This window comes from Vibrio sp. RW (assembly GCF_027587105.1).
Taxonomy (GTDB): Bacteria; Pseudomonadota; Gammaproteobacteria; order Enterobacterales; family Vibrionaceae; genus Vibrio; species Vibrio toranzoniae.
In genome coordinates this window covers 1-57,671 of sequence record NZ_JAPPTM010000003.1, presented here as the reverse complement: position 1 = coordinate 57,671, position 57,671 = coordinate 1, and the positions used below count along the sequence as shown (strand labels likewise).

The following is a 57,671-nucleotide window of genomic DNA, read 5'->3' as shown; positions in this document are numbered from 1 at the left end:
ACTGAAGTCACCTACATTCCGTTTGAGAATCAGAATGCCTCGATCAACCGTTATGCGGTGGGCGAGGTTGATATCACGTCTGATGTGCCGACACACATGGCTCAACAACTTAAAACCAAATACCAAGATGCGTTTACCGCGGTGCCTTTGCTGTGCACTTATTACTATGCGTTCAATACTACACGAGCTCCGTTTGATGATGCGCGAGTGCGTAAAGCCGTGTCGTATTCTATGATGCGTGACGTTATCACCAATGGTGTTACTCAGGTGGGCAACTTACCGGCTTATACCTTTGCTCATGAGTACACGGCTGGTTTTGATGCGACACAACCTGAATACAGCACATGGACTCAGAAGGAACGAGATCAAAAAGCAAAAGAGCTACTGAAAGAAGCGGGCTATGATGCATCTAACCCTCTGGATTTCAAATTGCTCTATAACACCAGTGAATCGAACAAGTCGATTGCGGTGGCTATCGCTTCCATGCTGAAAGGCAATTTAGGCGCACAAGTTGAGTTGGAAAACCAAGAGTGGAAGTCTTACCTAGTATCCCGTCGTCAAGGTGATTTTGATGTGATGCGCGCCTCTTGGTGTGGCGACTATAATGAAGCGTCGACTTTCTTGAGCCTATTGCGCTCGGACTCTTCTGGGAACTTTGCTCGTTACAACAACGACAAGTACGACTCTGCAATGGACAACGCATTAGCCGCAACCAATGAGCAAGATCGCCAAGGTTTCTATGACCAAGCGGAGCAGTTACTAGCAGAAGATATGCCTATCGCGCCAATTTATTACTACATGCAGGCTCGCCTAGTGCGACCAAGTGTCGGTGGTTTTGCGAAGAACAATGTAGAAGGGCGAATCTATTCTAAGGATCTTTACATCAAAGAGTAATTAGCATGACTAGGGCGTGTTGACCTTTCGTGGTTAAATTTTGTTCGAGATAAAAGCGTTTTAATCGCGGCGAGGGGGAAGTAGCCTAGTCATTCTAAGCAAATCTCCCTCAACAAAGAGTAAAACGCTTTTAGCCGAACCCTTCGGGCAGCGTTTGCTGGTCATTTCTACTACGTTATCGGCTTCTCATGTAGGCTAGCTACACATCGACGCCTCTGCCTTGTATAAATACCCAGTAACTCGCCGCAAAAATCAGCTCGAAAGATCAACACGCCCTAGAGCATTAGTTTAATGAGCGCTTTATTACAAGATTAAATAGCGACACATTTTCTTTAGATGGAGATGGCTGACTCTTTGCAAAGTATTATGACAGTTCGTTGGTAAACTGGACCTGCGGTTGGTGAATGAACACAGAATCAATGAGCTAAAAAGGCGGAGGAGCAGATGAAAGAAGCAGGCTTGCTACTCAATTTTATCGAATCAAATTGGCTAGATGCGATCAAATGGATGGAAGCTGTGATTTTCATTATAATTTGTTATGATTAATCGCTGAATTTAAGGCTTGGATGTGTGCATTTATGCGAATCAGGCCTGATTACCTAAAATCAAATGAGAGTAGGAAGATAGTAAATTATACCATGCTCAGTAAAGTTAAAATGGTATGAAATTCTATCATATTTAAGGAAAAATATGGCCCCTTTCCCGTTAGACATAAAAACTCTAAGTATCGTTTTTATTGTTTTCTCACTAACTTTTAGTATCGGCTTGTTACTATTTCAGTCAGCGCAAAAGAAAGTACTCGGTCTTTCCCTCTTTTCATTATCCATATTTGTGATTGGGCTTGGTACAACGATGTTGAATCTGAGAGGCGTTATTCCTGATTTCATCAGCATTATTATTGCCAACGTCACGATTTCCTATGGCTTTCATTTGGTATTGCATAGCCTGACTATCTTTCGTAACCACTCACTTGAAGTTGTCCGTTACAGTCGCATAGCTTTAGTCATGATTTTAGTGAGTTTTGTTTACTTTACTTATTACGAACCTTCCATCAAAAGTCGTATCATTGCCATTAGTCTTTACTTGGCTTTTGTAACCGCAAGTTCGGCCACCGTAATACTTAATGGAAAAAAGAAAGACCTCACTTTAGCTGTGAATATGATGGCTTTAACCTTTATTATTTATAGTCTCTTCATGTTCTTCCGAGCGACAAAGTCATACTTCTCATTGAAAGAGACCGATGGTGTTATCAGTGGCAATTACTTGAATGAATTCTCGTATATTTTTAGCATTATTTTAATTGTCTCCATGTCCTTTTCAATGCTTTGGCTAATTAATGCTAGGCTCGTACATTCACTTCAATGTCTTTCACAACAAGACCCTCTTACGACATTACAGAATCGTCGTGCTCTAGACAGAGCGGTACAAAGGCACCATACACAAGTTAATCACCAGCCGGTGAGTATCGTATTATTAGACATTGATAACTTTAAACAGGTGAACGATCAATTTGGGCATATTGTTGGTGACGACGCCATAAAAGCCTTAGCCAAAACCGTGTTGAATATAGTCGATTTACCCAATACGGTTTTTAGACTTGGAGGAGATGAAATTCTTATTTGGTTACCGGACTCGAATCTTGAACAAGCTGCAGCTCTTTCAGAACAATTACGCTCTGCCATTGGACAGATTAGACTTGAAGAGCATCCATCGCTGCAAGTTACATCAAGTTTCGGTATCAGTTCACTATCAGAAAATGAAAAGTGGAAAGATTGTGTCGATCGGGCAGATAAAGCTCTTTATCAAGCAAAGCTCAAAGGAAGAAATACGATTGTGATTGAAGAATCATGTGAAAATTACTCGATATCAACAAAAGCGGTAAGTAACTCCTAGTTTAACTTAAGAGCTGGTATTCAGTGAGAGTCTAATATTCACACAAGTCGTTCTTAACATGTTTAACCCTGAAAGATTTTGTCGCGTAGAGCGATGATGTAAATTGACAAACTAAGGTTAAAATAAAAGCGCGAACGGTAGATTGCGATTTACGTTATGAGCAGTTTTTAACACATAAATCATGACACATTAGATGGAGAGACAGCAGTTAACGATGAGTAAGGTTAAACAACAGCCGGTATATATAGCCCTCAGTTACTTAATAATTTCATTTTTATGGGTTTTATTCTCTGATCTCGCGGTTGAGTCATTATCAAGTGACTTACAAGAACATGCCTTAGCACAGACAATCAAAGGTCTGATCTTTATCATTTTAACCTCTACCTTATTATGGATAATGGTTCGGAAAAATAATCGAGATTTAGAGAGCGCTAACGACCTTGATAGTGTAACCGGGCTTCACAGCCCATCAGTTTTTTATCGATACTTAAACAAAAGACTGAACAAATCTCAAGCTAGTGGCCAGTATGTCCTTTTTTTACTTGATATTGATAACTTCAAATCTGTCGCTGATCAGATTGGGTTCGAAAGTACTCATTCATTTTTAAAAGACATCGCACGATCCATTGAACTTCCAGTAGAGCATCAACCTCTTTCATCACGGGTACACTCCGATGGTTTTGCGTGTTTAGTCAAACTTAATGATAAAGAAGCTATTGAATCCTACATTTCTCTCGTACATCGTAGATTTAACCAGTGTGCTTATCGTTATAATACCAACGCCACTTGTTGTATTGGCGCCGCGCTATTTCCGTCGGATGGTAATAATGCGAAGCAGCTCATGGCATCTGCGACCCATGCTTTAACTGAAGCAAAGAAAAGTAAAAATACGATTGAATTTCATGACCCCAAACTCACTGAAATTGAACGTCAGCGTCAAGAAATGGTGCAAGAGTTACGTAAAGCGATTGATGATAAAGCGATTGATATTGTGTTTCAGCCAAAATACGACATTGGAAGTAACTCCGTCGCTGGCGTTGAAGTGTTATCTCGTTGGACGCATGAACGCTATGGTGTCGTTTCACCTGATATCTTTGTCGCGTTAGCCGAAGAGAATCATTTTTGTCGTGATTTGACCACGTTAGTTCTAGAAAAAACTGCGTCACAACTGAGAGCCTGTAGCTTGCTAGGGAGTGTGCTTAATAGTGTTTCGGTTAATATTTCAGCGATAGAGTTAAATAGCGTGGATGACATGGACTATCTGGATAATTATCTACGCACGGATCCCGAGTTCGCTCGCTTACTTTGTCTTGAAATCACTGAGACCGCTATTTTGAAAGATGTGGATCAGTGTGCAATCGCTGTTCAAAAATTAAAAAAACATGGGGTCTCTTTTTCGATAGATGACTTTGGTGTTGGTTACACTTCTTTTGGTATATTTAGCAAGTTGGATGTTGATGAGATTAAAGTCGACCGCAGTTACATCAATGGATTAGAAGATGATTATCGCTCTAGAGCTATAACGTCTGGGATCATTGACATCGCTCGAGGTTTTGGCATTCAAGTGGTGGCTGAAGGGGTTGAAAATGCCCAACAACTGTCAATTTTAAAAACGTTAAATTGCGAACAAGCCCAAGGTTATTATCTTGGCTATCCGATGCCATCCAAACAGTTAAAAGAAAGCCTCACCTCTGAAATAGAACCGTGTTTAACAACATAACCGATTACTTTTTTATCTAGGCGACAGGGGGAAATATGACTTGTATCGAGAAGGATGCTGTTGGTCTAACTAAGAATAAAAAATCCCCATTCGTCTAGTCAACGAATTGGGATTTTTCTTAGTAGGGGGTAGTTACTTTATCAATAGAGAGCAATCACTAACTTATTGATTCTTCGAGTTAGCCTTCCGTTGCCGTTGGCTTTACGTTTTAAATAGTCACCATGTCTGCGGCTTTCTTCATTGCTTCCTTAGTAGAGCATTCAATTACGTTTGCATTGGCAAAGCGGTGTGCGTCTTTTACTTGAATATCGTGAGCCAAGATAACCAGCTTCGCGTTTGCTACATCTAGGTCGGTGATGCGGTTCTGAATGCCGTTTTGACCTTGTGTCTCTACCTTAATCTTAAGGCCTGCTGCCGCACCTGCTTTCTCTAGTGCTTTCGCTGCCATAAAGGTGTGTGCAACACCAGAAGGGCAACAAGTTACGGCGACGATGTCGTACTCGCCTTCGCCTGCTATAGGTGCTGTTTGAGTTTGAACTGGCGCCGCTTCAACCATGTCTTCTTCTGTTTCAACTGCCACTGGTTTCCAGAAGCCAACGATAACCGCAGTGGTTAGTGAGCCAAGTGCGATACCGACCACGTACATTGGAATGTTGCTTGATACTGGCGCAGTGATTAGGCCGCCCCACGGTGCGTGCAGTAGAACATCTGTCATGAAGCCAAACACACAACCCACGATACCACCGGCAACGATTGAAGGAAGTACGCGCATTGGGTCGTTCGCTGCGAACGGGATAGCACCTTCAGAGATACCGATAGAACCCATGATTGCCGCCGCTTTACCTGCTTCTTGCTCTTGTTTAGAGAACTTGTTTTTGAATAGGAACGTCGCCAGTGCCATGCCTAGAGGTGGTGTACAAATCGCGATGCCTACGCCACCCATAAGCCACGGTTGTGTGTCTACTTGAGTTTGAGCAAATAGGGTTGCCACTTTGTTGATTGGACCGCCCATATCAAACGCCGTCATACCACCAAGGATTGTGCCCAGAACCATCTTAGACGCACCAGCCATTGAAGCTAGGAGCTCGTTCATTGAAGACATGAACAGTTTGATTGGCTCACCGATGCCCCACAGTACGATACTTGCAGAGATTAATGTGCCTAGCAGCGGGTAGATGAAGTAAGCACCCAGCGCGGTCATGTTGGTAGACAGCGGGATCTTCTTAAGTTGAAGCACCACACCACCGGCGATGAAGCCAGCCACGATACAGCCAAGGAAACCGCCGCCCATATCAGCCATGATGCCAGAAGAGATCATCGCTGGCGCTAGTGCTGGTTTATCTGCAATTGAGTAACCAATAAAGCCGCCAAGAATGATTGGGAAAAGAACAAGACCCTTGATACCGATGTTAGAGATGTCTGCCAGCAAGCCGTCTGCTGGAACCGCACCTTTACCCGATGCCATTACCGCTAAAGCCAACAGAACACCACCGGCTACGATAAAAGGCAGCATGTGTGATGTACCGAAAAGCAGGTGACCTTTCATGGTACTAAGGATTTTTTTATAGTCGCTACTACTATTATTAGAATTGCTACTGGTATTCGTAGCTTGATTTGCTAGGGGGCTCATAATTGTCTACGCCTTATGAATTAATTAAAATATTAAGGATTTGATGTTCATCTTTTGCGTTATGGATATCTTGAATAAATTCATCACTGAATTTTCCAAATAGTTCTTGTAGTACATAAATATGATGGTCAGCACCGTTATCTGGTGAGGCAATCATAAAAAATACGGTCGGGTTAATGCCGTCTTCATCGCCATACTCAATGCCTTCTCGCTTTACACCAACAGCAATCGCTGGCTCAGTTACTGCCTTGCTTTTTGAGTGTGGGTAAGCGATGCCGTCCATTGAAGTGATGCTTTGAGATTCACGAATTTCAATGTCGGCCAAGAAGGCTTCTTTATTACTGATTCGGTTGTTCTCAAATAACATGCCTGCCAATTCTTCAAACAGTTCTTTTTTATTATTCGCTTGAAGGTTGTTATTAATTAAGTTGACGTTAGTTAGCTGTGTGATCATTTATTAACTCATTCACTATTGAAGTTCTTGAATTAAAATTAATGGATTAACCCGATTCGAGAAATAGCAAATAAAAACCCTTCACTGTACATTTGTATCCAGCAAAATTAAGTGTGATTTGCATCATTCATCCAGTGTGAGTTGGGTCATATTTGATGACGTATTTTTTATGTTTTTGATACGTAGACTGGCCTCTTCAGAAACGAAAATGCCCTGCAAAAGCAGGGCATAGATAGTGTGTGATTAGTGGTGATGGAGCTAGCTGTAAGCGCGCGCCACACGTCCAACGCAATCCAGTTTGTAACTCTCAGCATAAGCCGGAATGAATACCGATTGGCCTTTCTCAATTACGCAGGTTTCACCACATTGATGAGTGAGCACCATGGATTCGTCGAGTGGCAACAGGATCTCGGCGCCTTCGGTAGTGATCTGTCGTTGCTGTGAGTTTTGCACGATAGAGAACTTAAAATCCTCGACCGGAATTTTGTATTCCATCACATCACCTTGCTCAATCGGGCTGAGCAGTAATCTGTCCGCAGGCTTTTCATTAAATCGAGTACAAGAAACCAGTTCGTTCACGTCCATGTACTTAGGCGTTAAGCCGGCACGCAGCACATTGTCTGAGTTCGCCATGATCTCTAAGCCTGTACCCTTGATGTAAGCGTGGGGTGTTTCGGCATCCAAATACATGGCTTGCCCCGGCTTTAGGGTAATCACGTTCAATAGTAGCGGAGCGAACAAGCCGACATCACCTGGATATTGATCTTCCAGTTCTGAAATCAATTGGAATACACGTTTATCAGAAAGCTTGGCCTTCATGAGCAACATCGTAAGCGTCATGCCTTTTTGTTCACCTTCCAAAGACAGTAAGCTCGCAAAAAAGCAGGCTAAGCCATTGGGTGTTTGATCGCCCGCGAGATCGTTTACCATCGAATGTAACTCAGGAATGTCGAGGTAATGAAAATGCTCAAGGATCTCACTGATCGACCTAAAGCCATTCATCGCCGTGTAGTCGGTTAGGGCATATACCAGCTCTGGCTTGTGGTTGGGATCCTTGTAGTTACGGTTGCCCGCTGTCATCGGAATGCCTTGCTGCTCTTCTAGTGCATAGCCAGATTCCGCTTGCTGCTTGTTCGGGTGAACTTGAACAGAGAGTGCTTTCTCCGCCGCTAACACTTTAAATAGGTACGGCAGCTCACCAAAACGACTCGCCACTTTCTCGCTTAGAAACAGGTTTAGGTTCTTAGAGATCAAGCTCGCTAATGTGGTCTGTTGCCCGTTGTCGTTCACCATTGAGCAACCATTCGGGTGAGCGCCCATCCATATCTCGGCTTGTGGCTCACCTGACTGGTTATCAATACCAAACAGTTGGCTAAACGAAGAAGGGCTACCCCATGCGTAGTTTTGAATCACGTTAGTCATAGGGTAGAAAAAGCGTTGTACGAACGAATCGTTCGCTAAAGAAAAATCAGACATCGAAATCACCATGAAGGGAAACATGGCTTGAGCTCTATTCGTTCCTAAAAAACTATTAGCTACTAAAAACAGTAGGGTCGAAGGGCTCAAGCCATTGGAGTTGAAATGGCTTAAGCCGCTGCTGCTGTTAGCTTGGCTTTGCGTAGATTTTTAAGCGCGATACAAGTAACCGCAGTCACGCCCGCACCTGATGCCATGCACAGAAGTGCCAGCATTGGGTAGTTCATTGCGCCGAGTAGAGCCACAACTGGCCCACCGTGAGCAACGCTATTGGTAATACCAAATGAGAACGCCATTACCGCAGCAGTCATTGAGCCAAGTACGTTGGCAGGGATAACCGACATCGGATCTTGCGCCGCGAAAGGAATCGCACCTTCAGATATACCCACCAAACCCATCGCGCCTGCTGCTTTACCTGCTTCAATTTCGGAAGATTCGAACAGGTCGAACTTACGGCCAAGTCTGGTTGCGATAGCCATGCCTAGGGGAGCGACAGGAATTGCACACGCCATTGCACCCATGAACTGAGTTTGACCGCTGGCAATCATGCCGACCGAGAATAGGAACGCCACCTTGTTGAACGGGCCACCCATATCAAAGCCAGCCATGCCACCCAGTACGATGCCAAGCAGAACCACGTTACCTGTACTCATGCTAGTTAGCAGCGCAGTAAGAGCATCCATTAACCCCGCGATAGGCGCGCCAATTACGAAGATGAACAGACCTGCGATGAATAGAGATCCAGTGATCGGAGCGATCATGATAGGCACAAGTGGTTGAACGAATTTGTGGTAGTTAAACGAAGTAATCCATTTAACGAAGTAACCCACTAATAGACCTGCGATGATTGCGCCAATGAAGCCTGTGCCTGCGTCAGCGCCATAGAAAGAGCCATTGTTGGCAATCCAACCACCGATAAGACCTGGGGTTAGAGCTGGGCGGTCAGCAATCGCGTAAGCAATGTAGCCAGCTAAGATCGGGATCATCAGTGTGAAGGCAACGACGCCCACTTCTAGGATCTGGTTCCACATGCTGCCAGCAGGAATCGCCATGCCAGATTCACTTGGCTCACCGCCAATAGCTAAGGCGAGGGCAATCAAAAGGCCGCCCGTCACTACGAATGGGATCATGTGAGATACGCCATTCATCAAGTAACGATAAAGATCTGAACGCGCTTGTGATGCTTTTTCTGCAACAGATTGGTTGGTTGGAGCTTGCTCTGCTTGGTAGCTAGGTGCGTTGAGTGCTTGTTTAATCAAGCCTTGTGTGTCCTTGATTGGCGCTTTTACGTTGGTGCAGATGACGCGTTTTCCGGCAAAGCGAGCCATGTCGACTTGCTTGTCACAAGCCACCACAATCGCGTCTGCGCGTTCAATCTCTTCTTGAGTTGGGCTGTTTTTAACACCAATAGAGCCGTTGGTTTCGACCTTGATGTCGTAGCCAAGAGCCGCCGCACCTTTTTCTAACGCTTCAGCTGCTAAATAAGTGTGTGCAACGCCAGCAGGACAACCAGTCACGCCAATGATGAAACCTTGCTTCTCAATGTTGGTTTCGGTTGCTGAAGGTTCAGGTTTGGTAAGCAGTAGCTCTAACGCTGCTTGTTCAGAGTCGGCATTCATGAAGTTTTCGATAAAACCTTCTTCAATCAATTTTGAAGAAAGTTCTGCCAATACTTCGATGTGGTGATTATCGCCACCATCGGGAGAAGCAATCATAAAGAACAGTTTTGATGGCTGACCGTCATCGGCGCCGTACTCGATGCCCTGTTTATGGACGCCGATAACAACCGCGGGTTTGATCACCGCGCTACTTTTTGCGTGTGGCAGGGCGATGCCTTCTTCAAACCCTGTATTACCTTGTTCTTCACGCGCCTTAATGTCGGCAAGAAACTGTGTTTTGTCTGAAATTCGACCTTGCGCATAAAGCACGTCTATCAGCTCTTTAAATACGTCTTCTTTTGAATCAGCGCTAAGCGAAAGCTTAATCAAATCTTGATTGATCAATGTCGTGATCATAATGAACCCCTACTCTGTTTTTATTTTGTTAGGGGTATTCTGGAATCTACGGCTTGCCTTCTGTAGTGAAGAAAAAATGCATTTACTGGATGATTGATGCGTTCTAAATAGAGTGTGATTTTGATCGGTTGGTGGCGCGTTTTTGGGGTACTGTTGACAACGTTTTCTAGGTGGTGAAGCTTTTATTTGTAAGGGATGCCGCGTGTTGGGTTATCAGAGAAATTACGTGCCATACCAGATTTTTGACTGGAGATTTATTTCCACGACTGGATTTTTGTAACTTAGATCTCAAATTGTGATTTTGCTCAATAGCACTATGTTTCACTAAGGAGTATATCTATTCCCGTAGCCTTATTGCTGTCTATAAGAGTTCGAAGAATGATATTTCATGACCTAATCTCGTCGGTGTTAAACGAGCGAGAACCGTTTCACAACATCTGGTTTGCTGGAGATTTTCATACGCCTTCAGCATGCAGTTATCAGGTGAACTTTCCACGTTTAGAGCTGGTGCTAGACGGAGAGTATATAAACGAAATGGAGAGTCATGACCGCAAGATCACCAACGTTATTGCTAAAGCCGGAGATGCAATCTTCATCCCGCCTAACTGTTGGAATAAACCCAATTGGGATACTGACTGTTCGGTGCTGAGTATGTTGTTTGGTCGTCGTCAGCTTGGTTTAAGTTTGGTGAGCAAGCGCAAAGGGGAAGAAAGCTTCTACGATATTCAAAAGCACAGTATTCAGACTCGTTCTGGGTTTGCGATTGATAACATTTTGGAGGCGCTCAGCTCGTTAGCGCGCGAGAGTAATAAGCAGCCGATGGATGAACTGCTACTGCAAGCGCTGCTGCAATACAGTAAAACCATGTTAGATGCGCCCGTCGAGAAGTCTCACAGTCGAGTACAGGATGTGTATCAAGGTATTTGTATCTACATTCAAGAGAACTTCCACCGCCACATCACACGAGATAGCATCGCCTCGCGCTTTAGTATTTCCTCTAACCATTTGTCACGAATGTTCCGCCAACAAGGCCATATGACGTTGGCCGAATACATCACGCGAGTTCGTGTTGACCGCGCTAAGTTCATGCTTAAGAAGTACAACTTCAAGCTCAATGAAGTGTCGGTTCGTTGCGGCTTTAAAGATGTGAACTACTTCTGCCGAGTATTTAAAAACCGTACAGGAAGAACCCCAACCGAATACCGCGGTTCTATTTAGGTAAGCTCAATTTTCTAGTTGAGTCGTTTTAAATCAGACGTGAAGAGATGTACATGAGAAGAGCTTGTAGGTCGACACTGCTTCGAGTCTTTTGTAAACGCTCATTGACCTGATCGTGAAGCAGGTTTCTGGTTAGGTTGGTAGCCGCCACAATATGCTCTCGTTGTGGCTTGGTAGGCAGTACCAAAGCGATGGCAACCTGTACTTCGCCGATACGTGAGGCCCAGTCAATTGGGTCGTCACTGACTATGACCGCAATCGAGAGGTCTTGGGTCGATTCAAACATCACATGGGGCAGTGCGATCCCTGGAGACACACATGTAGACGAGCGCTCTTCTCGTTTAATAAACGCCAGAATCAGCTCATCCGGATCTTCTGGATACACTAAATGAGCAAGCCCTTTAAGACATTCAAACTTGGTCAGTTGGGTTTGTGCTTTGGCATGGTGCCACTTGATGTCGCAAGGTGGGCATATCTGCGGCATGCGCTGGATTAAGTCGTTCGAGAACTCATGGTTCACTTGTGAGCCAACCATGGCGTAATGTTCAGCAATGACATCTTTAAGAACGAAACAGGCCAGCTCTGCATCGATACCTATCGCGGTGATCTGGCACAAATCGCCACGAAGTAGACCCACTTGCAACATCGCGACAGACTTGGAGAGATCGGCCGTTCGGTTTTGAGTGATGTTGATAATACGGATGGTACTTTTGAACTTCTTTGCCAAGCGGCTAAGCGGCTGCGCGACGTGTGAGTTCGCGGCAGGATCGTCAACGAAGAAGGTGATCTGATACTCGTTCATGAAAGGTCTAGGTTCGACAATGCTTAATAAAGACTTTATCGACACTCAACAGTACCTCTTCCATGGGTATGAATAAGGTTTTAGCTGGGTCGAAGCGGTTTGGCTGTTCAATGTCGATGTCAGAGACGATCAATACCTTGTCTGCGAGGGTAATGTCCTGTGCAGTCAGTAAGTTTTCAATACCCATAGCGCCTTGTGTTTCAACCTTGATTGAAACGTTGAATTTAGGGGCAGTTTTATTTAAAGCATCAGCAGCCATATAGGTGTGGGCAATGCCTGTAGGGCACGCAGTTACCGCTACAATTCTCATTATTATTCTCGGCTTAATCTCGTCCCTGTTACGTTACATAAGCTACCGTTCACAAGCTACCTTGCAAAAGCTATCTTGCGTGGGAAATCCAGTATGGAAAGCTCGCATAGAGGAGGGGCGATATGTTTATGGGTTCTGTGGATTTTATGGATTGCCGTTTTTTATTCCAAGGTGAAAGTCACACTCTGAGTTCTTGGTTACAATAATCCAGTTAATGCACCTTTCGTCCTATATATTGAGTGCCTTTACACCGTTAATCTTTTCATCTTATTAACCTTATCCCTAGGTTAACAGACACTAATTACTTCAGTCTGAATTCAGGCGAGGCAGAGCAGCATATGGATATCACTAACATTATCGAGCCCGAGATTATCTGCTTAGAACTACAAGCAGACTCCAAACAGGCGGTATTTGAAGAGCTTGTCGAGTTACTCGATCGTGCAGGCAAGCTCTCCAATAAAAGTGAATTCCTTGATGATATCTGGAAGCGTGAGGCCATTGGTAATACAGGCTTTGATGATGGTATTGCGATTCCACATGCGAAAAGTACTGCCGTTGCTAAACCTGCTGTGGCGGTAGGCATTAGTCGAACGGGTATTGATTATGGTGCTGATGGCGGTGAACTCTCCGATGTGTTCTTTATGCTCGCTTCACCAGACAACAACGACGACCATCATATCGAGGTACTGGCTCAGATCTCGACCAAATTGATCGAAGATGGCTTTGTTACAAAATTAAAGGCAGTCGAGTCGGTTAAGGAAGCTCAAGAGCTGTTTCTAGAAGCCAATTCAGATTCGTTCGACAGCTATGCTTCTAGCCATCATGAAGTGTATGTCGAGCCGCTCAGCCCTTGGGCACAATCTCTCAATCGCCTTAAAGAACACTTGTTGTATGGCACTTCGCACATGATCCCATTCGTGGTCGCGGGCGGTGTGCTGTTGTCTTTGTCGGTGATGATGTCGGGCCACGGTGCAGTGCCAGAGAATGGCGTTCTGGCGGACATCGCGCAGATGGGCATCGCAGGCTTAACCCTGTTTACTGCGGTACTCGGTGGTTACATTGCGTACTCCATGGCCGACAAACCGGGTTTAGCGCCCGGTATGATTGGTTCTTGGGTTGCGGTGAATCAATACAACACCGGTTTTCTCGGTGCAATTGTGGTCGGCTTCTTTGCGGGTTTTGTGGTGAATCTACTTAAGAAGATCAAACTGCCAGACAGCATGATCTCGTTGAGTTCTATCTTCATCTATCCACTCGTCGGTACCTTCGTTACTTGTGGTGCGGTGATGTGGGTGATTGGCTCTCCGATAGCCCAAGTAATGCTTGAAATGAACCAAATGCTCACGGGCATGGCAGGCTCAGGGAAAATGGTGCTTGGCAGTATTCTTGGCGCGATGACGGCTTTTGATATGGGCGGCCCGATCAACAAGGTCGCTACACTGTTTGCTCAAACGCAGGTGAATACCCAGCCTTGGTTGATGGGTGGCGTTGGCATTGCGATTTGTACGCCGCCTCTGGGTATGGCTCTGGCAACTTTTATATCGCCGAAGAAGTTTAAGCGCGATGAACGCGAAGCAGGAAAAGCCGCGGGGATCATGGGAATGATCGGCATCAGTGAGGGTGCGATTCCATTTGCAGCTGCCGACCCTGCACGCGTTCTACCTGCAGTTGTAGCTGGTGGTATTGTCGGGAACGTAGTCGGCTTTATGTTCCATGTGGTAAACCATGCACCATGGGGCGGTTGGATTGTTCTGCCTGTGGTTGATGGCAAGATTGGCTACATCATTGGCACACTCGCGGGGGCGCTCACCACGGCTTTGATCGTGATACTGCTGAAAAAGAATGTGGTTGAAGGTGAAGCGAGTGCCAACCAGTTTGCTGGTGGTTCGGTGACCGAAGAAGGGCAAGCGGATGTACTCGCGATCACTTCTTGTCCTTCAGGGGTTGCCCACACTTTCCTAGCTGCTAAGTCTTTAGAAAAGGCGGCGCATCACCTTGGGGTTCGGATTAAAGTCGAAACACAAGGTGCTAACGGGATTGGTAATCGCATCACACCAAAAGACATTGAAAAGGCGAGGTTGGTGATCTTTGCGCACGATGTGGCGATTAAAGAAGTTGAGCGCTTTGCGAATGTAAAAACGTTAGATGTCAGCACCAAAGAGGCGATGCTTAATGCGCAGGCGCTGATCATGAGAAAGGTATAACCCTTAAGCTGTAGAGTTAATCATCTATAAAGTTAACTAGACTCAAACTAAAAAGACTCCGCTCTAGCCTTTGGCTAACAGTGGAGTCTTTTTGTATGGTTTCTAAATAAGATCAGCTTTTAGAAAGGATGATACTTAAATATGTCTTCAACCATAGAATTGAGCAAATCGATGTCGTCACAGGTTTTCGCATAGGTACGCAAACCGGCTATTTGGACCTGAACATGTCGAGCAAGTTGAGTCGGTTCACGCTCTTTGCTGAGCTCACCCAGTTCTTGCGCTTCGGCAATCAGCTTAGCGAATTCACCTTCCATGATCTTCAGTGACTTCTTGGCTTCTTCTAATAACTCAGCGTGCTCATCAGTCAGTTCTGCGACCGTTTTTGCCAGCATACACATGCCGTTTGGTGCGCTCTGTTTTGATTCGACCACAGCACGTTTGACGAAGCTTTCGAGCGCTTTGATTGGAGAGTTGGTTTCGCTGCGAAAGCGGTTCAGGTTGAGGATGCCAAGTTCGGTATAGCGAGCAAGCGCCTCTTTAAACAGACCTTCTTTACTGCCAAATGTCGCGTAGATGCTACCCGGACGCATATCAATCACGTCTTGCAGGTTGCGCATAGATGTCGCGTGAAAGCCCTTTTCCCAATACAGGTTTGTTGCTTTATCTACTACGTCTTGTCTATCGAACTTCGCGGTCTTGGCCATAACATCTACTTCATTAATCTGAGCATACGTTCAATATTTTATGCTGAACGTTCGTTCTAGTAAAGGGATGTTTGGTGACTCTGGCTACTACGCGAAGACCCAGAACATCAAGAGTGAGAGAAACGTGTTAGTCATTAGAAAATTATATTAATCATCAATAACTTCTACGGTCTTATGCTGCGCGCCATAATAGGTACTTTCATCGATGGTATACATCAGTGTTGCTTTGCACTCCGGGCAATCGAATTCTTCATTGGGTTCGATGGCGGCTTCTTCTACCCATTCCCAACCGATATGTTCTTCGCAAGTGGGGCAATCCATAAAAATCTCTCTCAGTTGTTATCGTATGTAACGGCGAGCCTCTATTTAATAAGCTCGTTATTATACATACCTAATTAACGCTGAATAGTTCGTTGGTGCTGAATAGTTAGCGAACTTTAAGCTCATAATTGGTGCATCCTTACCCCTTATGGGTAGTGTAAAATGTGTCAATTTTCAGTCGCTTACGTCAATTAAATATTGGTCTGGGTGTTTTTCGTATCGTTAGGTCATTTAGCTAACAGTTTTATCGATAAACCAATGTATTTTGTAAGGTTAAATGTTACCTTCATCGCAGACCGATCTGTGTGGCACAGAAATTGATGCACATTGATCAAGTTGAATAATTATACAGCCACAATTGAGGCGCATCTGATTAGAAGTGTGTCGAGTTAGATGGTTGAGAAAGATTTGTTAGCTGCTAGGGAGATAATAATGAATTTAACCGATATGTCTTTTAAGCAAAAAATCATCGCTTTGCTTATTTTACCGATTTTAGGTTTTCTATGGCTGAGTGTTTCTGCGATTTCAAAAGGCGTAGAAACCACCAGTGAAATGACATCATTAAACCAACTTACGCGTTTGTCAGTCGTGTACAGCGAATTGGTGCATGAGTTACAGAAAGAGCGTGGAATGACGGCTGGATTTATCGGCTCACAGGGCACCAAGTTTGTCAGTGAACTACGAGCCCAAAGAGCCAGTGCTGATAATAGACGTAATCTGAAAACAGAATACTGGCAATCTGCAGGGATCGACCTACCGCAAATCGCTCGTCTGAACGCAGAAATAAGCCAAAGCTTAAATCAAATTACTTCTATTCGTAATCGAGTCGATACTCAATCTATTCCACTTTCTGAAGCTTTAGGTTACTACACCAAACTCAATGCCAAGTTACTTAGTGTTTCTGCCTTAATTGCAGAGCTCAGTTCTGATGCCACTATCACTAAAGAAACCATCGCTTACTACAACTTCCTGCAGGGTAAAGAGCGCGCTGGTATTGAACGAGCGGTGCTAAATAATACCTTCTCAAAAAATGAGTTTGGTCCCGGTATGCTGGTTAAATTCATCTCTTTGGTGACAGAGCAAAATACCTACTTCTCGAACTTCAAAGTGTTGAGTAACCCAGACAGCGTCCGATTTTTTGAGCAACAGTTAAATGACCGCTCGGTGGCCGAAGTAGAAAAGCTTCGCGATTTAGCGGAATCTAAAATGAGTGGTTTTGATGTCGACCCTGTGTACTGGTTTGCACAATCAACAGCACGTATTATTCAGCTGAAGAAGACAGAAAACCATTTAGCAGAATCATTGATCACGCTTACGGAACAAAAAGCTTCCAGTGCTCGATCGGCAATGATTACCAGTATTGCTATTTTTGTCGTGATTACCTTGTTCTCGACCTTTGTTAGCGTTAAAGCAATTACTGATCTGACGACTCGAGTGAAAGACTTAACGAGAGTGCTTTCAAAAGTACGTGATGAGAATGACCTAACGGTACGTGCGACTTACGAAGGTAAAAGTGAATTAGGTCAGATCTCGTTATCGCTTAATACAACTCTAGAGAAGTTCTCTGAAGTTATCGACAACCTGTCTCAATCTAGTCTGACACTCGCTTCTGCTGCAGAAGAGACGGCGCAAACTTGCCAATACAACTCCAACACCTTAGTTGATCAACAAGACCAAATTGGCTTAATTGCAACCGCGACAGAAGAACTTTCAGCAACGGTGAACGAAGTCGCGGCTAAAACACAACAAACAGCAAGTTCAGCTAAGTTGGCTAATAAACAGTCACAAGAAGGCTTAAGCACGGTTCAGCACTCTTACCAATCGATTGAAAACCTAGCGTCTGAGATTAACGATCTGGCTGAAAAAATTACCCACCTACACGACAGTAGCAATAATATTAACAGCGTGATTGACGTGATCAAATCGGTTGCTGACCAAACCAACTTACTCGCGCTAAACGCGGCGATTGAAGCGGCACGTGCTGGTGAGCAAGGTCGTGGTTTCGCCGTCGTAGCGGATGAAGTTCGTACATTGGCGCAGCGCACTCAAGAGTCTACCTTGGAAATTGAAGGCTTCATTGGTTCACTACAATCAGACGTGCAAACCGCGTTTAACGTGATTGATAACAGTAAGGAGATGTCGTCAAGAGCCGTAGAGGACTCACGAGGAGTAGAGAAAACTCTGCAAGATATTTCAATTGCAGTGAGCGAGATATTTAGCATGACAGAACAGATTGCAACCGCAACCGAAGAGCAAGCCGTCGTGACTCAAGATATTGCTCAGAACGTGATGGCGGTAGAGCAGAAGTCGACAGAATCTACGACAGGTGCAACGCAAATTGCTGCGACAGCCAAAGAGCAAGCAGAACTAGCAGCCTCACTGAAACAGCTCTCGAATACTTTTAAGAGTTAAGAGTTAAGAGTTAAGAGCTTGATACGAAGATATGACTCACTTACAGCGGGCATATCTTCGTTAGGCGCTAGAATTAGTGTACGTGTTTAGCGATAAGCTTCGCTAAGGTAACTATCCCTTCCTTCCACTCTTTACTCTCTTCAATATTGGCAACAGTGAATCGCAAACAGTTCCTGTATTGGTCATTCGTCCCAAATACTGTTCCGGGTAAAATGCCTAACTTATGTTTTAAACAATCTTGATAGACCGCGTAGCTATCGACCGATTCAGGTAGTGTTATCCAGTTTAGAAAAGATCCCTCTGGCTTCGATAAATGATAGCGTCCTTTAAGGTGTGGGTAGTTATCCAGTGCTTGTATCAACAAGCTTTGAAACTGCTTTTGATTGGTTTGGTAGAGCCGTTTCATTTTGGATAGGTGACTGCGATATTTGCCTGTGGTGAGAAATTGCCCTACCGCGGATTGCATCAAATTTGAGCTGCCCATGTTGTCGCAAAGCTGATATTTTTCGACCAAAGGCTGGTAACGCCCCGACAGTAGCCAGCCAATTCGCAAGCGCGAGTCTAAGGTTTTAGATAGTGAGTTCACGTAGATAACCCGATCTTGGTTATCAAGCTCTTTGAGGCTGGCGATTGGTCTATCAAACGCCAGACTACCAAACACATCGTCCTCGATGAGCGGTAAAGAGCCAGTGACCTCCAATAATAACTCACGGTTAGCTAACGGCATTCGCGAACCTGTTGGATTGGTAAAGTTCGGTGTGAGAAGCAGCGTTTTTACTTGCCATTTATCAAGTGCACTTTGTAGCGATGGGATGTCTATTCCGTGGCTAACACTGCTTGGTATTTCTAGAGCCTGCAAACCGAGTGATTCAAGTAGCAGCAAGTTGCCGAAGTAACACGGTGATTCTACCGCTACGATGTCACCCGGCTTGGTTAATGCCCGTAAAGCCAGGCTGATCGCTTGTTGCGCGCCATGAGTAATCGCAATCTCTTTCGATCCCGCAGGTACGCCTAGATCATGGGTGATCTTTAATAATTGCCTTACTAATTGTTCGTCACCGGGCGGTAACTGGTAATAACCCGGTAATTGGGTTTGTAAACGGCTGTGTCGACCTATTTCGGCATATAAGCTACGAATGGCGGGGTTGTTGATGTTGGGATGGGCAGAGCCAGCCAGCAGTTTTAAACGACCTTTCGGGGGAGAGAGTACAGATTTTGTGACTGACAATAGATCGACTTTTTGAGGTTGGCTTGGCGTATCCCAGTTAGTGGTATTAGGTGCTTTGACGCGATAACCTGATTTGGGAACAGAATAAACCCAGCCTGTCGCTTCGAGTTCTTGATAGGCTCGAATCACGGTATTTTTACTCACACCAAGTTGTTCACTGAGTTGGCGAATAGAAGGTAATCGGTCATCGGGGTGAAACAAGCCTTTCTCGATCTGAGTTTTAATGTGCTGCTCGGTCGCTAGATACTTGTTGCTGCTGAGTTCTACGTCCACACATTCACCTCTCGTTTGTTTTTAATCTGTAACCATTAAAAGTATTATATCTGTATCTTTATTACTTATCTGTACCCAACTAAGGTAACAGCATTAATGAAGAGTTGGCCAGAGGTTTGTAATGCTGATTAAAATGATTCCTTTTGTGTTTGTAATATTGTGGTCGTCGGGCTTTGTTGGCGCACGTCTTGGTGTTGAATACGCCGAGCCTGCGACGTTACTTTCACTTAGGATGGTCGCTAATGTCGCGCTGTTTTTAGTTTTGATAGCGTTTCTTAAGCGTCGTATTCCTCGTGGTCGAGCATTTTTTCACGCCTGCGTGGTGGGCATTCTGATTCATGGTTTCTACCTTGGTGGAACGTACTTTGCTATAAATTTTGGCATGCCTGCGGGGCTCAGTTCGTTACTTGTTGGCTTACAACCTATTCTCACGGCACTGATCATGGTCAGCTGTACGTCACAGCGTTTTAACGCCGCTCAATGGCTTGGCTTATCGCTTGGTTTTGCTGGTATTAGTTTAGTGTTGATGGGGAATATTGAATGGCAATCGGATGATCAGAAAAGCATCGCGACGTTATTGTGCTTAGTCTCACTGGTTGGTATTACCTGCGGTACTTTATACCAGAAGCGCTTTTGTCAGGGGACTGATATGGTAGGAGGGGCGATGGTGCAATACTTAGCTGCCGCGGCCTTGTTTCTTCCTTTCGCGATGCGTTACGAAACCATGCAAGTGAACTGGACTCTGGAGTTTACTCTAACGCTTGCTTGGCTCGTCATTGTTCTATCGTGCGTAGCAATTCTGTTGCTGTTGTATATGGTTGAGCATGGTGCATCCTCAAGCGTGGCATCGGTGTTTTATTTAGTTCCGCCAACGACGGCAATTCAAGCTTGGCTTATTTTTGGCGAGTCGTTTGACACCTATGGTGCAATGGGGTTTGCCTTGTCAGCTACAGCGGTATATTTGGTAGTGAAGAAGCCAGTTTTAATGAAACCGCGAAGACGAGCTGCTTTAGACTGATAGCAATAAAAAGAGCCTGAATCGTACTCAGGCTCTTTCTGGTGAGTTGTTTGTTAGCGACTAAGAATTAGCGCTTCATCAAGCACGCATAAGCTGTTGTAAATGGAGCTTCTTGGTATTGCTTAAGGCCAGTTTCTTTGAACTTCATCATAAGAGGGTTACGCTTAAGGCTTTCTTTGATGTCAGTTGGTGACACAACAGTGACGTCTAGTCCATCGATCAACTGAATTGCGGCTTCTAGTTTGAAGCCAAAACCACCGCCAGCAAATTTACCTTTTGTTTGGCGTTGACGAATCACAACTTTATCTACTTGGTAATCTTCCATTAACTTTGCAAAAGAGAATTGAAAGTCTTTCATATTCTGTGTGTCGTTTGCGTCGCTAATCGCAACCTTAGAAACTCGGCAATCAGGGATATTAAATACACCATCTGACAGAGAAAGAAGACAGATGACTGCGTCGTTACCTTTGATTTCAACACCACAAATTTTCATGTTTATACCTATTTACTTTTGAGCCGTACATTATGGTTCTATTTCCATGACTTCTCCAGTATTTGAGCATACCTGTGGTAAATAAGTACAATATTTCTTTTAGTTTTATCTTTTCCAAGTTGCCCCTTGCTTAAACATTCGACAGTCGATACAGGGACGCCATGAGTGCTAAGGTTTTGGAAGTGGCTTTCGCAAGTCATGGTGCTGAACGTGCAATGGGTCTTCGGATACAGCATTGAGCTGACGGTGATCTCTATGAGGATGAGGCGTTTAGGGGGGGTGATTTTGAATGGTTGTAGTCGGTCTCTCTATGCACATAACTTATCGAGCATGGTGACACTGATTTGTAACTTCAATACACTGTCTGGGTAACCATCGTTCAGTATAGGGTAAATATAGGTATGGCCAATTGGGAAGGGGTAAGTGAGTTTGTTGCAGTGGCAGAACGTGAAAGTTTTACCAGTGCGGCGCAGAAGCTTGCTACGTCAGTGGCTCAAATAAGTCGTAGAGTCGCGAACCTTGAAGAACGTCTCGCGGTTAAATTATTAAACCGAACCACGCGCAAAGTCTCTTTGACAGAAGCTGGCCTGCTCTACTATCAACAATGTAAGTTGTTGGTTGAAGGTTTAGAAATTGCAGAACTTGCGGTTACACAGATGCAATCTACACCAAAAGGTCTGCTGAAGGTCACCGCTCCTGTGACCTATGGAGAGCGTCAACTTGCCCCGCTTCTTCACCAATTCTTAAAGCTCTACCCACAGGTAGAATTAGATCTGATGTTAACCAACCAAAAGCTTGATCTTATCGACTCAGGTGTTGATGTGGCGATTCGCTTAGGTCGCTTAGAGGACTCTAGCCTGGTAGCAAAGAAGCTCTCACAGCGACAACTTTATGTTTGTGCTAGCCCCAAATATATTGAACACTCTGGAGAGCCGCATACGCTCTCGGAGTTGACCAATCATCAATGTTTGGTGGGTGGTTTTGAACATTGGCGTTTCAAAGAAAACGGTCGCCCTCGCTCTGTTCGTGTCAATGGGCGCATTAAGTGCAACAGCGGTCTCGCATTGCTGGATGCAGCGAAGCAGAGCATTGGCTTGGTTCAATTACCTGAATATTACGTAAGCGAAGATCTAGAGTCGGGAGAGTTGGTTGAAGTGCTGTCTGATTACCGAGACGATAAAGAGGGGATTTGGGCGCTTTATCCGCAGAATCGCAATTTGTCTTCAAAGGTTCGCTTGTTAGTGGAGTTTCTTTCCGAGCAATTGGATTAATGGTATGAACCAAGCTGTCTTTGATTAAGTACAGAATATTGGCTCTATTTGAATGGCTTCTTTGTATTAATACATCATTAAACCAAAATTGGGCTTCAGAATAGAGATTCTGAAGCCCAATATTTAGTTAATGCGAGACATCTTTAAACATCAAAGTACTGTGTACAGTCTTAAATTAGACGGTGAATCGATCTACCAAGTGGTACAGCTCATTTGCTCGATTGTTGAGGTTTTGGCTACCGGTACGGTTTTGGTTTGCCAATGATGCCGACTGTGAGCTTTGATCTGAAATCACAACAATACGTTGAGAGATTTCTTGGCCAACAATGTTCTGTTGTTCTGTCGCCGTTGCAATAAGCGAATTCATGTCCATGATGGTATCTATCGACGCTTGAATTTTCGCCAGAGCTGCAGCTGCAGCATTTGCTTCTTCCACCGTTTGAGCACTGCGATTTTGGCTCGAATCCATCGCTTTTACAGCAGCATCTGAAGCGGCTTTTAGTTGTTGGATCATTTTGTGGATATCGCCTGTACTTTCCTGAGTTCGGCTTGCAAGTTTACGAACCTCATCGGCAACTACGGCAAACCCACGCCCTTGCTCACCAGCACGAGCAGCTTCAATCGCGGCATTTAATGCAAGTAGGTTGGTTTGCTCAGCGATGTCTTGGATAACCGCCAACGAAGATGAGATATTCTGTACATCGCCTTCTAAACGAGATACCACTGTGTTCGCTTCTGATACTTCGCTCGCGAGGCCAGCTACCGAGTTTGCAGCAGCATTGACAATCTGCTGAGCTTCTTTGGCGTTATTTTCCGCTTGTTTTGCAGAATCCGCAGCCTGACTTGCATTACCAGAGATCTCTTGTGCGGTCGTGGTCATCTCGGTCATTGCTGTTGCGACTTGTTCTGTTTCTTCACGTTGGCCAGTAGCAATCTCATCGACCTGAGCGGCGCGAGAAGACATGCTGGTGGTCTCTGATACGACCTGCTGACCCACATCACTTACGCTGCGAATGATGGTTTGTAGACTGGCAACGAAGGCATTGAAGTTTTCGCTAAGCCTAGTGAATTCCGGTGCTTTGAACGCTTCCATTCGAGCGGTTAAATCGGCTTCACCACTCGCAAACGCGCTAATCGAACGATCAAACTGCTCTAGGGGTTGCATGATCGTTCTATTCACAGCAACAGCGAATACGGCGACAACAAGGGCAATTAAACCACAGAACATTGCGATAGCAGTTAATGAACTTTGTAGCGCGGCATTGGAACTTTCTTTCATCTCGGCAATAACAGCGTCGATGTCATCAGTGTAGAAGCCAGTACCCAACATCAAATCCCACTGTGGAACAAATACTGAGTAGCTCAATTTGGGTAACGCGACAGATTGACCTGGTTTAGGGAAATAGTAAGTCGTGAACTCACCTAATTTAGCGTTCTTGATGAGGTCGCGGATTAAGTAATTACCTTGCTTATCTTGCAGATCGTAGTAGTTGTTACCAATCCCATCTTCACTTTGTCCAACCACGACTCGGACACCTTTCGAGTCATAACCAAAAATATAGCCAGACTCGCCATATTCTAAGGTTCTCAATGTTGGTAAGGCTTCTTCTAGCGTTGCACCTCTATCTAAGAATGGACTGATCGAAGAGTAGGCCATTTGTAGATATGCTTTGAGTTCCTTTTCTTTCATCGCCATCATATTGCTACGCGTCGATTCTACTTGCTGTGCGGTTAGCTCGGTGCTCTTCATATAAGTCACGCTCATCATACCGACCGCCATCAGCAGCAAAGGTATGAAGGAGAGAATATAGAGGCGATTTTTGATGGTTAGGGTCATGTCACGGTTCCTGTGCGATTGTCCAATGCAGTTTTCAACAGATTATTAATGTGAATTAAAAATGTAAATGAACTTGTTGTTTAATTGCTACCCGAAATAGCATTTGTTTTGTAAATATGAAGGTGGTTCTGTTTTCTGCTCGTGAGGCCTATGTAATCAGGGTCAGTGCACGTCGTTATCTGGTTGTTTATGTGCTTTTGCATTCGACATTGCTTTGTTAGAATGCGACGCTTTGTAGCACCCTGCTATGCCTATTCGTTAAGTGAGAAAATTCATGAACAAAAGCCATGTGACTATTGGTTTAACTAATCCAAAGAGCCCGGCGAATGTCGGCGCTGTTATGCGCGCGGCGGGTTGTTACCAAGTCGATGAAGTTAAATACACAGGGCAACGCTACGAAAAAGCCGCGAAATTTCACACTGATACTAAGAGTGCAGCGCGTACGATCCCGCTTACTGGCGTGGAGTCATTCTTAGATAATCTTGAGCTTGAAACCCAAATTGTGTGTGTAGAACTTGCAGAAGGTGCAACACCGCTTCCGCGTTTTAAACATCCAGAAAACGCTATTTATATTTTTGGCCCGGAAGACGGGTCTATTTCTCAAGATGTTGCCGATAGAGCGGATCATGTGGTGTACGTTCCAACGGTAGGTTGCATGAACTTGGCGGCAACAGTGAATGTTCTGCTTTATGATCGTCTTGCAAAGTCAGATGAAATGGACGAGAGCAACGAGCTTATTAAAAAAAGCCGCGATAATCGTAATCATCTGCTAATCAAAGAAAAGTAAATCTCTTCTTGTCGTGTTACCTATCCTGTAAGCAACCGGAGAAGCCACTCTCTCTATACTTTACTAGAGAGGTTATCTTTCCTTAAAGAACTGCAGCAGTTAAACACTCGTATTAAATTAACCTCTCAAGCCTCATATTGAAGGGTTACTCGCTCAGTTTGATAGCACCACACAGGCAGCTATATAAATAGACAACTTTATAGATAACAACTTTGCCAATACAACAACCAAAACTTGAGCTTGCTTGTTGAACCATAAGGACATCAATGTGAACCTAAGACAGTTGGAAGTCTTTTACGCCATTATGCAGACCGGCACCGTATCTGGAGCTGCGCGTAATCTGCACGTGTCGCAACCCAATGTAACGCGTATTCTGGCGCACACTGAGCAGCAACTCGGTTTTGGTTTATTTGAACGAGTTAAAGGGCGTTTAGTGCCAACGGTTGAAGCCAAAACTTTGTTGCCAGAAGCGGAGAAGGTCTATCAGCAGTTGGGGCAGTTTCGTTCTTTGACTAACAAAGTGAAGCTAGGCCATCAGCATCTACGCATTGGTGCGCCGCCGATTCTGGCAACCAAATTACTGACACCAGTGATCGCCCAAATGTCTCGTGAGCAAGAACTCTCTTTTGAGTTACTGACAGCCAACCGCGATGAACTGTGCGCTGGGCTTTTAAAGCATGAGTTAGATGTTGCTATTGCGTTTGGGGATGAAGCGCCGCCGGCGGTATTGGCTGAAACGTTATTGACCCAATCACTGAAGGTTCTGGTTCCATCAGATCGAGTTGATCATTTACCCACGGAATTGACCTTGGATGATCTGATCAATTCTCCGCTGCCAATCATCGGGCTTGATAGTCGAGATCCGCTGGGTTTGCTGCTGCATCAAAGCTTGATAGCGCGAGATGAGCATTATCACCATCCGATATCCGTTCGTGGTTACAGTGCAGCTGCGGAACTGGTGAAGCACCAAGCGGGGCTTGCGATTGTGGATCCGTGGACGGCCGCTCAATACCAAGATGATGAAGCGGTTTGCATGTTGCCACTGAAGCCAGACATACAATTCTCAGTTTCGATTTTGTGTGCGGAACACTCGCCACAGTCGATTGCGGTTAAGCAGTTCATTTCAGCATTACAGTGCTCTTGCTAACTCCTCACTTTTTTGAGCATTACTTAACTTTTCATCTATAACCTTGTGTTATAGGCATTCGATAAATAAGCATTCGGCAGCTTCAAATTTCTTAACTAAAGTAAATCCATACAAGGACTTATTAACTAGGAATGCTCATGTCTATCGCTCAACCTTACCTTCTTTTTCTTGGGGATGTTACCGACCCACTAGCCGCAAAAACAGCGCGTGGTATTCACCAATGGCGACCAGAAATCTGTTTAGGCCAACTGCGTTTAACAGGCAATACGGTTTCTCTTGGTTTAACGGATATGACCTTACAACAGGCACAAGATCAGGGGGCGAAAACGCTAGTGATTGGCACCGCAAACCCGGGCGGCGTTATTCCTGAGTCATGGCAGCCTACGATATTAGCCGCGGCAGAAATGGGACTTGAGATTGCATCGGGCATGCACCAGCGCTTGAGCGAATTTTCACCGCTTGCTGAGACGCAACAGCGAGGATTGACTAAGCTCCATGATGTACGCCATTTTGATGGCGATCTAAAGGTTGGTCACGGTAAGCCACGTCAAGGTAAGCGTCTTCTTACAGTCGGAACAGATTGCTCTGTAGGCAAAATGTTCTCGGCTTTAGCCATTGAAGAATCGCTTAAACAAGCGGGAACATCTGCTCAGTTCAAAGCGACAGGGCAGACTGGTATCTTGATCGCTGGCAGCGGTATTTCGATTGATGCTGTCGTTGCGGATTTCATTTCGGGCGCGGTTGAAGCGATTAGCCCCGATTTTATCGATCACGAATGGGACATCATTGAAGGCCAAGGTTCGTTATTCAATCCGTCTTTTGCGGGCGTGAGTTTAGGGTTATTGCATGGCGCACAAGCTGACGCTTTGGTGCTGTGTCACGAAGTTGGGCGACCACATATTCGAAACTTACCACATGCCAAGCTGCCAACGATCGAACAAACCATTGAAGCGAACTTGCAAGCGGCACGACTGACAAACCCAGGGGTAAAACTGGTAGGTCTCTGCCTGAATACATCAGCGATTAGCATTGAAGAAGCTGAGACATTGTGCCAAAAATGGACCACACTTTATCAAGTGCCAGTGACGGATCCAGTGCGATTTGGTGTACAACACATTACTGATCATTTGCGACATTCATTATAACGCTTTCATCATTTCTACGTTTTCATTTGTTAAAGCAAACATCAATCGAGTGAAATTATGAAGATTACAGCAGAACCTATTACTATCGCGATGCAGACGCCTTTTCGCATCTCTAGAGGCAGCCGAACAGAGTGTCATGTTGTTCGTGTTTACATTGACCATGATGGCAAGCAAGCTCAAGGTGAGTGCACGCCTTATCCACGTTATGGTGAGTCATCAGAGTCTGTGTTGACGCAAATTAAACAAGCTTCGAGTTCACTTGAAACGGTTTTTGAGCGTGGTATGACCGATCCCGCAGAATTAAGAGATCATCTTCAGTCTTTATTGACAGGAGGGGCTGCGCGTAATGCTATCGATTGTGCACTTTGGGATTTTGAAGCGCAGCAGAATGAACAGATATTCCCGAATAACTTATTTGAGTTACCTGCGCAAATTGTTACTGCAATGACGGTCTCGATTGGCACACCAGAAGCGATGGCAACACAAGCTCGTGATTATGTCGCGAATGGTGCGAAATTACTGAAAGTGAAGCTTGACGGCGAGCAAGTGGTAGAGCGTGTTCGCGCAGTGCGAGAAGCCGCGGCAGATGTCCAAATTGTACTGGATGCCAATGAAGCGTGGACAGGATTGAATCTCGAAGAGTTGTTTAATCAACTGACAGAATTTGATATTGCGATGATCGAACAGCCGTTACCACAACAGCACGATGCGTCACTGGCACACATCAAGCACCCGATCCCACTGTGTGCTGATGAAAGCTGTCACACCACTTCACAGCTCTCATCGCTGTTGGGTAAGTATGAAATGGTCAACATCAAACTCGATAAAACGGGCGGTTTGACTGAAGCATTGGTTCTTGCAGAAGAAGCCCAAAGGCTCGGCTTTACTCTGATGTCTGGTTGTATGCTCGGAACTTCTTTGGCGATGCGTGCAGCGCTGCCTATCGCCGTTCAATCTGAAATTGTCGACCTTGATGGCCCAGTCTTACTTGGCCAAGACGTTTCTCCTGCTCTGACTTATCGCGATGGGATGATTATTCTCTAAGTTCATTGAGCTTCGGGTTAGTCGATGGGCATGACATCAATGAAATCGCATGAGTGAAAGCTTGTGCGATTTTTTGTATCGATAAATCTTAACTGACTAATAATATTCGACTTTTATTACTTGGCTGAGAGTGATGCATTCATTTATTTAGCTTGGTATTGATAAAGTAATCACGTTTCTGTCGGTGCGGTCACTTTCTATTATCGCAAAACAGACAGCTCAAGCTTCATAAAACAATTGTTATGATATCTTATGTGAAATGTTAATGATTACTCTTCATTTAATAGCTTCACTAAAGCTATTTGATGCGAGGTTGAGTAAGGCGTCGCCCTAACTATCTGAATCATTGACCAATGGCTATTGATTCTTAATGAAAAGAGGGTGGAGCGAGTGAGCAGTCATGTCTCCGAGGTGATAGAAAATAAAGACAGGTTTGAGCGCCCGTTTTCGGTCAAAATTCCACGTCGCAAGTGGTTTGGTTGGAAAGGCATCGAACTGCGCTTGGTGTTGGCATTGGCTATGTTATCAATGACCACCATCTTCCTTTCAGTTGTCTCCAGCTTTACTTTTGACGATCTAAACCAACGCCTCGTTGAGCTAAAAGAGCGAGAAATCCCTGCCTTAGATAATGCTGCTCGCCTTAACGACATGGTACGAGTGATTATCACGAAGTCATCTCAACTTGGTGACGCTGAATCGAATTTAGAGCGCAAACAGGCGATGCTAAAAATCGAAGACGCTATTTCCGTGATGAATAGCGTTATGGTTCAGTTTCCTGATTATCACGCCTATTTTAAAGATCTTATCGCCCAAGTTAATAACAGCCTTAGCTTGTTGTATCAAAGTGAAATTGAGTCAGAACGGCTCAATCAAGAACTTCGTAATTTGCTTGAAGGTTTTTATCCTCTACTGCAGCAGGCCAGTGATTCAATTGATAACTTACCTCAATCAGCCAAAGATCAAATTCAGTACACACAGCTAAAATCTCTGCTTTATTACCAATTAGGCTTAGTCGAGAAGCTGTATAACGACTCAAGCTTTAATGAGTTGGATTACACCAGTTACCGCTTGGAACAGGTTGGTGAGGAGTGGTGGAAACTTTGGGTCATTGGTGATTTACGAAGCGATTTTCCTGAATTAGATCATCAACTCACGGTGATTTATAACCTCGCCTCAAGCGATAGCAGCTTATATGGATTAAAAAACAAAGCGCTTGATCATCTCTATCAAGAGCAATACTTTCTGCAAAACAGCCGTGAACATTTGAATCAGTTAACCGTGCAGATCGAAAGTAACACCAGCAAAGTGAACAGCAATATTGACCAATCGATTCAGCAAGCGCAGCTGTCTTTACAATCGAACCAACAACTCTCTCTTTTTCTTTCTCTGTTTAGCGTGTTGGCGGCCGCTGCTATTTCATGGTTCTACGTGCGTAAAAGCATTCTAGAAAGGCTTTTGCAGCTTAAAGACAATATGTTCGCGATTTCTACGGGACATTTAGATACCGAAGTCTCGATTCGTGGCAAAGACGAAGTGACACAAATGGCTAAGTATTTAAAAGTATTCCAGACCACGGCCAAAATCGTCAAGCAAACCAATCGCAAATTAGAGGCAGAAGTTGAAGAACGCACCTTAGCCGAAGCCAAATTGAGAGTGACCCAAGACGAATTGGTCCAAGCCGGAAAACTGGCTGCGTTGGGGCAATTAAGTGTCGGGATCACTCACGAGATCAACCAACCATTAACGGCCGTAAATAGTCACGTTCGCAGTGCGCAGCTTTGGATCGACAAGCAAAGGCCAGAACGAGCGCAAGAGAATCTGAAGAAAATAGAAGTGCTGTTAGAGAAAGTGGCAGCGATTACTCGTCACTTGAAAGCCTTTTCGCGTAAGAGCGACGGCAAGATTGAGAACGTAGAGCTGCAGAAAGTGATTGGTGATGCGATTGATCTGTTTGAAACCAGACAGACCAAAGTGTCGATTCAGTTCTCACCGCAAAATAGCCTGATGGTTCGAGCCAACAGTATTCGCTTAGAGCAGGTATTGGTTAATTTGATCAGTAACGCTTTGGATGCCGTTGAACACAAAGAGCAACCTCAACTCAGAATTTCTACGCACGAGTTCTCACATACTATTCAGATCTCCGTTAATGACAACGGCTCAGGTATTTCTGAAGAGGATATACCGCATCTGTTCGACCCCTTTTATACCCGTAAAACAACAGGCAAAGGGCTTGGGCTCGGCTTATCTATCGCATACAACATAATAAAAGACTTTGGTGGCTCAATTCACGTTGAATCGCTTGAACACCAAGGCACCACTTTTATCGTCACTTTACTAAAAGGCACAGACTCATGACTTCAGATAAACATATAATTCTTATCGACGATGAAATCGATGTTGTCGACGCTGTGAGTGAAATGTTGGAGCTAGAAGGGTTTAGCGTGACTACTTTTACTGACCCTAACCTTGGTCTTAAATCGCTCAAAGCAAACAGTCAGTCGGTTGTATTGTGTGATGTACGAATGCCACAAGTGGATGGACTGACTCTGTTAAGTTCAATTCAACACCGAGCGGCCAATGTTCCTGTATTGTTAATGAGTGGCCACGGTGATATTCCGATGGCAATAGAAGCGATGAAGCTAGGTGCTTTCGATTTTTTAGAAAAACCACTCAATGCCAGCGAGCTAGTGGAAAAGCTCGATCTCGCGTTGACACAATGTCAGCACAATTGCCCTTTAACCTCGGACGGCGATGAGCAAGAGGAGTTACCGATTGAATCTGTGGTTATCGGCCAATCAAAAGCGATGGATACCATACGTAAGCAAGTGCTCGCTTTGGCGCATACTGGCGTTGATACCATTATCAACGGAGAAACGGGAACGGGCAAAGAGGTGATAGCTCGCGCGTTGCATCAATTTAGCCGTCGTAAGGCGAAGCCCTTTGTCGCGATCAACTGTGGCGGCATGACTGAAAGCATTATCGAAAGTGAGTTGTTTGGTCATGAAGCGGGCTCGTTTACTAGCGCGAATAAGAAGCGTATTGGTAAAATAGAACAAGCCAATGGCGGTACGCTGTTTCTTGATGAAATAGAGAGCATGCCAATTACGGTACAAATCAAACTGCTACGAGTGATTCAAGAGCGGATGATCGAGCGTGTTGGCGGCAATGAATTGATACCCGTCGATATTGTGGTGGTCGCAGCCAGTAAAGCCGATCTTGTGAGCTTGAGTGAATCAGGGGAGTTCAGAGCCGATCTCTTTTATCGTCTTAATATCGCGAGCTTAAACCTTCCGGCACTGCGCCAACGAAAAGAAGACATTCAGGTGCTGTTTCGCCACTTTGTGATTCAAGCGAGCCACAAATATAAGACGCGCCCATCGACGATTTACCCCGAGCAGATACAGCAGCTATGTCGGCATGAATGGCCGGGTAACGTGCGCGAATTACGCAATGTCGCTGATCGATTTGTGTTGGGTATCGTCGGTGATGGCTTCGATCTTCAATCGCCAATTTGTGAAGCGTCCGGAGAAGATTTCGCTTTTGAAAAGCAGATGGAGCAGTACGAGAGAAATGTACTGACCGAAGCGTTGATAGAAAGCGCAGGTAACATTAACGAGGTATCAAGTAAGCTGAATTTACCGCGTAAAACCCTTTATCGAAAAATGAAGAAACACCAGTTGGATAAAGATAGCTTTAAGGCTTAATTCGTTCAGGTGTTTGTTCAATGGAAAAGCAAACCAAAGCCAAAAGAAAAAGTACAAGACAACAATGACCCATTTGGTTTTTAGTCGAATGGCTAACTGTTTCAAGTGGTTGTAATAAAAGGATTTTAGTGTTTGGCACAAAGCGTGCAATCCCTACATTGTGGCATCAGTCCACATGAGGTTATTCGGTGTTGAGTCAAAAAAACATGACAGTTATCCAACACTAAATGATCGAACAAAGGACATTAGAAAAATAATTGCTTGTTGCAAGGAGATACAAACATGAAGCAAATACTGAAAGGTTCGATTGCTCTGATACTAGGCGTTGATTTTGACTGTTGATAGTTAATCGCTCTGCCAAATAATAAGAGAAAAAGCAGTGAACCAAAGAGCCTTCGGGCTCTTTTTTTACCACTGAAATTGGGCGGGACAGGAATGACCCAAATGATGAGTTTTTCGTTGGACATAAATGACTCAAAAGATATTAGTTATTTTGGGTCTTGTTGTAAGTTGTTGAAATTTAATTAATAAAAACATGGCACAAAGGCTGCAATAGCGAAAGTGACTTTCAACAATAAGTAAAAGTAAGGTTTGAATATGAAAATCAGTGTTAAAGGACTGTTAATCGCTAGCTCATTACTACTTCCTTCAATGGCTATGGCAAGCGACTGCTCTAGTCGTGGTGTGTTAGACGATCGATACTGTGATGAAAACCAAGATTTGGTCGCCGATTCGCCAAAGAATCCAGATGAGTGGAACGACCCAAGTACGCTTGTATTTACTTACACACCGGTAGAAGACCCTGCGTTGTACAAAGATGCGTTCGCGGATTTTCAAGCTCACCTAAGCAAAATTACGGGTAAGCGAGTAATCTATTACACAGTGCACTCGAACTCTGCACAAGTAGAAGCGATGCGCTCTGGTCGACTACACGTTGCGGGTTTCTCTACGGGTCCAACAGGCTACGCCGTTAACCTAGCAGGTTACGTTCCAATTGCGGTCAAAGGCGATGAGTCTGGTTTCCAAGGCTACAACCTGATCACCATTGTGCGTAAAGACAGCGGCATTAATACAATGACTGATCTGAAAGGCAAAAAGGTTGCACATACTTCTGCATCTTCCAACTCTGGCAACCTAGCTCCTCGTGCGTTATTCCCTGCGAAAGGTCTAGTGCCAGATGAAGATTACAAAGTGCTTTACTCGGGTAAACATGACCAATCTATTTTAGGTGTTTTCAACGGAGACTATGATGCGGCACCTGTGGCATCTGATGTTTATGATCGTATGGTCGCAGCAGGTCGTGTCGACGATTCTGAATTGAAGATAATCTACCGTAGCCCACGCTTCCCAACGTCTGCTTTCGGCTACGCATATAACCTAAAACCAGAGCTTGTTGAGAAGATCAACGAGGCTTTCTTTAGCTACCGCTTTACACCAGAAATGAGCGCATCGTTTAAAGGTGCTGACCGTTTCTCTCCAATCAGTTACAAAGAAGAGTGGGATGTAATTCGTGATATCGCTCATGCGACAGGTACGGCTTACACCAAAACTGGCTTGAAGAAACTGGCTGAAAAAGATGCGGCTAAACGTGCAAAGAAAAAAGCAGCTGAGCTAGCAAAACAAGCAAACAACGGCTAACTCTTAGTTCTCAAAACACTTACCTCAACTAACAATCTATGCCCTCGCGGGTAGGGCATAGATCATTTAAAATTCGCAAAAGGAAATGCAGTATGGCCGTAGCAAGCTATGAAGGAATAAAGATAAACAACCTTTTCCACGAATACGTGGCAGGCAAGCCAATCCTTAAAGGCATTAATATTGATATTGATGAGCCAGGTATCATCGCGATCATTGGTCCATCCGGTACCGGTAAAAGTACGCTTCTGCGCTGTATCAACCGTCTCAACGATCCAAGCCAAGGTGAAATCATTTTTGATGGCGCTGACCTGACTCAATTAAAAGGCCAAGCGCTACGTAAACAGCGTCGACACATCGGCATGGTGTTCCAAGAATATAACCTTGTGGAACGTTTAACGGTTATTGAGAACGTGTTGAGTGGCCGTTTAGGTTACATGACAGCCTGGAATGCGTGGCGTCGTAACTACTCCTCACAAGATTTAGCAAAAGCTTTCGAGTTACTTGAATTTGTAGGCCTACAAGACTTTGCAAACCAACGTGCCGACAGTTTGTCAGGTGGGCAAAGGCAGCGTGTTGGTATCGCTCGAGCGGTGATGCAAGACCCATATATCTTATTGGCTGACGAACCGACGTCATCACTTGACCCAAAGACCGCGGTTGAGATCATGGAGCTCATGGAAACCTTCGCCAAGCAGAAGAACATCCCTGTGTTGGTGAATATCCACGATGTGAACTTAGCCAAGCGTTACGCCAAGCGCATCATCGGAATGTGTAACGGCAAGGTGCATTATGACGGCAGCCCTGAAGGCATCTCAGAAGAAGACCTAAAAATCATTTACGGGGGTGAGTCATGGCTGGATTAAACCCAAGTTCTTCAACAAGTGCATCGTCAACAAGTTCAATTTCGAAGCACGAAAATCCGTTCAAAACCTCATGGACTAACAGAGCAATCATCGCTGCGATAGTTGCTTATCTGTTTTATAGCTTTTCGACGTTAGGGCTGACCTTTGACCGTTTGATCATTGGTTTTGGTGAAAGTGAGCGGTTACTCGCTAGAATGTTTCCGCCTGATTTTTCGCGTACCAGCTTACTATTGAGCGGTTTAGCAGAGAGCTTGCAGATTGCTATTATCTCTAGCTTCTTTGGTATCGTCATTTCTCTGTTTCTAGGCTTGTTAGCCGCGAGAAACATGATGCCTTCAATCGTGTCGACGCCAATACGCTGCTTCATTGCACTATGTCGTTCTTTTCATCCGGTGATCATCGCAATTCTATTCGTGAAAGCGGTGGGCTTTGGTGCCTTGGCCGGGATCCTTACCTTGGTATTCGCATCGATTGGTTTTATTGCCAAGCTGTTTGCAGAAGCGATTGAAGAGATCTCTTTTAAACCAGTTGAAGCGATTAAGGCAACAGGCGCGAGTTTCATTAGTGTCATTTTATATGCGGTGATGCCACAGGTATTCACGCGTTTTATTGGTTTTGCTAGCTACCAGCTGGACTCGAATTTACGTAATTCCACTATGGTGGGTATTGTGGGGGCGGGGGGCCTTGGCGGTACGCTGTTCTCGGCATTCCAGCGTTTTGATTACGATTTTGTCGCCGCTATTTTGCTCACCATTATCGCACTGATTCTTGTCGGTGAATTCCTTTCCAATATTGTTAGGAGAATCTTCTAATGACTACTGCATCTATCGATAGAGAGTGGCAACGCTTTACACCAAACGAACGCGTGGCTCGGTTTGCCGTTTACCTTAGCTTAGTGTGTGCCATTGTTTGGTCTTGGCAAACGGTGGAAGTGATTCCTGAGTTCTTATACGACGCGCCAGCGCAGTTTGCTGATATGTTTGAGCGGATGGTGCCAATGGACTATGCCTTCTATCCTGAATCAATCCACGCAGCGATGATTGAAACACTTCACATCGCAACATTAGGTACCTTATTTACCTTGATATTTGCGATTCCGTTAGCGTTATTGAATGCGCCAAATATCACACCTAATAAAGCGTTGAACTGGGTTGCGCAATTCTTTCTCGTGTCTTCACGCTCAGTGAATTCATTGGTTTGGGCACTGTTGTTTATCGCACTGTTTGGCCCCGGTGTTCTCGCAGGTATTATGGCGATCGCCATTCGCAGTATCGGCTTTGTAGGGAAGCTGTTAGCGGAAGCGATTGCTGAAGTGAACATGGGGCCTATTGAAGCTCTGCGCGCAACAGGTGCTTCGTGGATGAGTATCTTGCTTAAAGGTTATTGGCCACAAGTGATGCCAGCATTTTACTCAATTGTATTATTCCGGTGGGATATCAATGTGCGTGAATCTGCAGTATTGGGTTTAGTAGGCGCTGGTGGTATTGGTGTGGTGCTCAACGATGCGCAGAATTTGTTTGAATGGCAAAAAGTGTCGATGGTATTAGTGAGTATCTTTGCGGTGGTTATTATTGCTGAAGCTGTAGTGATCCATATCCGTAACAAACTCATATAGACAGTTTGTTGTGTGAAAGTTAAGAGCTTATCTAGCATTTTGAAGCTCAAACGACCCTAGGTACTTCGGTCTACCTAGCGGTCGTTTTTTTATGTCTAAAGAGTGGTCTGAGAGCTGATTAGAAGGACGTGATTCGTTTTTAAGTGTCTAGCTTTTAACTTTTAATTGCCAATAGCGCATCCACAAATTCTGCAAACCCATAGCCACCCGGCTGCGACATCACCGTACTTGGGTGATGATCTAACTTATCCCAATAATGCTTAATGTTTGCCACGCCAACGGTGAGTGGTAGTGATTCGAACATCTGTTGATCGTTCATTGAATCGCCGACATAACAGGCTTGGTTATGGAGCTGTTCGATCGATAGGCCTTTATTTGCGAGAAAACGATGCACCGCGTTTTTCTTTGAGTGCTCGCCATACCAAGCATTAATATGAATCGAGCTGGCCGTCGCGTGTGCGCCTAAAGCATGTATTCTCTCAAGTACCTCTTGCACCATTTCAGGATCAACAGGCTTACGGTTTTGGCCGATATCAATAGCGACCTCACACAAGCGGTAAGGTTGGTCCAAAGTTAGAGATAAGTCTGGGTAATTCAACAAGATCGTTTCGACTTGTTGTTTTAGCTTGGCTTGGTTCTGGCGCACTTGTTCTAGCGGCATTTCCGATGAAAGCTGTAATGCACCATCTTGCTTCTCTAGCAAGAAAGCGCCATTTTCTCCAAGCACGGCATCGACAGGCCAAAGTTGCGCAATATGATCGCACCAACCAGCACAGGCTCCTGTTACTGCGACCACTTTGATTCCGTTGTCTCTTAGTTTTTGCAACGCAATCAAGGTATTTGGAGGGAGTGAGCCTTGCCAAGTGAGCGTATCATCGACGTCGGTTAGTACCCAGTCGATGTGTTGCCAGTCATTACTTAGTTGGTGTTCCATCCTTAAACTCACTTATTTGATTTCTAATGTAATATAGAGTGAGCAGTTTGTCGTTAAACGCCTTTCACTCTGTACCGTTAATGAACGTTGCGGTATGTTTAGAAAACACAATGCTTGGCAAAGTCACCAGCTTCATTAGCCGTCCAGTCGCCTTTAGGTTTCTCTTTCATATCAGTACACCAAGCTTCGCTTCCGACTTCTGTACAAGCCATAATTTGAGTGGATAGAAATAGAAGTAGCGCGATTTTTCTCATAATAAATATCCTTTATTGTCTCTATTACTGCTTATAACTGTACCAAATACTATCCGTTATTGTTATAGCAACCAGTGACTTAAGATTGTTAAAAGTGATGGTGATTTTAGGGTGGGGAAAGAACGAGATGACTAGACCTTTTTATCGCTAAAATCAAAGTTACGGAAAGGTCATTTGAGGCCATAGATCGAAAAAGCCAGCAACATGTGCTGGCTTTGAAAACCTTAGTGCGCTTCTATTAGTTAATGCGCTTCTGTTGGTTCATGCACTTCTATTAGTTAGGTCGCTTCTAATTATAGAGTTATACCAATTTCATCTCTTGGATGATATCTGAAGCAATTTCTGGCTTCGTACTTGTTGGCTTCTCATGCAGGTCTGCTTTCAATTGTCCCTTACGGTTACTCAGGCCCGTTTCAAGTTTCTTGAGTGCTGAAGCGATTGCTGGGTACATAACGTCGCCAGTAGCTTTTGCCGATACACGTACGCCTTCGTAGTTGGTGAACACTTCAACCTGATGCTTGCTGTGCTCTTTTGTAATGATGATGTCGCAGCTAATCAGTGATGGGAAATGGTTAGATATCTTCTCGAATTTTCCTTCGATGTCTTTGCGTGACTCGTCGTTAATTGATACATGATGTGTTTGAACATTTATTTTCATAAATCATACCTTTCCAATGACTGTGTCACTTAAACGTAGCAAACATCGGATAGTTTAACCAACAGCGAAAGCATACATGTGTGATTGACTTCAGTGTTATCAAATAATCTATCCTTGCTCCCTTGAAAGTCCGATTAACTGAACGCATATTATGTTTCGTGTTTTAAAGACATGTTCAAAAATACTTCACTCTTGATGCATTGCTCTAACCTACCTTCCTTGCTTAGTTTTTATCACCCAAATAAAGCATCAATCCAAATATATATTCTAGTGATAAATCTACAAATCACCGCTGACTATTATGTGATGGACGGCACTCATCCTTTCATTCCACAAGGGCTAGTGAGCCGTCAAGTTAGATATAAAATAAGGCAACGCAGAGCTGCCTTTAAATTGAGAAACCTAGTTTCATCATAGGTGTGTATTAACTGAATTTGTAAGACGATGGTACTACGATTACACCTTGTTTTGAAATATGAAATCGCTCGGCATCGTCCATGCTATTAATGCCTATTTGAGTATCATCAGGCACCTTAACGTTCTTATCGATGATGCAGTTTTGAATGTGGCAGTTTTTTCCTATTTCAACATCTTCAAACAGAATACTATCAATCACAATCGCGGCATTACTGACTTTGACCTTAGGGAAGAAGATAGAGTTTTGCGCAGATCCGCCTTCAATTACAACCCCGTTCGCTATCATCGAGTTGATAAATATCCCTTGGTTCCCTTCTACAGAAGCGATGGTTCGCGCTGGTGGTAGCTGCGGTTCGTAGGTACGGATTGCCCAATCAGGTTGATATAAATCGATAGGGGAAATTGGTTTTAGCAAGTCCATATTGGCTTGGTAATAGGAGTCTAGGGTTCCAACATCTCTCCAATAGGCGTCTTGAGTGACTCGGCCTTCTGTATCTCCAAACTTATAGGCGTAAACACTGTTATTTCCAACTAACTTAGGAATGATGTCTTTACCGAAATCGTGGCTTGAATCCGGATCTTCAGCATCAGCCAGTAGTGCTTGTGTTAGCACCTCTTTATCAAAGACGTAAATACCCATTGAAGCCATGCTTCGAGTCGGCCTACCGGGTACACATGCTGGGTAACGTGGCTTTTCGGTAAAGTTATTGATCTCGAGAGATTCGTCTATCTCCATCACACCAAACTCTTTGGCTTCATCAATCGAAACTTCCATGCACGCCACGGTTAAGTCGGCCTCGTTCGTTTTGTGTTGCTTGAGCATTGGGGCGTAATCCATGCGATAGATATGATCGCCAGATAACACCACCACATGCTTGGCTTCACTGCGAGACAGCAAATACAAGTTTTGATAAATAGCATCGGCCGTGCCGCTATACCAGCTATCACCTGTTCGCATTTGTGGGGGAACATTGGTGATGTATTCGCCGAGCTCAGGGTTTAGTACCGACCAACCATCACGTAAGTGTTTTTGCAAAGAGTGAGACTTGTACTGAGTGAGCACCAGAATTTGGCGGAGCCCAGAATGCAGGCAGTTCGCGAGCGTGAAATCGATGATTCGATATTTGCCACCAAACGGTACCGCAGGTTTTGCGCGGTTATCGGTGAGGGGAGAAAGTCGAGAACCAACACCGCCGGCCAGAACGATTGTTAGAGTGTCTTGCATGGTGAGAACCTCAATGTATTTATGATTATGAACATACACTTGCAAGCACTAAGCCAAATGTAACTCATTGAATATTAATCAAGGTTTGAGTTAACGGTGTGGTGCTGCACCAAATTGATGCGTGTGAGATGTTGGCTTGCTCTGTTTTGGCGCAAACAGATCGAAGTAAAGCTAAGGTGTAGTGTTTAAAGGAGTGACGCACGGAAAATATGCATTACAAAACTGTCAATAAAATGAGGAAATAAAGTGATCGAGTCGATATAAATTTACACAAATAACCATAACCTTTCACAAATTGATTTCCATCAATAAAGTAGGGTTATTCTATGCTACCTTGCACGCAAAATAAGAAATGATTACTCATTCACCAATAAAGAATTAAGCCCTAAAAAGGAAATAATAATGAAAAAAACAGTATGTGGTATTGCGGTTATTGCGGCTCTTTTGTCAACGAATGTTCTTGCTCATAAAGAAGGTGATTTCATCATCCGTGCTGGTGCAGCAACAGTATCTCCAAATGACAGCAGTGGCGCTGTTCTTGACAATTCAGACCTAGAGTTTTCAGTTGATTCAGATACTCAGCTTGGTTTAACTTTCGGCTACATGTTTACTGATAACCTTAGTTTTGAAGTATTAGCAGCGAGTCCATTCTCACACAATATCTCCGTCAATGGTTTAGGTAAAGTTGCCGACACTAAACAGCTACCGCCAATGTTTATGGTTCAATACTACTTCGGTGAAGCGAACAGTGATTTTCGCCCTTACGTAGGTGCAGGTATCAACTACACTGTATTTTTTGATGAAAGTTTGAATAGTACGGGTAAAAGTGCAGGCTTGAGTGACCTATCTCTTGATGATTCTTGGGGCTTAGCGGCTAACATCGGCATTGATTACATGATCAATGAAGATTGGTTTCTAAACGCATCGGTTTGGTATGCAGATATTGGTACAACCGCTAAGTACAAGCAAACAGTCGGTGGAATTACCACACAATACTCCACAGATGTTGATATCGACCCATGGGCATTCATGATTGGCGGTGGTTACAACTTTTAATTAACCTTTGTTAGATGATTCAGAGCGCTCAAGCACCAGCCAGCTTGGGCGTTTTTTTTGCATCCTTGTTAATGAAATTCTTACTTCAACTTACTGTTGTTATGGATAAAAGACACCGATTGTCGTCACCTATTGTTAATAAAAGAGAAAGATAAGTGTCATAACAGCCCTCTATGATCTCGATTCAAATCATGGAGGATATATGAATCGTAAATTTAATAAGCTGACATTATTACTGCCTATCGCGGTAAGTTCTGCTCTAGTAGGGTGTTCTCAATCAACGTCAACATCACCAACGACTGCTACGCCATCTCCAGCGTCAGCTGATGCTTTTAGCTTTCAGTGCCAATCAACTCAGCAACCAAGCGCTTCCAATGCTGAGGTCACCGGAATCAGTCTAGTTGGCCGTTCAATTACCGACGCCCCGTTTGATACTTCAGCAGCCGAAATCGTCAGCTACGATTCATGTACCGACAAGCTTTATGTGGTGAACGCTCAAGCTCAGAAAGTTGATGTTTTATCAATGAACTCGGCTAGCGAACCAACATCTGAGGGCTATATTGATCTTCAATCAGCAGCTGCGGCTTCTGGCATTAATATCGGTGCTGCAAATAGTGTATCGACTCATCAAGGCTTAGTTGTGGTCGCAATTGAAAACGCCGACAAGCAACAAAACGGCATCATTGCACTTTATCGTTCAGACACGTTAGAGCTGATCACTACTTATACGGCTGGTGCATTACCGGACATGGTGAGCTTTTCTAAGGACGGTCGTTACATTGCATCTGCAAACGAAGGTGAGCCGAATGCGGATTACAGCATTGATCCTGAAGGCTCAGTGACACTGGTTGATTTAACCAACGGTCCTTTGCAAGCGAAAGTGACTCAAATTGATTTCAAGGCATTCAACCTAGGTCAGCCACGCCACGCAGAATTGACCGAAAAGGTTCGAATCTCAACTCCGAATGCAACCGTTGCCCAAGATCTAGAGCCGGAATACCTAACGTTTGCTGATAACGGAAAACTCTATGTAGCCCTGCAAGAGAACAATGCATTAGCAGCGATTGACGTGGTGAGTGCACAAGTGGATGCGATTCTGGGATTAGGTGGAAAGCCTTGGGATACTGCTCAGTTGGATGCGTCAAATAAAGACAAAAACATAGGTAACCTACAAAGCTACGCAATGTTAGAAGGTCTCTACATGCCAGATAGCATCACTAGCTACAGTGTTGAGGGCAACACCTACATCGTGACTGCGAACGAAGGTGATGGTCGTGAATATGGCATCAAGACCACGCAAAAAATGTGTGATGAGAAAGGTTTTGAGTGGGACGGTGACGATTATCAAGGCACCGAAAACTACACCACAGAAAAAGACTTTTGTATCGCTTATGTCGATGAAGTGCGTGGCAAGAAGCTAGACGTTGACGCGAGCCACCCATTGGCTGGGGCACTCAAAGACAATAAGCAACTTGCTCGTCTTAAAGTGATTAAGCCACAAGGAACACTTGCTGCTGACCAAAAGGTTCAAGCATTCGGTAGCCGTTCTTTCTCTATTTGGGATGAGTCTGGCGAGTTAGTGTTTGATAGCGGTGATGACTTTGCTCGAATCGTTCTTGATCAAGATCCTGCAAACTTCAACAGCACCAATGATAACAACCAAAGTGGTGACGATCGCAGTGATGATAAAGGCGTAGAACCTGAAGCTATCGAAGTGGCTGAGATCAACGGCAAGCACTATGCCTTTATTGGACTTGAGCGCCAAGGTGGCATCATGGTTTACGACGTAACGCAGCCTAAGAGTGCAAGTTTCATCAGCTATCTAAATAACCGCGATTTTACTCAGCCTGTGTGTACTAAAGTTGATGAAGACGGTGATTGCGACAACGATACTTACAACTCGAAAGCGGGTGACCTAGGCCCAGAGTCAATCAAGTATTTTACTCGCTCTGGTAACCACTTTATTGCGATTGGCAACGAAGTAAGTGGTAGCACATCAGTTTATCGCGTTGAGTTTTAACCTCGCTTATTGCTAGTAATTAAATTGAAGCAAAACAAAAGCGCCACTACTGGGTAAGTAGTGGCGCTTTTTAGTTTATTGATGGCTTGCTGAAACTAAAATAAACGATAGTAAGTTGTAGGGTTTAGTCGCCGAACAACAATCAGAGAAGAGCAAACGTTTTGATGGAAAAATTTCATACCTTCATTTTGGGAAGGTTTAACATAGTAACGTCTCTTCAGCCATACTCGCTTACTGGTATCAAAAGTTCCTCTAGCGCTTATATAGAAAGCTTGCTTTTTCTGCTGCGTAATAAATATGTTTGTCAAACGACATCTATTCAATGACACACTTTTAAAGAAGTAGGTAAACGTCGATTTCAACTGTTTCCCCATCAGTTAAATGGGGGGAGATTAAGTTAATTCATCATAGGTAAGTTCACGATTGCAAAGAGTGCCGTGATATACGACAGACGTGTTGATAAAAATAGGCACCCTATAGATTTAGCGCTTACGGTTGTTGAATTAACAGTAATATATTCGGGCAACAAATGTACTCCGAAGTCATCTCACCATTTTGTAAATGACCTTTCTAATTTATAAAATAATCATTTGTCGGGCTAAGTGTTGCTGTTTCATATCTCAGTTTAATAACTAGATGATAAGTGTTTGTTGCTCAGGTGTTAATAAAGATTAATGTGGTCTGACCAAGTGGTGGTTAATTTTACACCTTTTTTGGGGAGCTTAAATTTATCGAAGTGCTGTAGCGTTGTTGAATTTAAGGTCTGAAACCGTTTAATAACTAAGGAAAGTTAAACTATGACAACTTACTGTACGCCGTTAGAACAGTTGAAAGCTAATGTTAAAAAGCACCCTGACAAAGTGTGGCTTCATCAACCTGTTGATCGTAAGTGGCATACTTATACATGGTGTGAGGCAGATATCGCGGCACGGAAAGTCGCAAAAGGTTTAGTTGACAATGGACTAGTCGAGGGGGACAAAGTCTCCATCATCGCTAAAAATTCGGCTGAGTGGTACATATGTGACTTAGCAATAATGATGGCTGGTCTGGTTAGTGTCCCGATTTACCCAACAGCAAGTTCAGACAACATAAAGTACGTGTTGGAACATAGTGGCGCTAAAGCGATGTTTATTGGCAAGCTTGATGATTCCAAAGAGCTCAGCAAAGCTTTACCTGATTCATTAATTACCATAGCAATGCCTAGTGCTAAAGTTGATTGCAAGCTTGATTGGCGTGCTTGGTTGCCGATGTTAACGCCACTTGAAAATATTAACATCCCCAGCCTTAACGATACGTTTTCGATTATCTACACCTCTGGTAGCACTGGTTTGGCAAAGGGAGTTGAACTTAGTTATTTAAACGTTGCGTCGTCAGCAACATCTGGCAGTGAGATATTTTTTCAAACGGGGGAAACTCGCGTTATGTCTTATCTGCCATTAGCTCATATCACTGAGCGTTGTGTGGTTGAACTTCCATCGATTTATAATCCAGCTGAAGTGTTTTTTACTGAATCAATTGATACCTTCATTGAAGATGTTAAATATGCTCGCCCAACTGCTTTCCTCTCAGTACCAAGACTATGGACTAAGTTCCAGTCTAAAATCTTGGCGAAGATGCCAAATAATCGTTTACAGCTACTACTAAAAATCCCGATTATTGGCCAAATTGTTGCGCGTAAAATACGTGAAAATCTAGGACTTCAAGACACGGTTTTATTTGGGTCTGGTAGTGCACCTATTTCCCCAGAAGTGCTTCTGTGGTTCCATAAGATCGGTATTAGGATCGGTGAAGGTTGGGGGATGACAGAAACGTCAGGCCTATCGTGTAGCAATGTCCCTTTTGATTTCGAGCACCTTGGAACAATTGGAACGCCTCAACCGTGTGTCGAAATGAAATTATCTGAAGAAGGTGAAGTTCTGATCAAAGGGGATGCTGTCTTCTCGGGATATTACGCAAATGAAGAAGCCACCAAAGCCGCTTTTGAAGAGGGTTGGTTTAAGACGGGTGATAAAGCCGAGCTTAATGCTAATGGCTCGTGGCGAATTATTGGACGAGTAAAAGAACAGTTTAAGACGAGTAAAGGAAAATACGTTTCACCTGTACCCATTGAAAGCAGCTTAGGCAGGAATCCAGATATTGAACAAGTGTGTGTTATGGGAATTGGTAGAAAACAACCGATTGCATTAATTGTTTTAGGCGAAGGCACACCTAGTACCGCTGCGCATGTACGAAAAGAACTTAAAGCTACTTTAAGGAAAGTAAACAGAGAATTAGAAGCTCATGAGCGGCTAGATCACCTGATTTTAGTTGAGCTGCCCTGGAGTATTGAAAATGGCTTGCTAACGCCTACATTAAAGCTCAAAAGAGATAAAATTGAAGAGCGTTATAAACACTTACTTAACTTGAATTTACCTTATGAGGTCATCATTGAAAGTAAATTAACAGAGAAAGATAAGTCTTCTAACACTGCTTACTCTAAACGAGTGTCTGCAAGCGCATAAATAATCTAAATTAGACGGAACTAACAATGTCACAGCTATTAAGAAGGACAGACAACTTATCTAAGTTGTCTGTGAATAAGCACAACTATGCATTTATTTTTTTACACGTTATCTAAAATAACTTACATTCCTCTCAACAATACATTTCCTGTTGAAAAAATTGCCTCGATTATTCGTACGAGCGGATGCAGTACTTTATTAGTCGATGAAGAAAGCATTGACTTACTAGAGTCTCTATTACCTTTGTGTGATAGGAAGCTGAAAATTATTCGTTCATCTAGATAGACATAGTCAGTTTTTCGATTAGTCCCAATTGGAAAGCCTTTTGGCCAAAACCGCTGCGTTATTTTGAATGATGAGCTGCTCCCTGCCGAGTTTGGTGAAGTGGGGCAACTTTATTTGACTGGCCCTCAGGTTGTAGACAGATAGTGATAAAACAAACCAAGTTTTTATAGAATGGTCACCATGGAATGATAGCGTTGTTCAACGGCTTTATAAGACCGGAGATTTGGCGAGCTATGACTCTAGTGGCGTCATGTACTTCCATGGACGTGTCGATCATCAAGTCAAGCTCAGAGGCTATCGCATAGAGATACAAGAAATTGAATCATTGATTCGTCGTTTTACTGCTTCAGATAGGATCGTAGTCGTTCCGTACCCTTATGGAGAAAAGGTGTGTACTGGTTTAACTTTGTGTCATAACGATTTTGGCTTTAGTGCAGAGGATCTAGTTGAACGTTGTCGTTCGTCGCTACCTACATATATGGTGCCCGATACCATCGTTTTTTTAGATAAGATTCCTACAAACAGTAGTGGAAAGTTAGATCGTAGAGCCATTATGGAGCTGTTGAAAGCCAATGAATAAAGTTTTTAACGCTACTCAATCATGTATTCTTTGTCAGATTAATCGTGATCAATCTGCTCATTTCCTCATTGCGAAGTCTAACAGTTTGAGAGCTGTACTTGACATACATCCGATAACGGAAGGTCACGTACTTATTCTCAGTAGAAGTCACGTTTCTCATCTTGAAGAGCTAAATGATGATGAATACAAGGAGTTGTTCTTGTTCGCTAAGAAGTTGGGGCTGAGAGCTATCGAGGCATTTGATGATGTCAATGATTATACATTGGTGGTAAACAATGGAACATATTCAGGACAGCATATTCCTCATGCTCATATTCACTTAATTCCACGACGGAAATGGGACAACATTAATTTTTACTGGCGATTACTTACAAGGTTTATTAACCCGACCGTTTCAAAGAGGCGCTTGCTAAAAGTGTCTCAAAAACTGAAAAGTCATTTTTGAAGTCGACGACTGTTTGTATCAAGCGAAACGCAATGGTAGAGACAGGGTAGAGAGCAGTTCTGATAGAGATACAAAAACGTGTTTTCAGCGAACAAGCAGCAAATAAAGAAGGGACCTGCAATCTATTTCTAGTTACAGGTCCCTTCTTTATTCAATGTCAATTATGACGTGATGTTTGTTATTGCGTAAAGCCTATGGCTGTTGCTTAGTTGGCGCTAGAGCAATTTCACGGATACAAACGTTCTGTGGTTGCTGGTAAGCGAATGATACCGCGCGAGCAATATCGTCAGCTGCCAGTACGCCGCCCATGTCTTCTTTCCAAGAATCGTAACCGTCTTTGATCTCTTGAGAGGTAGTGTGCGACAGAAGCTCAGTCTCTACAGCACCTGGTGCGATAGTGGTAACACGAACATTTGAAGCCGCAACTTCTTCACGAACGTTCACATCGAACATTGTCTTCCACTCTTGTGCGTCTTGAGTATCGATTGACCAAGAAGCATTGCGCCAGCGTTGTTGATAAGCGCATCTACAGGGTCAAATTTCTCTTCACCTTGTGCGAGTGTTGGTACAAGGCGCGAAGTCGGGCAACGGGATTATTCGCGTACCAACCATCTATTGCTTACAAGAACTGAACGACGGGCAACTGTTGCAAGTGTTTGAAGAATGGGTGGTGCCTAAGGTCGACTTTTCAGCGATCTACCATCGAGACCGCTATCAACCAAGCCGGATTCGAACCTTCATTGATTTTGTAAAAGGTCGCTTTGAGCAAATGCCAGTGAGCTAATTGTGTTTGCCGCAACTCATTAAGCCTAGATTTTAATATGTGTTGGGGCTTTATTGGCAACTAGCTAAGAGGTAGCCTCATCGGTCTGTATTCGCATAGAATAGAAGCGAGAAAGATAATAAGAATAATTAAAACGATAACAAGAGTAAGGTCGTCATTATGTTCAACATGGACTTTTCAAAAAAGCTGGTTATTGAAACCGAATCATTAGATTGGATTGCAAGCCCTGCCAAAGGGGTATGGCGCAAGCCGCTTGAAAGAGAAGATAAAGAATCAGGTCACACGACCAGCGTGGTGAAGTACGATCCTGAATCTTCGTTTTCTGAGCACCCACACCCACAAGGCGAAGAGATCTTCGTATTAGAGGGTATCTTTTCTGATGAAACCGGAGATTTCCCAGCGGGCACTTATATCCGTAATCCGCCGGGTAGTGCGCACTCCCCATCGAGTAAAGACGGCTGCACGATCTTGGTTAAGCTTAATCAGTTTGATGCGAGAGACTTAACTCAGATCCGTATTAATACGTTAGAAACTGAATGGCTTCCGGGCATTGGTGGCTTACAAGTCATGCCACTGCATGAGTTTGAGCACGAACATGTCGCGTTAGTGAAGTGGCCTGTCGGCGAGTGTTTTCAGCCACATCGTCACTTTGGTGGTGAAGAGATCTTTGTGTTGTCGGGCACTTTTAAAGATGAATATGGTGAGTATCCAAAACACACATGGATGCGCAGTCCGCATATGAGCGAGCATTTCCCTTATGTGGAAGAAGAAACCGTCATCCTAGTGAAAACAGGTCACCTGCCATTGGATTAAAGGAATGCTCAATATAAAGATGAGAAAGCCGCACTGTTTTGAACAAGCGGCTTTTTTTAGTTTTTATATATGAGTTGACTAGTAAGCGACACCAATACGCTGACGTGGGAACTTGCCAGCTTCGAGCTCATCAATCATCGCGATAGCGTAATCGCTCACTGAAATTTTGCTGTTGCCATCTTCGTCGGTGAGTAGTTGGTCGCCACCTGTACGGTAGGTCGATAGTTTCTCACCCGGGAATATTTCTGCTGCAGGGCTAACAAACGTCCAGTTTACTTCGCTGTTCGATTGCTTGAACACTTCAAGAGCTTCGCCTTGTGCTAGCGCTTCATTTTTGTAATCCGCAGGGAAGTCCGGAACGGTCACTAGCGGTACGTTTGGCGCCACTTCTAATGAGCCGGCACCGCCAACCCAAAGTAAGCGCTCGATACCGATGCTCGGTAATGTTGCCAGCAATTTAGTCGCAGTGTTTTTTACGATGTCGTGATTACCCAGAGCACGTCCGCCAATCGAAGTAATTACTGCATCAACGCCGGCTAGTGCGTTTGCTAGATTTGCAGTTTCGTCTTGTAAATCAAATGAACGAACTTCAATGTCATTGTTTTCTACGCGGCTTGCATCTCTTACAACTGCAACTACGTCGTGACCACGAGATTGAGCCTCTTGAGCGATGTGACTACCAATCCAACCTGATGCGCCTAATACTGCAATTTTCATAATGTCTCTCCAATTATCTAATTTATTGAGTCGTTTTCTCGACAGCCATTGCAGTCTAATAGCTCACTAGATTGCGATAAATATCGCAAAATGATGTAGATTGTATCTATATATTGATCTAATAAGATTCGATTAGCAGCTAAACAGTTCAAGGAGAGCGTGATGGATAGGTTGACGGCAATGCGTAGCTTTGTCGAAGTTGCGAATTGTGCCAGCTTCACTCAAGCAGCTGAGCATTTGGATATGAGTCGGTTGCAGGTTTCGCGTCATGTTCAAGAGATAGAAGGGTGGTTGAAGCAGAGGCTATTACATAGGACGACTCGAAAGGTGAGCTTAACGGCGGCAGGGGAAATCGCCTTACAGCGCTGCGAGAAAATCCTCCATGAAACCGCTGAGCTAGAAGTTACTTCACTCAATCAAACCGATGATCTTTCAGGAACCATTCGAATTGCTGCACCCATTGGTTTGACTCAATACATGCTGCTGGATGTGGTTGAACAGTTCACTGAGCGCCACCCTAATATCACGGTCGAATTGTTTGCTTCAGACCGTTTTACTCAGCTGGTGGATGAAAGGATAGATATTGCACTTCGCTATACGGACCAACCTGACGATAGTTTGATTGCACGAAAGCTAATGGTAATTGATTCAGTGGTGTGCGCCTCGCAAGCCTACTTGGACCAACATGGTGAACCTGAAACGGTCGAAGCGCTTCGACAACACAATTGCTTTCGTCATCTGAATGTCTCGAAGTGGGATTTCGTTAAGGATAATCAGCACTATTCGGTTGAGGTGTCTGGCACCATCAAGGCCAACGATGTTGGAGTGCTAACTCGTGCGGCACAGCACGGGAAAGGGGTAGTTCGTTTACCTTGTGACTTAGCCAACCCACTGATTGCGAATGGCAAACTGATACGCATATTGGGTGATTTTGTTTCACCCAGCAGCGTTCTTTGGGCGGTGTATCTATCTCGCAGCTATCAGCTTCCAATTGTTCGTCAGTTTATTGATTTTGCGGCAGAAGCTTGGGTTAGCGATATTAAGTCTGGGGATGCTTGAAACTTCATAGGCAATGATACATAGCGATAGAAATTTAAACGCCTATAAATACAAAAATCCGATATCAATGGTGATATCGGATTTGAACTCAATAATTCAGAGTTCCAGCACGCTCTCCTCTCACGAAGTCTTTACATGTAATGATGTACGGATAATCGAGTATTTATCACCTTTTCATTGATGTCTGGTAAAGGCTGATACAAGCTTCTCGTAATGTCAGATAATACTTGGTCGTAGACTTGCGACACGACGCTAGAGATATCACTGGTTAATTCGTACATGCTATCTGCCGGTTGGGTCGCTTCGTTACTTGACGCGATCTCTGTAAGTGCATGCATCGCTCGTGTACAAACTGGTGACCCACTACTAATCGGGCAGATAATCGATAATTGGTTGAGTTTTCTGTGTGTCTGAGAGGCGTAGAATTTGAATCTTAAATACTCCTCAGGCTTCTCCATATCTGGGATACACATTCTGAGCTTGGTCAGGATCTCCATGCAATCCAAGATCTGTTGCCAATTCATGTGGTACTCACGGCTCATGTCTTCTCGTTCAGATTGAATCAGCCAGATGATCATCACTTCATCCATCAAGAACATGCTATGGCGAATTGTTTTGCCATGAATCGATTGGTTACGCACCAAGCTACGGTTTTGCCAGTCGCTGTGCATGGCGATGAGTTTAAGGTGATAGATGCGATACATAGGGCGACTATCAAACGACACATGAGACTGAAGCAGCTCAGATACCTCAAGTATGTTGTCGTAAATCTCATTTACTTTACGAATCGAGTCGCTAGACAATTTATATGCTAGAGCGTAATGCGTTGCCGCGCGGTGTTTGCGTGATAACAACAATAACTCTCTAAGCAGAACTAAGGTTTCAAACCTGTGTGATAGCGCTGTTTGTCTCTTCCTTGAGAAATGAAACAGGGCTGCAAGTACTAATAGGGATAAACCCACTGAAATAACTACAAACATATTCAACTCCTAATATTTGTATACCTACTTAGTGGTAATGCAGACACCGTGCCAAAGTAAATAAGTGTTATATTTCATTGGGTTATGATTTTAGTCTGATTATGGATGATCAATCATGGTGCATGACTTCACCATTCGAGTGAATATTTCTCATATTTTGCAGGATTTTTTGAGAGGTTACGCTTTTCTAGTGATTAGGCTGGGAAGGTTTTGATAACTAGAGGCACTTTGGCGATCTATTTCTGGCTCGTTTCAAGCAGCAGAAATCAAAAAGGCCTCACCCCTTATATGCTTTAACTTCAAAAGCAGTAAGAGTGAGGCCTTTCAATGTTCATTTCGCAGTGTATTAGCTTAAATGCTAAGTGTTTAGCATTGAGGGCTAAACGTTATGCTAGCTTAAGATCGAACTCAGTGCGGTACATCACCATATCTTCAATGGTCAGTACTGGCATGTTGTGCAGTTTACCGAAAGCAACGATCTCTGGCGCTTTTGCCATTGTGCCGTCTGGGTTGGTTACTTCACATAGTACACCTGCTGATTGAAGACCTGCCATCTGCATCAGATCCACAGTGCCTTCTGTGTGGCCGCGGCGAGCAAGTACGCCACCTTTGCGTGCGCGCAGTGGGAATACGTGGCCAGGGCGAGCAAGGTCAGTAGGCTTAGCTGTTGGGTTTGCAGCTGTCTTGATCGTTGTTACACGGTCAGCGGCAGAAACACCGGTTGTTACGCCCACTTTTGCTTCGATAGTGACAGTAAACGCAGTTTGGTTTGCGCTGTTGTTATCTACAACCATAGGTGGAAGTTCAAGTTGGTTTGCTTGCTCGTCAGTTAGACACAGGCACACGATGCCGCTGCATTCACGGATCATAAGTGCCATTTGAGCATTGGTTAAGTGTTCTACTGAGTAGATGATGTCGCCTTCGTTCTCGCGATCTTCATCGTCAAGTAAAAGTACGCCACGACCTTCGCGTAGGGCTTGCAGTGCGTTTTCAACGCGAGTGATTGGTTCGCCAAATTCGGCAAGTAGTGATGACTGATTCATGGTTAAACTCCTAAAATATCACCAGAATCAGGGCTGTATGAGGGATCTCAACCGACGAGCATAACAAAGTCAACTCATTACAAGTAGACTTATACCAATCCAAATACGATTGGTATTAGCTCATTATGGTTTATCCAAAACGAAATACACTCGTCTGAGTTGGAGGCATCAACTCAACAAATAGATGCGCCTTTCCAACTTAAACGAGTGTGTTTTCATTCTCTCTCATCCGGACTATAACCGTCGGCTCTGGCATCTCACCAGATCTGCTGACCTCGACGAATCGAGCGCTCGCGGGCTTATCTTTAGATTTTGCTAAAGACATACCGCCGGTGGGGAATTTCGCCCCGCCCTGAGAATAAAAATTAATAATTTGTTTTGCTTTGACAGCAGACCAGATGTTAATCCTTTCAATAATGGATTTAAAGGACTGGCAGCAAAGTTTTTTAGATTAAGCCTTATGAACTTGATAAGTGCTTACTTAATCGACGGAATATGACATAACTCGGTTTAACGTAGCGTTGTTATGTTTCTAATTACTCTAATCCAATTGTGAATATGAATGGCTGTCTGGCGATTATCATTGACATAAAATTGATATTGGCGATGCTAAGCTGCGATAGCATCCGGCCACCTTATCCAAAAGATCTTAGCCATGACTTCTCTGTTTTCTAACAAATCCAAAGGCTTATTACTGCTAGTTCTAAGTTTGTATTCCCTAGTACCCTTTTTGATCTTTGGATCTGATTTCGACCTTGGAAGTGCGGTTTTGCCTTTCTATGGTGCCTTCATGACGTTCGTGACGTATTCAGCAGGTAATCAAGGATTCTTGGTAACGCTCGCTGTTTTGTCTTTAGTTTTGCTCATGATGAAATTTTCCAAAGCTAAGCTAGTCAGCCTTTATCTGCAGTTAGGCATTTTATTGGTGCTTAGCTTTGCAGCGAAGACTTTCTTAAAGCATTCAACAGAGAGCCCGCGTCCTTATTCTGAGTATTTGGTTACACAGGAAGTGGTTGAAATGCCAGAGCTGTTTTATGAGTTACCATCGGCAGAAAAAAACGCGGCAATAGAGTCTGTGCAAGATAGGGTCAGCGAGTGGCGAGCACGTCATTGGCTTGGCGAAACAGACTATTCTTTTCCGTCTGGACACATGATTTTCGTTGGTGTGTGTTTAGCGTTCTTTGGTGGTTTGTTCTTGGAAGCGAAGCGTTTTTACCTAGTGGGTGGTTTGCTGGTTTGGGCTGGTGGCGTTGCTTATAGTCGTGTTTGGCTTGGTATGCATCGTCCTGAAGACTTGGTTGCATCTATCGCTTTTGCGGGTTTAATCTACCTATTGGTGCCATTGGTACCAACGCAAAAAATAGAACCTCTATTGCCCAAGTTCCTTAGAACGGCCTAAGTTTTTAAGAGCGACTTAAGCTTTTAAGATCCGCTCAAATTTCTAGGATCTTCCTGAATTTTAAAGCGCTAACATAGTGTTAAATAACCGATTACAAGCAGGCGGTCTCTTTATTGATTGAGACCGAGTTCTGCTTGTTTCTTTTTGGTTAGGCCTAAAGAGACCATTCGGTGTGATTCTGTGAGGTAGTATCTCAGCTCCTCATCTCTTTCTGGTGTGCTTTCAAACAACTGAATCCATTTCATACCACGCGAAGCAAAGTAGGGCGCAGGTTTATAACCGGGCTCTTCTTTCAAAAAGTCGAAGTTTTGGTCGGACGTTTTGAAGATAAATGCAGGCTCGTCGTTCGGGCCCCAACCTCCAATCGCAAACACCTTACCTCCCACTTTCCAAACGTGAGAGTTATTCCACTGCATCACATAGCTGGTGGCAGCTTTTGATTCACAAAATGCATTGAACTCGTCGTATGTCATAGAGCGTCCTTTTAATCGTTCGGTATTGGATCTGTGTGTTTGTTTCTTTGTCGATGTTTCTGCTTCGAGCTAGCCAGCTAAGCCTTGCCAAATGGCAGTAAAGCCGCTGATAGAACATAGCAATAAAGAACCGATACGTATCTTCTCTTTAGGAATGCTTTGCGTGGTCATTAACGCCACTTTATAACCCAACCAAGCCGCAGGAAGCAACGGGATTGTGATGATCAAATGGTGCATCGTGAAGAAGCCAATTGGGATCTGTACCAGCAATGAAATGATAGAACTAAACACGAAAAATGCAGAAAGGTTACCACGAAGTTGATTGGCATCTTGGTGTTGAAGTAGCAACGCCATTGGTGGACCACCAATGCCTGAGCTAGTGCCAAAGAATCCAGAGAAGAATCCAGCAATGCCCATCTTGGCAGGGGTCGGCTCTAATCTAAACGGCAGTAAGCTGACAATTACCGCAAATACTACCAATAAGCCTAACCACAGAGACAGAACACTCGTTGAAACCATTACCAACAAAGCACCGCCAGCTATAGAGCCCGGAATACGACCAAGCAGTGCTATTTTTAATCCGCCAATAGAAATGTTTGCTCGGTGCTTAAACGCATTGAATATAGAAATGAACAGGCCGACGAGACAGATAGGCGCGGGTACATAGTCAGGCGAAACCAAAAACAACAACGGGGCAGCCACAATAGCTAAGCCAAAGCCGATTGCTGTTTGTACAAACGAGCCGACAAAAATGAGTGCCATCGCAATAAGGGCGGTCTGAGCTAGGTATTCCATAAGCCTGCGGATTAGTTTTAAAGAAGTGAGCGGATACTATAAAGTAAAATAGCAGGAATAGTCTTATTATTCAGTGAAGTTTATGTGTGAATTTATGCTTTGTTAGCGTTGATATAAACATGACTAATAAGTAGAGAAACTTGAAGGTCGTTTGTTAAACGATTGAACCTTGTAACTTAGAATGAATACATAGATTTTTCAATGTAACTTATTGCTTTATTTGAGTGTTTAACAATGATGTAAAAACTAATATACAAAGTAATCATTAAGTAACATTGGTCTCTAACTCGACTTATCTGTTAAATATCGTAAATTTGGACGCAAATCGTTTCAACATGACTGAAACGCGATGTTAAAAGATTCAGGGAGAGTCATCATATGGATAAAGATCACAACCTTCGCGAAAACTTACTGGCACTGATCTTAGGTAGTGCACTGGTTTCACTCGGCGTTATATTTTTCAACCAAGTCGGTTTGCTCACTGGAGGCACGGCTGGTCTAGCTATCTTCATTACCAAAGTAACAGACCTAAGTTTTGGTCAAGTGTTCTTCGCGCTTAACTTACCTTTTTATATTTTGTCGGTTGCTCGTATGGGCTGGCGTTTCACCATCAGTACCTTTATTGCCGTTTCGATTGTTTCGTTCGCGGTGGATTACTTGTACCACGTGATTCAGATTGCTGAGATTCATGCATTGTATGCAGCATTATTAGGAGGTGGTTTAATTGGTACCGGCATGTTGGTGATCTTTCGTCATAAGATGAGCTTAGGTGGTTTCAACATTCTGGCGTTATTCTTACAAGAACGTTTTGGGATTCGTGCGGGCAAAGTTCAGATGGCACTAGATTGCACGATTGTCGTACTCTCATTGTTTATCGTTGATGTGTCACTGGTACTACTATCTGTACTGGGGGCGATAGTCACTAACTTGATCCTGGCGATGAACCATAAACCAGGGCGCTATCAACCGGTGGTGAAAGCGGAAGCAGCGTAGCAGTTATCCAAAGCAAAGTGATTTTCAGATTATGAAATGTTGTCTTAGGTCAACGTACTTGAAAGTCGTGTTGGACTTTATTACAGCACCGCCAGAAGAGTATTGGGTTGAAGGGATGACAGTTGAAGCTCGTTTTTAGTGCGGATGTTAGCTGAACAAAGGAGTAAATGGAGCGATGATCGCTCCATTTTTATTTCAACGGCTATTGGGTTGAATCAGAAGTCTCTCACATCAAGCTCATTGTTGATCAACACAACACACTGAGAAGCAAACAGCATGTTTGGACCTAAGCTGATTTTCTCAGTCCCTAAACGCTTCAAGCTGTTATAGCTTTTCTTCGGCATAGGGATATGGTCAGTCAGAAGAAAACATGGGTTTTCAGCAATATTCGCATCACGGATAAAATCGCCTTTTTTATCCATCATGTACAGCTGGTGGTCTTCAGCTAGCTCTTTAACCAGCTTTTCAAAACTCATAGTACGAACTGTGATGCCCGGTTCAACCTGACGTGTCTGTTCTTTTGTCATACCTTGAGAAGCGTCAACTGCTCTTACTACCGCTGATAATAATGCAGACTCGTGGAAGCCACCAATGTTGGTGATCTCGTTTGAATTGAATGTAATCGTACGTGAAAAGTCTTTAGTACTTTCTAATACCAGGTGCACGGTGACATTCTCACGGTGAGATTGAGCAACGAAGATCGTGTTCATCAAAGTATGAGCCAGAATCTCAGTATGAGCATCTTGTCCAACGCCTTCTAAGATAAGTTTGCTCTCTGTAGGGGCTGCGCGAGCGCGTAATACAAATGAACGCATGGAATGTACCTTGTCAGTATGTGATAAAGCGAAACGGACTTTATCAATATGAATTGATGAATAACCAAAATTGTGGCGGTATGTAACTCTTTTCTATTAATGAAGTCAAATAGAGTTATGCATAGCGTCAACCAGAAGAACTCTGCGTATTAAATAGAGAATGACCACATTACAAGATGGTAAGGGTTGAAGCGACCCAATGTTTACGTAGATAGTATGCGCAAATTATTTAAGGAAGTAGTCGATGAAGTTACAGAAGATCAATAAAGAAGAATATAGAAAGAAGATGAACCTGCTGTTGGTTTCGTTGGTTGGATCACTCGCTGTGTTCGCCGTTGTATTCGGAACCATATTGATTGACGTATTCGGTTCAGGACAATCAATCGCTGGCGAATCGACAGGTAATTTTCACTTGAACGTATTAGGTGTGATCTTATCCGTCGCATTGAATGCATTTATCGCGAGCCGTGTAAAAGGGCACGATTACTTTAAAGAAGCACTTTATGTATGGAACCTTAAACAAATCCACAATCAAATCTATCGTAAGCTCAAGCGTATTCAACCCAAAGCTGAACAAGGCGACCGAGACGCGCTGACCATTCTTTACTTCTATTACACCACACAAAAACAGGTATACGACCTAGACAACAACACATTGACGATAAAAACGGTTCAGCAGTCGCTAGATAACATCGTAGAACTGAGTGATAAATGGAGTATTGAACTAGATATAGAGGCATTTTCGAAAGATCTAATCGCAAAGTTTTAAGTAATATGCCCATTATTGTATGAGATTTGAGCGATGAAAGTGGCTTTTGACGTAAAAGTAGCCACTTAAGCAAGTTTTTTAAATTTTTATCAAAAAAGGGGTTGCCATGTTTTCGATGATCTCTATAATGCCGCCTCACTGACACGGCAGACGCTACAAGGCTTCAGCAGTAATCAGTAAGACGGAAAGTTAGAAATAAATTAATTTTAAAAAGTGTTTGACACTTAAGATTAAATCGCTAGAATTCACGTCCGCTTTCAAGGGTTCCTATGTAAAAAGGAAGTTTCGATAAGCAAAGCTCTTTAACAATTTAAACCTATCAATCTGTGTGGGCACTCGTTGATGAATATCAAAACGTTATTACTTAGGTAATGACAGTTACTTCGGTAACAACATTGATTTCAATGAGCTGAGTGACCAATACAAAGTTAAGTTTACTTAATTTTGGCACAGTCAATTCATTATCATTCTGTTGGAATGATAATAGCTTTAAAATTACACTCTTTATTTTATAAAGAATAGTTTTGAAGTCAGTATTCA

At 43.8% G+C, this 57,671-nt stretch carries 49 protein-coding genes, 2 pseudogenes and 1 riboswitch (1 of these 52 running past the window's edge); of the genes and pseudogenes, 29 read left to right on the top strand and 22 right to left on the bottom strand.

Translation table 11 applies throughout. The annotated features are described in order from the left end of the window. The 3 genes from OCT63_RS03235 to OCT63_RS03225 all read left to right on the top strand — a co-directional run. Positions 1-894, top strand: the 3' portion of a protein-coding gene (locus OCT63_RS03235) for an ABC transporter substrate-binding protein (RefSeq protein WP_269983181.1). It extends 732 nt beyond the left edge of the window; only the last 894 of its 1,626 coding nucleotides appear in the window; its start codon lies beyond the left edge, outside the window; its stop codon occupies positions 892-894. 690 nt (positions 895-1,584) lie between these two features. After that, a complete protein-coding gene (locus OCT63_RS03230) occupies positions 1,585-2,787 on the top strand; it encodes a GGDEF domain-containing protein (protein WP_269983180.1) in 1,203 nt (400 codons plus the stop codon). A gap of 214 nt (positions 2,788-3,001) precedes the next feature. Continuing rightward, the gene (locus tag OCT63_RS03225) at positions 3,002-4,507 is read left to right on the top strand and encodes a putative bifunctional diguanylate cyclase/phosphodiesterase (RefSeq protein WP_269983179.1); all 1,506 of its coding nucleotides are present in this window, start codon (positions 3,002-3,004) and stop codon (positions 4,505-4,507) included. A 208-nt stretch (positions 4,508-4,715) separates the two neighbouring features. On the opposite strand, the gene OCT63_RS03220 is transcribed toward OCT63_RS03225, so the two are convergent. The 4 genes from OCT63_RS03220 to OCT63_RS03205 all read right to left on the bottom strand — a co-directional run bounded on the left by OCT63_RS03220 (position 4,716) and on the right by OCT63_RS03205 (position 10,082). Further along, positions 4,716-6,137 carry a fructose-specific PTS transporter subunit EIIC gene (locus tag OCT63_RS03220; protein ID WP_269983178.1) on the bottom strand — a complete coding sequence of 474 codons (1,422 nt, stop codon included), beginning with the start codon at positions 6,135-6,137 and terminating at the stop codon, positions 4,716-4,718. A 13-nt stretch (positions 6,138-6,150) separates the two neighbouring features. Next, the gene (locus tag OCT63_RS03215) at positions 6,151-6,591 is read right to left on the bottom strand and encodes a PTS sugar transporter subunit IIA (protein ID WP_102280418.1); all 441 of its coding nucleotides are present in this window, start codon (positions 6,589-6,591) and stop codon (positions 6,151-6,153) included. Between the two features lie 258 nt (positions 6,592-6,849). Then, complete coding sequence (gene manA / locus OCT63_RS03210) at positions 6,850-8,067, bottom strand: mannose-6-phosphate isomerase, class I (protein WP_161685150.1); 1,218 nt, start codon at positions 8,065-8,067, stop codon at positions 6,850-6,852. Between the two features lie 110 nt (positions 8,068-8,177). Continuing rightward, entirely contained in the window at positions 8,178-10,082 is a 1,905-nt protein-coding gene (locus tag OCT63_RS03205) for a PTS fructose transporter subunit IIABC (RefSeq protein ID WP_161685148.1), read from the bottom strand. A gap of 378 nt (positions 10,083-10,460) precedes the next feature. On the opposite strand from OCT63_RS03205, the gene OCT63_RS03200 reads away from it, so the two are divergent. Next, on the top strand, positions 10,461-11,300 hold the full coding sequence (locus OCT63_RS03200; protein ID WP_060468969.1) for a helix-turn-helix transcriptional regulator: 840 nt from the start codon (positions 10,461-10,463) through the stop codon (positions 11,298-11,300). Between the two features lie 28 nt (positions 11,301-11,328). Here the strand turns inward: OCT63_RS03200 and OCT63_RS03195 are convergent, their stop codons facing one another. Both OCT63_RS03195 and OCT63_RS03190 read right to left on the bottom strand, forming a co-directional pair. After that, positions 11,329-12,102 carry a PTS sugar transporter subunit IIA gene (locus tag OCT63_RS03195; RefSeq protein ID WP_161685146.1) on the bottom strand — a complete coding sequence of 258 codons (774 nt, stop codon included), beginning with the start codon at positions 12,100-12,102 and terminating at the stop codon, positions 11,329-11,331. Positions 12,103-12,109: 7 nt separating this feature from the next. Next, the gene (locus OCT63_RS03190; RefSeq protein ID WP_055319098.1) at positions 12,110-12,412 is read right to left on the bottom strand and encodes a PTS fructose transporter subunit IIB; all 303 of its coding nucleotides are present in this window, start codon (positions 12,410-12,412) and stop codon (positions 12,110-12,112) included. A 338-nt stretch (positions 12,413-12,750) separates the two neighbouring features. Here OCT63_RS03190 and OCT63_RS03185 point away from each other — a divergent pair, with 338 nt between their 5' ends. Continuing rightward, positions 12,751-14,616, top strand: a complete 1,866-nt coding sequence (locus tag OCT63_RS03185) for a fructose-specific PTS transporter subunit EIIC (protein WP_161685144.1) — start codon at positions 12,751-12,753, stop codon at positions 14,614-14,616. Positions 14,617-14,735: 119 nt separating this feature from the next. On the opposite strand, the gene OCT63_RS03180 is transcribed toward OCT63_RS03185, so the two are convergent. Both OCT63_RS03180 and OCT63_RS03175 read right to left on the bottom strand, forming a co-directional pair. Then, positions 14,736-15,320, bottom strand: coding sequence for a TetR/AcrR family transcriptional regulator (locus tag OCT63_RS03180; RefSeq protein ID WP_161685142.1), 585 nt, complete (start codon positions 15,318-15,320; stop codon positions 14,736-14,738). Between the two features lie 147 nt (positions 15,321-15,467). Then, positions 15,468-15,641, bottom strand: a complete 174-nt coding sequence (locus OCT63_RS03175) for a hypothetical protein (protein ID WP_202603105.1) — start codon at positions 15,639-15,641, stop codon at positions 15,468-15,470. 432 nt (positions 15,642-16,073) lie between these two features. Between OCT63_RS03175 and OCT63_RS03170 the strand changes: the two genes are divergently transcribed. Beyond that, positions 16,074-18,053, top strand: coding sequence for a methyl-accepting chemotaxis protein (locus OCT63_RS03170; RefSeq protein ID WP_161685140.1), 1,980 nt, complete (start codon positions 16,074-16,076; stop codon positions 18,051-18,053). A gap of 73 nt (positions 18,054-18,126) precedes the next feature. Here OCT63_RS03170 and OCT63_RS03165 read toward each other — a convergent pair whose 3' ends face one another. Beyond that, on the bottom strand, positions 18,127-19,554 hold the full coding sequence (locus tag OCT63_RS03165) for an aminotransferase-like domain-containing protein (RefSeq protein WP_060468964.1): 1,428 nt from the start codon (positions 19,552-19,554) through the stop codon (positions 18,127-18,129). 121 nt (positions 19,555-19,675) lie between these two features. On the opposite strand from OCT63_RS03165, the gene OCT63_RS03160 reads away from it, so the two are divergent. Then, positions 19,676-20,572 carry a DMT family transporter gene (locus OCT63_RS03160; RefSeq protein ID WP_017054856.1) on the top strand — a complete coding sequence of 299 codons (897 nt, stop codon included), beginning with the start codon at positions 19,676-19,678 and terminating at the stop codon, positions 20,570-20,572. Between the two features lie 67 nt (positions 20,573-20,639). Here the strand turns inward: OCT63_RS03160 and OCT63_RS03155 are convergent, their stop codons facing one another. After that, complete coding sequence (locus OCT63_RS03155; protein WP_017054855.1) at positions 20,640-21,065, bottom strand: DUF3010 family protein; 426 nt, start codon at positions 21,063-21,065, stop codon at positions 20,640-20,642. A gap of 401 nt (positions 21,066-21,466) precedes the next feature. On the opposite strand from OCT63_RS03155, the gene OCT63_RS03150 reads away from it, so the two are divergent. Further along, positions 21,467-22,336 (top strand): LysR family transcriptional regulator, encoded by an 870-nt coding sequence (locus OCT63_RS03150; protein WP_269983177.1) that lies wholly within the window; start codon positions 21,467-21,469, stop codon positions 22,334-22,336. A gap of 175 nt (positions 22,337-22,511) precedes the next feature. Here OCT63_RS03150 and OCT63_RS03145 read toward each other — a convergent pair whose 3' ends face one another. Next, positions 22,512-24,173, bottom strand: coding sequence for a methyl-accepting chemotaxis protein (locus OCT63_RS03145; protein WP_269983176.1), 1,662 nt, complete (start codon positions 24,171-24,173; stop codon positions 22,512-22,514). 274 nt (positions 24,174-24,447) lie between these two features. Between OCT63_RS03145 and OCT63_RS03140 the strand changes: the two genes are divergently transcribed. The 10 genes from OCT63_RS03140 (at position 24,448) to phnE (OCT63_RS03095) (ending at position 36,116) form a co-directional block, all read left to right on the top strand. After that, positions 24,448-24,960: an RNA methyltransferase gene (locus OCT63_RS03140; RefSeq protein ID WP_161753995.1), complete on the top strand. Its 513-nt coding sequence runs from the start codon at positions 24,448-24,450 to the stop codon at positions 24,958-24,960. Positions 24,961-25,228: 268 nt separating this feature from the next. Next, positions 25,229-26,107, top strand: coding sequence for a LysR family transcriptional regulator (locus OCT63_RS03135; protein ID WP_269983175.1), 879 nt, complete (start codon positions 25,229-25,231; stop codon positions 26,105-26,107). 137 nt (positions 26,108-26,244) lie between these two features. After that, positions 26,245-27,252, top strand: a complete 1,008-nt coding sequence (gene dgcN / locus OCT63_RS03130) for an N-acetyltransferase DgcN (protein WP_269983174.1) — start codon at positions 26,245-26,247, stop codon at positions 27,250-27,252. Between the two features lie 57 nt (positions 27,253-27,309). Further along, positions 27,310-28,296 (top strand): N-acetyl-D-Glu racemase DgcA, encoded by a 987-nt coding sequence (gene dgcA / locus OCT63_RS03125; protein ID WP_161672033.1) that lies wholly within the window; start codon positions 27,310-27,312, stop codon positions 28,294-28,296. A 381-nt stretch (positions 28,297-28,677) separates the two neighbouring features. Continuing rightward, complete coding sequence (locus OCT63_RS03120; RefSeq protein ID WP_269983173.1) at positions 28,678-30,651, top strand: ATP-binding protein; 1,974 nt, start codon at positions 28,678-28,680, stop codon at positions 30,649-30,651. After that, positions 30,648-32,000, top strand: coding sequence for a sigma-54-dependent transcriptional regulator (locus tag OCT63_RS03115; RefSeq protein WP_269983172.1), 1,353 nt, complete (start codon positions 30,648-30,650; stop codon positions 31,998-32,000). Before OCT63_RS03120 ends, OCT63_RS03115 begins: the two co-directional genes overlap by 4 nt. 597 nt (positions 32,001-32,597) lie before the next feature. Then, positions 32,598-33,638, top strand: coding sequence for a phosphate/phosphite/phosphonate ABC transporter substrate-binding protein (gene phnD / locus OCT63_RS03110; RefSeq protein ID WP_060468954.1), 1,041 nt, complete (start codon positions 32,598-32,600; stop codon positions 33,636-33,638). A gap of 92 nt (positions 33,639-33,730) precedes the next feature. Beyond that, positions 33,731-34,501 carry a phosphonate ABC transporter ATP-binding protein gene (gene phnC / locus OCT63_RS03105; protein ID WP_161680431.1) on the top strand — a complete coding sequence of 257 codons (771 nt, stop codon included), beginning with the start codon at positions 33,731-33,733 and terminating at the stop codon, positions 34,499-34,501. Next, entirely contained in the window at positions 34,489-35,313 is an 825-nt protein-coding gene (phnE, locus tag OCT63_RS03100; protein WP_161753986.1) for a phosphonate ABC transporter, permease protein PhnE, read from the top strand. The genes phnC and phnE (OCT63_RS03100) overlap by 13 nt, the downstream gene beginning before the upstream one ends. Continuing rightward, positions 35,313-36,116 (top strand): phosphonate ABC transporter, permease protein PhnE, encoded by an 804-nt coding sequence (gene phnE, locus OCT63_RS03095; protein WP_161680436.1) that lies wholly within the window; start codon positions 35,313-35,315, stop codon positions 36,114-36,116. The genes phnE (OCT63_RS03100) and phnE (OCT63_RS03095) overlap by 1 nt, the downstream gene beginning before the upstream one ends. Before the next feature lie 154 nt (positions 36,117-36,270). On the opposite strand, the gene OCT63_RS03090 is transcribed toward phnE (OCT63_RS03095), so the two are convergent. The 4 genes from OCT63_RS03090 to glgC all read right to left on the bottom strand — a co-directional run bounded on the left by OCT63_RS03090 (position 36,271) and on the right by glgC (position 39,604). Continuing rightward, on the bottom strand, positions 36,271-37,050 hold the full coding sequence (locus OCT63_RS03090) for an HAD-IIB family hydrolase (protein WP_269983171.1): 780 nt from the start codon (positions 37,048-37,050) through the stop codon (positions 36,271-36,273). Between the two features lie 98 nt (positions 37,051-37,148). Continuing rightward, on the bottom strand, positions 37,149-37,304 hold the full coding sequence (locus OCT63_RS03085) for a DUF3012 domain-containing protein (protein WP_161672040.1): 156 nt from the start codon (positions 37,302-37,304) through the stop codon (positions 37,149-37,151). A 301-nt stretch (positions 37,305-37,605) separates the two neighbouring features. Further along, entirely contained in the window at positions 37,606-37,962 is a 357-nt protein-coding gene (gene hpf, locus OCT63_RS03080; protein WP_017054839.1) for a ribosome hibernation-promoting factor, HPF/YfiA family, read from the bottom strand. Between the two features lie 424 nt (positions 37,963-38,386). Continuing rightward, entirely contained in the window at positions 38,387-39,604 is a 1,218-nt protein-coding gene (gene glgC / locus OCT63_RS03075; protein WP_269983170.1) for a glucose-1-phosphate adenylyltransferase, read from the bottom strand. Between the two features lie 402 nt (positions 39,605-40,006). On the opposite strand from glgC, the gene ompW reads away from it, so the two are divergent. The 5 genes from ompW to OCT63_RS03050 all read left to right on the top strand — a co-directional run bounded on the left by ompW (position 40,007) and on the right by OCT63_RS03050 (position 46,491). Continuing rightward, positions 40,007-40,660 carry an outer membrane protein OmpW gene (ompW, locus tag OCT63_RS03070; protein ID WP_017054837.1) on the top strand — a complete coding sequence of 218 codons (654 nt, stop codon included), beginning with the start codon at positions 40,007-40,009 and terminating at the stop codon, positions 40,658-40,660. Between the two features lie 202 nt (positions 40,661-40,862). Then, positions 40,863-42,680: a choice-of-anchor I family protein gene (locus tag OCT63_RS03065; RefSeq protein ID WP_269983169.1), complete on the top strand. Its 1,818-nt coding sequence runs from the start codon at positions 40,863-40,865 to the stop codon at positions 42,678-42,680. Positions 42,681-43,477: 797 nt separating this feature from the next. Further along, a complete protein-coding gene (locus tag OCT63_RS03060) occupies positions 43,478-45,181 on the top strand; it encodes an AMP-binding protein (RefSeq protein ID WP_269983168.1) in 1,704 nt (567 codons plus the stop codon). Between the two features lie 535 nt (positions 45,182-45,716). Continuing rightward, the gene (locus OCT63_RS03055; RefSeq protein WP_269983167.1) at positions 45,717-46,046 is read left to right on the top strand and encodes an AMP-binding enzyme; all 330 of its coding nucleotides are present in this window, start codon (positions 45,717-45,719) and stop codon (positions 46,044-46,046) included. Continuing rightward, the gene (locus tag OCT63_RS03050; protein WP_269983166.1) at positions 46,039-46,491 is read left to right on the top strand and encodes an HIT family protein; all 453 of its coding nucleotides are present in this window, start codon (positions 46,039-46,041) and stop codon (positions 46,489-46,491) included. Before OCT63_RS03055 ends, OCT63_RS03050 begins: the two co-directional genes overlap by 8 nt. A 192-nt stretch (positions 46,492-46,683) precedes the next feature. On the opposite strand, the pseudogene OCT63_RS03045 reads toward OCT63_RS03050, so the two are convergent. After that, a pseudogene (locus OCT63_RS03045) lies at positions 46,684-47,051 on the bottom strand (SDR family oxidoreductase); the annotation flags it as partial. Here OCT63_RS03045 and OCT63_RS03040 point away from each other — a divergent pair. Together OCT63_RS03040 and OCT63_RS03035 are read left to right on the top strand one after the other, a co-directional pair. Continuing rightward, positions 47,045-47,275: pseudogene (locus OCT63_RS03040) on the top strand (LysR substrate-binding domain-containing protein); the annotation flags it as partial. The pseudogenes OCT63_RS03045 and OCT63_RS03040 overlap by 7 nt on opposite strands. A gap of 159 nt (positions 47,276-47,434) precedes the next feature. Further along, on the top strand, positions 47,435-48,088 hold the full coding sequence (locus OCT63_RS03035; RefSeq protein ID WP_269983165.1) for a cupin domain-containing protein: 654 nt from the start codon (positions 47,435-47,437) through the stop codon (positions 48,086-48,088). Between the two features lie 78 nt (positions 48,089-48,166). Here the strand turns inward: OCT63_RS03035 and OCT63_RS03030 are convergent, their stop codons facing one another. After that, positions 48,167-48,805, bottom strand: a complete 639-nt coding sequence (locus tag OCT63_RS03030; RefSeq protein ID WP_060468944.1) for an NAD(P)-dependent oxidoreductase — start codon at positions 48,803-48,805, stop codon at positions 48,167-48,169. A gap of 162 nt (positions 48,806-48,967) precedes the next feature. On the opposite strand from OCT63_RS03030, the gene OCT63_RS03025 reads away from it, so the two are divergent. Further along, complete coding sequence (locus OCT63_RS03025; RefSeq protein ID WP_269983164.1) at positions 48,968-49,864, top strand: LysR family transcriptional regulator; 897 nt, start codon at positions 48,968-48,970, stop codon at positions 49,862-49,864. Positions 49,865-49,995: 131 nt separating this feature from the next. Here OCT63_RS03025 and OCT63_RS03020 read toward each other — a convergent pair whose 3' ends face one another. Beyond that, entirely contained in the window at positions 49,996-50,844 is an 849-nt protein-coding gene (locus OCT63_RS03020) for a hypothetical protein (RefSeq protein WP_057623828.1), read from the bottom strand. Between the two features lie 386 nt (positions 50,845-51,230). Further along, positions 51,231-51,887, bottom strand: a complete 657-nt coding sequence (gene ribB, locus OCT63_RS03015; RefSeq protein WP_017054827.1) for a 3,4-dihydroxy-2-butanone-4-phosphate synthase — start codon at positions 51,885-51,887, stop codon at positions 51,231-51,233. Between the two features lie 213 nt (positions 51,888-52,100). Then, a riboswitch (FMN riboswitch) is annotated at positions 52,101-52,251 on the bottom strand. A gap of 291 nt (positions 52,252-52,542) precedes the next feature. Between ribB and OCT63_RS03010 the strand changes: the two genes are divergently transcribed. Next, the gene (locus OCT63_RS03010) at positions 52,543-53,286 is read left to right on the top strand and encodes a phosphatase PAP2 family protein (protein ID WP_269983163.1); all 744 of its coding nucleotides are present in this window, start codon (positions 52,543-52,545) and stop codon (positions 53,284-53,286) included. A 110-nt stretch (positions 53,287-53,396) separates the two neighbouring features. Here OCT63_RS03010 and OCT63_RS03005 read toward each other — a convergent pair whose 3' ends face one another. After that, positions 53,397-53,759 (bottom strand): MmcQ/YjbR family DNA-binding protein, encoded by a 363-nt coding sequence (locus OCT63_RS03005; protein ID WP_161672049.1) that lies wholly within the window; start codon positions 53,757-53,759, stop codon positions 53,397-53,399. 69 nt (positions 53,760-53,828) lie between these two features. Continuing rightward, the gene (locus tag OCT63_RS03000) at positions 53,829-54,554 is read right to left on the bottom strand and encodes a sulfite exporter TauE/SafE family protein (protein ID WP_269983162.1); all 726 of its coding nucleotides are present in this window, start codon (positions 54,552-54,554) and stop codon (positions 53,829-53,831) included. A gap of 378 nt (positions 54,555-54,932) precedes the next feature. Here OCT63_RS03000 and OCT63_RS02995 point away from each other — a divergent pair, with 378 nt between their 5' ends. After that, entirely contained in the window at positions 54,933-55,547 is a 615-nt protein-coding gene (locus OCT63_RS02995; protein ID WP_137008410.1) for a YitT family protein, read from the top strand. Between the two features lie 215 nt (positions 55,548-55,762). Here OCT63_RS02995 and trmY read toward each other — a convergent pair whose 3' ends face one another. Then, complete coding sequence (gene trmY / locus OCT63_RS02990; RefSeq protein ID WP_161685103.1) at positions 55,763-56,362, bottom strand: tRNA (pseudouridine(54)-N(1))-methyltransferase TrmY; 600 nt, start codon at positions 56,360-56,362, stop codon at positions 55,763-55,765. 244 nt (positions 56,363-56,606) lie between these two features. On the opposite strand from trmY, the gene OCT63_RS02985 reads away from it, so the two are divergent. After that, the gene (locus OCT63_RS02985; RefSeq protein ID WP_161685101.1) at positions 56,607-57,131 is read left to right on the top strand and encodes a DUF3087 family protein; all 525 of its coding nucleotides are present in this window, start codon (positions 56,607-56,609) and stop codon (positions 57,129-57,131) included. Positions 57,132-57,671: the final 540 nt, after the last annotated feature.

What these genes read in the sequence shown, in the direction of transcription:
- OCT63_RS03230 (WP_269983180.1), top strand. Translation starts at nt 1,585, where the DNA reads ATGGCCCCTTTCCCGTTAGACATAAAAACTCTAAGTATCGTTTTTATT.
- OCT63_RS03225 (WP_269983179.1), top strand. Translation starts at nt 3,002, where the DNA reads ATGAGTAAGGTTAAACAACAGCCGGTATATATAGCCCTCAGTTACTTA.
- OCT63_RS03220 (WP_269983178.1), bottom strand. Translation starts at nt 6,137, where the DNA reads ATGAGCCCCCTAGCAAATCAAGCTACGAATACCAGTAGCAATTCTAAT.
- OCT63_RS03215 (WP_102280418.1), bottom strand. Translation starts at nt 6,591, where the DNA reads ATGATCACACAGCTAACTAACGTCAACTTAATTAATAACAACCTTCAA.
- manA (WP_161685150.1), bottom strand. Translation starts at nt 8,067, where the DNA reads ATGTCTGATTTTTCTTTAGCGAACGATTCGTTCGTACAACGCTTTTTC.
- OCT63_RS03205 (WP_161685148.1), bottom strand. Translation starts at nt 10,082, where the DNA reads ATGATCACGACATTGATCAATCAAGATTTGATTAAGCTTTCGCTTAGC.
- OCT63_RS03200 (WP_060468969.1), top strand. Translation starts at nt 10,461, where the DNA reads ATGATATTTCATGACCTAATCTCGTCGGTGTTAAACGAGCGAGAACCG.
- OCT63_RS03195 (WP_161685146.1), bottom strand. Translation starts at nt 12,102, where the DNA reads ATGAACGAGTATCAGATCACCTTCTTCGTTGACGATCCTGCCGCGAAC.
- OCT63_RS03190 (WP_055319098.1), bottom strand. Translation starts at nt 12,412, where the DNA reads ATGAGAATTGTAGCGGTAACTGCGTGCCCTACAGGCATTGCCCACACC.
- OCT63_RS03185 (WP_161685144.1), top strand. Translation starts at nt 12,751, where the DNA reads ATGGATATCACTAACATTATCGAGCCCGAGATTATCTGCTTAGAACTA.
- OCT63_RS03180 (WP_161685142.1), bottom strand. Translation starts at nt 15,320, where the DNA reads ATGGCCAAGACCGCGAAGTTCGATAGACAAGACGTAGTAGATAAAGCA.
- OCT63_RS03175 (WP_202603105.1), bottom strand. Translation starts at nt 15,641, where the DNA reads ATGGATTGCCCCACTTGCGAAGAACATATCGGTTGGGAATGGGTAGAA.
- OCT63_RS03170 (WP_161685140.1), top strand. Translation starts at nt 16,074, where the DNA reads ATGAATTTAACCGATATGTCTTTTAAGCAAAAAATCATCGCTTTGCTT.
- OCT63_RS03160 (WP_017054856.1), top strand. Translation starts at nt 19,676, where the DNA reads ATGCTGATTAAAATGATTCCTTTTGTGTTTGTAATATTGTGGTCGTCG.
- OCT63_RS03155 (WP_017054855.1), bottom strand. Translation starts at nt 21,065, where the DNA reads ATGAAAATTTGTGGTGTTGAAATCAAAGGTAACGACGCAGTCATCTGT.
- OCT63_RS03150 (WP_269983177.1), top strand. Translation starts at nt 21,467, where the DNA reads ATGGCCAATTGGGAAGGGGTAAGTGAGTTTGTTGCAGTGGCAGAACGT.
- OCT63_RS03145 (WP_269983176.1), bottom strand. Translation starts at nt 24,173, where the DNA reads ATGACCCTAACCATCAAAAATCGCCTCTATATTCTCTCCTTCATACCT.
- OCT63_RS03140 (WP_161753995.1), top strand. Translation starts at nt 24,448, where the DNA reads ATGAACAAAAGCCATGTGACTATTGGTTTAACTAATCCAAAGAGCCCG.
- dgcN (WP_269983174.1), top strand. Translation starts at nt 26,245, where the DNA reads ATGTCTATCGCTCAACCTTACCTTCTTTTTCTTGGGGATGTTACCGAC.
- dgcA (WP_161672033.1), top strand. Translation starts at nt 27,310, where the DNA reads ATGAAGATTACAGCAGAACCTATTACTATCGCGATGCAGACGCCTTTT.
- OCT63_RS03115 (WP_269983172.1), top strand. Translation starts at nt 30,648, where the DNA reads ATGACTTCAGATAAACATATAATTCTTATCGACGATGAAATCGATGTT.
- phnD (WP_060468954.1), top strand. Translation starts at nt 32,598, where the DNA reads ATGAAAATCAGTGTTAAAGGACTGTTAATCGCTAGCTCATTACTACTT.
- phnC (WP_161680431.1), top strand. Translation starts at nt 33,731, where the DNA reads ATGGCCGTAGCAAGCTATGAAGGAATAAAGATAAACAACCTTTTCCAC.
- phnE (WP_161753986.1), top strand. Translation starts at nt 34,489, where the DNA reads ATGGCTGGATTAAACCCAAGTTCTTCAACAAGTGCATCGTCAACAAGT.
- phnE (WP_161680436.1), top strand. Translation starts at nt 35,313, where the DNA reads ATGACTACTGCATCTATCGATAGAGAGTGGCAACGCTTTACACCAAAC.
- OCT63_RS03090 (WP_269983171.1), bottom strand. Translation starts at nt 37,050, where the DNA reads ATGGAACACCAACTAAGTAATGACTGGCAACACATCGACTGGGTACTA.
- OCT63_RS03085 (WP_161672040.1), bottom strand. Translation starts at nt 37,304, where the DNA reads ATGAGAAAAATCGCGCTACTTCTATTTCTATCCACTCAAATTATGGCT.
- hpf (WP_017054839.1), bottom strand. Translation starts at nt 37,962, where the DNA reads ATGAAAATAAATGTTCAAACACATCATGTATCAATTAACGACGAGTCA.
- glgC (WP_269983170.1), bottom strand. Translation starts at nt 39,604, where the DNA reads ATGCAAGACACTCTAACAATCGTTCTGGCCGGCGGTGTTGGTTCTCGA.
- ompW (WP_017054837.1), top strand. Translation starts at nt 40,007, where the DNA reads ATGAAAAAAACAGTATGTGGTATTGCGGTTATTGCGGCTCTTTTGTCA.
- OCT63_RS03065 (WP_269983169.1), top strand. Translation starts at nt 40,863, where the DNA reads ATGAATCGTAAATTTAATAAGCTGACATTATTACTGCCTATCGCGGTA.
- OCT63_RS03060 (WP_269983168.1), top strand. Translation starts at nt 43,478, where the DNA reads ATGACAACTTACTGTACGCCGTTAGAACAGTTGAAAGCTAATGTTAAA.
- OCT63_RS03055 (WP_269983167.1), top strand. Translation starts at nt 45,717, where the DNA reads ATGTACTTCCATGGACGTGTCGATCATCAAGTCAAGCTCAGAGGCTAT.
- OCT63_RS03050 (WP_269983166.1), top strand. Translation starts at nt 46,039, where the DNA reads ATGAATAAAGTTTTTAACGCTACTCAATCATGTATTCTTTGTCAGATT.
- OCT63_RS03035 (WP_269983165.1), top strand. Translation starts at nt 47,435, where the DNA reads ATGTTCAACATGGACTTTTCAAAAAAGCTGGTTATTGAAACCGAATCA.
- OCT63_RS03030 (WP_060468944.1), bottom strand. Translation starts at nt 48,805, where the DNA reads ATGAAAATTGCAGTATTAGGCGCATCAGGTTGGATTGGTAGTCACATC.
- OCT63_RS03025 (WP_269983164.1), top strand. Translation starts at nt 48,968, where the DNA reads ATGGATAGGTTGACGGCAATGCGTAGCTTTGTCGAAGTTGCGAATTGT.
- OCT63_RS03020 (WP_057623828.1), bottom strand. Translation starts at nt 50,844, where the DNA reads ATGTTTGTAGTTATTTCAGTGGGTTTATCCCTATTAGTACTTGCAGCC.
- ribB (WP_017054827.1), bottom strand. Translation starts at nt 51,887, where the DNA reads ATGAATCAGTCATCACTACTTGCCGAATTTGGCGAACCAATCACTCGC.
- OCT63_RS03010 (WP_269983163.1), top strand. Translation starts at nt 52,543, where the DNA reads ATGACTTCTCTGTTTTCTAACAAATCCAAAGGCTTATTACTGCTAGTT.
- OCT63_RS03005 (WP_161672049.1), bottom strand. Translation starts at nt 53,759, where the DNA reads ATGACATACGACGAGTTCAATGCATTTTGTGAATCAAAAGCTGCCACC.
- OCT63_RS03000 (WP_269983162.1), bottom strand. Translation starts at nt 54,554, where the DNA reads ATGGAATACCTAGCTCAGACCGCCCTTATTGCGATGGCACTCATTTTT.
- OCT63_RS02995 (WP_137008410.1), top strand. Translation starts at nt 54,933, where the DNA reads ATGGATAAAGATCACAACCTTCGCGAAAACTTACTGGCACTGATCTTA.
- trmY (WP_161685103.1), bottom strand. Translation starts at nt 56,362, where the DNA reads ATGCGTTCATTTGTATTACGCGCTCGCGCAGCCCCTACAGAGAGCAAA.
- OCT63_RS02985 (WP_161685101.1), top strand. Translation starts at nt 56,607, where the DNA reads ATGAAGTTACAGAAGATCAATAAAGAAGAATATAGAAAGAAGATGAAC.